Origin of the sequence: Paenibacillus thiaminolyticus (genome assembly GCF_003591545.1) — a bacterium.
Taxonomy (GTDB): Bacteria; Bacillota; Bacilli; order Paenibacillales; family Paenibacillaceae; genus Paenibacillus_B; species Paenibacillus_B thiaminolyticus_A.
Window position 1 is genome coordinate 1 of the sequence record NZ_QYZD01000013.1, and the last position, 57,671, is coordinate 57,671.

Consider the following 57,671-nt stretch of genomic DNA (forward strand, 5'->3'; position numbering starts at 1 on the left):
TAGTGACATTATCTCAGAACAGTTATAGGGTGACATTATCACAGAAGAACAACAGGCAGTATGGATAAGCTTGACTGCTTTGGCGGAAGCTGCTACAATTGAATTGACGGAAGAACCGTGGCAAGCGTGAGTCGCTTTTGCTGCGGTTTTTTTGCGTATAGAAGGGAGGAGGATGCTGAATATCGTTCCTTTTATGGAATTTTAAGATAAATACTGCCGCGAAAAAAACGAATGTATGTTCGAAAAAAAGCTTGGCAAACGGATCGAAAGACGGTATGATAGAGGTATCAAATGGAACAAAGGAAGTGAGTATGTGTCAGATCGCCGCGCTGCACTAGAAATGGCATTGCGCCAAATCGAGAAACAATTCGGTAAAGGTTCGATCATGAAACTTGGCGAGTCCAACCATATGCAGGTTGAGATTGTGCCGAGCGGATCGTTGGCACTTGATATAGCTCTTGGAATCGGCGGATTGCCAAGAGGACGGATTATTGAAGTATATGGACCGGAATCTTCCGGTAAGACGACGGTTGCGCTTCATGCGATTGCTGAAGCGCAGAAAGCTGGCGGACAAGCTGCATTCATCGACGCGGAGCACGCGCTCGATCCTGCATACGCGAGCAAGCTTGGCGTCAACATCGACGAACTGCTTCTGTCCCAGCCGGATACAGGGGAGCAGGCGCTTGAGATTGCCGAGGCGCTCGTGCGCAGCGGCGCGGTAGACATTATCGTCATCGACTCCGTCGCGGCTCTCGTGCCGAAGGCGGAGATTGAAGGCGAGATGGGAGATTCCCACGTCGGTCTGCAAGCCCGCCTCATGTCTCAGGCGCTTCGCAAATTGTCCGGGGCGATCAGTAAGTCCAAGACGATCGCGATCTTCATTAACCAGTTACGCGAGAAGGTCGGCGTCATGTTTGGCAACCCGGAGACGACGCCAGGCGGCCGCGCATTGAAGTTCTACTCGACGATCCGGCTGGATGTCCGGCGGGTCGAGACGATCAAGCAGGGCAACGACATGATCGGGAACCGGACACGCATCAAGGTCGTGAAGAACAAGGTCGCGCCTCCATTCAAGCAGGCAGACATCGATATTATGTACGGTGAAGGGATTTCCCGCGAAGGAAGCATCGTAGATATCGGCACGGAGATGGACATTATCCAGAAGAGCGGAGCCTGGTATTCGTACGAAGGCGAGCGTCTGGGGCAAGGCCGTGAGAATGCGAAGCAATTCCTGAAGGAGAATGGGGAGCTGGCTCTGACGATCGAGAACAAGGTTCGTGAAGCGAGCAATTTGTCGACGGTGGTCCGGAACCATTCCGAGCATGATGCTGAAGAGGCTGAGGACGCTCTTGAGCTGAAGCTGGAATCGTAAGTCTGTTTCTGGAACAAGCGCCTTCCTGTGGGGGCGCTTGTTTTGTCGTGTCTATGGACATAGGCTGCGGGGGAACGCAAAATCATGCGCGGATGCGGCGAAGGCAACGACGAATGGCTTCGTCAGACGATGGCGCGCAAACAGGAGGAGCAGACGGATGAGCAAGGAGGAACGCATCGTTACGATCATGCGGGTGGAGCAGGATCGAACCCAGCGGGGACGCTATGTGTTGCATTTCGACAGCGGCGAGTCGCTCAACGTGCATGAGGATGTCATGATCAAGTACCGCCTTCTGAAAGGAGCGGACATCGCTATCGATGCGATTGACGATATATTGCGGGCCGATGAGGGGAACAAGGCCTACGTGCAGGCGCTGCGCCATCTGCAGCGCAAGCCGAGAACGAGGATGGAGATGATCCGCCATCTGAGTCAGAAAGGCTATGAAGAAGGAATTGTGAGGGAGGCCGTCTCGCGTCTTGAAGACGAGCGCCTGGTGGACGATCGGGCGTACGCCGAGCAGTGGGCATATGAGCGGACGGCGATGCATGCGAAGGGACGCCGCTTCATTGAGCAGGAGCTGAAGCAGAAGGGCGTGCAGGATCATCATATTGCTGCCGCCCTAACTTCCATCGACCCGGAGGAGGAGCGGGACGGGGCGCAGCGCGCCGCAGCCAAGAAATGGCGTCAGACGCAGGGCGAGCCGCATATGCGGAAGCAAAAAGTGATTGCCTTCTTGCTCCGGCGCGGCTATCCGATGGACCTGGCCCGCCGCGCTGCCGAGGAGGCGGCGCAGGAAGCCGATGCGGAGGAAGACTTCTAGGCCGAGCCACCAGTCAAAGATATCGCACTTCGCCGTCATTTGCTTGACAATATCTTTTCATGAATAATAAAATGAACATGTATCTTTATTATCGCGAAATCAGTTTCCACTTCCAGAAATTGATTTCTACATGATTCATTTCGCCAATATCATGATTTCCGATTGGCCGCTTTCGGGCGGCGCACGCCATCGCGCGTGCACTTCGCCGGCGCTCATGCGTCGATCCATAATCTGAACTTGAATTTTGTAATGAAACACGTGAACAACTGAACAAATGAAACCTGTCCCAAGCAGTGCTTGGAGCAACCAACGGGGAGGTGAGGCAATGGAGATGAACATTTGGCTCGCGCTCGCTCTCGTTGTGGCCGCATTGATCTTGGGGTTTGGAATCGGGTACCTGATTCGCAAATCGCTTGCTGAAGCGAAGATAACGAGTGCCGAGCATGCCGCAGAGCAGATTATGGACAGCGCGCGCAAGGAAGCGGAGGCACTGAAGAAGGAAACGGTGCTCGAAGCAAAGGACGACATCCATAAACTGCGCACCGAAGCGGAGAAAGACATTCGCGAGCGCCGAAATGAAGTTCAACGTCTGGAAAGACGCGTTGTACAAAAAGAAGAGTCATTGGATAAAAAGCTGGAGTCGCTGGAGCGCAAAGAAGAACAAGTCGCTTCTAAAGAAAAGCGCATCGAAGAGACCCAGCAGCAGGTTGAACGGACGCTGCAGCAGCAAGTTGCGGAGTTGGAACGGATCTCGAATCTGACGATGGAAGATGCGCGGAGCATCATCCTCTCCAATGTGGAGCAGGAGGTGCGGCACGAGACTGCGCAGATGATCAAGGATATCGAGCAGCAGGCACGCGAGGAAGCGGACAAGCGCTCACGCGAGATTATTACGCTTGCTATCCAGCGCTGCGCCGCCGATCACGTAGCAGAGACGACGGTCTCTGTCGTGGCATTGCCGAACGAAGAGATGAAGGGCCGGATTATCGGCCGCGAAGGCCGGAATATCCGTGCGCTTGAGACACTGACAGGAATCGATCTAATTATCGACGATACACCGGAAGCGGTGATTCTATCCGGATTTGATCCGATACGGCGGGAGATCGCGCGGACGGCGTTGGAGAAGCTGGTCGCCGATGGGCGTATCCACCCGGCTCGAATCGAGGAAATGGTGGAGAAGTCCCGCAAGGAAGTCGACGAGCGGATCCGCGAATACGGAGAGCAAGCGACATTTGAGGTCGGAGTGCATGGCTTGCATCCGGATTTGATCAAGATTCTGGGACGTCTGAAGTTCCGTACGAGCTACGGTCAGAATGTGCTCAAGCATTCCATGGAAGTGGCATATCTCACCGGCTTGATGGCGGGAGAGCTGGGCGAAGATGTAACGTTGGCACGTCGTGCCGGGCTGTTGCATGATATCGGAAAAGCGCTGGATCACGAGGTGGAAGGATCCCACGTCGAGATTGGCGTAGAGTTGGCGAAAAAGTATAAAGAACACCCTGTAGTCATTAACAGCATCGCATCCCATCACGGGGATTGCGAAGCGACATCGGTTATCGCAATGCTGGTGGCAGCGGCGGATGCGCTGTCTGCAGCCAGACCGGGAGCGCGTCGTGAGACGCTCGAAACCTATATCAAGCGGCTGGAGAAGCTGGAAGACATTTCCGAGTCGTTCGAAGGGGTGGAGAAATCGTACGCCATCCAGGCTGGACGCGAAGTTCGCGTCATGGTCCAGCCGGACAAGATTGACGATGCGGAAGCGTACCGACTCGCTCGGGAGATTACTAAGAAAATCGAGAGCGAGCTGGACTATCCGGGTCATATCAAGGTAACGGTAATCCGCGAGACCCGTGCGGTAGAATATGCGAAATAAGCAAAAGATATAGCGTAAGTGCGAGAAGTGGCCTCCTGGGCCACTTCTCCTGATTTAAGGAGGACCCAATCATGAAAGTTTTGTTTATCGGCGATATTGTGGGCAATACGGGGCGCAAGGCCGTGAAGCAGCTGCTGCCGGAGTTGAAGCAGAAGCATAACCCGCATATCATTATCGCCAATGCGGAGAACGCCGCCGGCGGGCGGGGCGTTACGGCCGCGATCGTGAAGGAATTCCTCGACCTGGGCGTTCACGGCTTTACGATGGGGAACCATACGTGGGACAACAAAGATATTTTCGAGTGGATTGACGAGGAGACGCGGATGGTGCGTCCCGCTAACTTTCCGGAAGGAACGCCGGGCAGGGGGCATACCATCATCAAAGCCAACGGCAAGGAGCTTTTTATTGTCAATTTGCAGGGGCGGACGTTCCTCCCGGCCATTGATTGCCCCTTCCAAAAGGCAGACGACATTTTGCGTGGGCTCGGCAAAAAGCCGCGCGCCATACTTGTCGATTTCCATGCCGAAGCGACATCGGAGAAAATTGCGATGGGCTGGCATCTCGATGGCCGCGCTTCGCTGGTCGTAGGCACGCATACGCATGTCCAGACGAATGATGACACGATACTCCCTAACGGCACGGCCTATTTGACCGATGTCGGCATGGTCGGCTCCCGGGAAGGCGTGCTTGGCATGGAGCGGGAAGCGGTGCTGCGCAAGTTCAGAACGCAGCTTCCGGTAAGGTTCGTCGTCGATGAAGGCAAATGGCAGTTCCACGCGTTGGTCGTTGAGATAGACGAAGCGACCGGCAAAGCGACCAAGCTGGATAAAATCCGCATTCGCGAAGGCGAGTGGATGATGAGCTAGGGAGCGGGTGGAACGCGGCATCGGCCAGGCCATCGTACACACAGGCTAACCGTCACGAGATGGATTCCCCGCCGCACAGCTACTGCATGAATAGGCACGGATTATTCCGGCGGCTGAACGGCTTTTGGCATGGATAGGAATGGGCTAGTCCGGCCGTCCCACGGCTTTGGCGTAAACAGGAACGGTTCAGCCCGGTTGTTGCACAGCTACTGCATGAATAGGGACGGATTAGCCGGCCCGCCGCACCTCCTCTGCACAGGATGGAAGATGACAGGAATTTTTGGCTCGCTTGTGAATAGATTGTAATAGTGGAGTCAACCATCATTCCCGAGGAGGTACTTTCCATGGAAGTATTAAAGGTGTCAGCTAAATCCAACCCGAATTCTGTCGCGGGCGCATTGGCCGGGGTGCTACGTGAACGTGGAGCGGCTGAACTGCAAGCGATCGGAGCGGGCGCATTGAATCAGGCGATTAAAGCAGTTGCGATTGCACGAGGATTTGTCGCACCAAGCGGGGTTGATCTGATTTGCATTCCTGCATTCACCGATATTGTCATTGACGGCGAAGACCGTACGGCAATTAAATTGATTGTCGAGCCTAGATAAAAAACGCATACATGGAAATGACCGGGGAACCTTACTCTGCCTGTTTACGACGTAAGCAGGTTTTTTGCTTTCCATGATGGGACACGCTACGCGGAAAGGATGAAGCCAAATGAACGCTCGTATTATCGATTTTCATTGCGATGTGCTGTACAAGATGCTGTACCATGGCACAGGCCGCTTCGAGAAAGAAGCGGACTTTGACGTCACGCTCCCGCGCCTGAAGCAAGGGGGAGTCGGCATGCAAGTGTTCGCGGTGTTCCTGGAGGACTCCGCACTGGCCGGACCGCCAAAGTTTGCGCAGGTGCTGCGAAGCATCGATCTGCTGCGGGAGCGCATCAACACGCTTCCCGGCATGCGTCTTATTCGCTGGCGGGACGATCTGGAGCGCTGGCAGCAGCAGCCGGATCAGATCGGATCGCTGCTGTCGCTGGAAGGCGTAGACGCGCTGGAAGGAGATTTGGTGAATCTCCGCACGGCTTACGAGCTGGGAGTCCGCTTCATCGGACTGACCTGGAACCATGCGAATTGGGCGGTGGACGGAACGTTGGAGGAGCGGCAAGCCGGCTTTACTGCGCTGGGCCGCTGCCTAATCCAGGAATGTGATCGGCTGGGGCTCATCATCGACGTGTCGCATTTGAACCGGACGGCATTTTGGGAGCTGCTCGAGCTGACGGAGCGGCCGATTTTCGCCTCTCACTCCAATGCGGCGGCCGTGCTCGATCATCCGCGCAATCTGACGGACCAGCAGATCCTGGCCATTATCGCGCGCGACGGAAGAATCGGCGTTACGTTCGTGCCGCATTTCATCCATGAAGGGGACAAGGCTTCCATTGATCATTTGCTTCGCCATATTGAGCATATCGCCGCATTGGGCGGCGAGCGGCATCTGATGTTCGGATCGGACTTCGACGGCATCGACAAGAAGGTGGAGCGGCTGGAGCATGCGGGACAGTATACGAACTTATTAAATGAACTGCATAAAAGATACAGTCCGGATTTCGTAGAGCGGATTTCTTCTGCCAATGCATTATCATTTCTTGCGACCCATCTTCCCGAGCGCGAACTATAACATGGATATTCATCTCGGCCGGGTATCATATCCATCGAATCTCGCTATCATGGGGGAGGCAGAAAACGCTTGCTTTTTGAAGTACCCGGACATAGAATGAGAGTGACTCAACCATTTTCTAATATTTTACTTGTTACATTTTTTTGAAACTATTTATATCGCGGCAGTGAATATGGATGCGAGTCACTTTGCAAAAGGAGTGGGCGAGCTTGATTAGTCAATTATCTTGGAAAATCGGGGGTCAACAAGGAGAGGGTGTAGAAAGTACGGATCGTATTTTCTCAACGGCATTGAATCGTCTCGGCTATTATCTATACGGTTATCGTCACTTTTCTTCCCGAATCAAGGGTGGACATACGAATAACAAAATACGCATCAGCACAGCGCCAATCCGTGCAATATCGGACGACCTGGACATACTTGTCGCCTTTGATCAAGAGACAATCGATCTGAACGCGCAAGAATTGCGGCCGGGAGGCGTTATCGTAGCCGATGCGAAATTCGCGCCAGTCGTGCCGGAAGGAATCGATGCACGGCTATTTGCTGTTCCATTCACCGCCATCGCGGACGAACTTGGCGCATCACTGATGAAAAATATGGTCGCTTCCGGCGCATCATGGGCTTTGCTCGGATTGCCGCTGGATGTGTTCAATAAGGCACTGGAAGAGGAATTCGGGCGGAAAGGGCCGGCAGTCGTAGAGAAGAACGTCGAGGCATCGCGCCGCGGGGCGGAATTCATCCTGGAGCAGGCTGGCGGCCCGCTGACCGAGTTCCAGCTTGAACCGGCGGACGGGAAGCAGAAGATCTTCATGATCGGCAACGATGCGATTGGATTGGGCGCGATCGCGGCAGGATGCCGCTTGATGGCAGCCTACCCGATTACGCCGGCATCGGAGATTATGGAATACTTAATCAAGCGGCTGCCGAAGTTCGGCGGAACGGTCATTCAGACCGAGGATGAGATTGCCGCGGTCACGATGGCCATCGGGGCCAACTACGGCGGAGTCCGGGCAATGACCGCGTCCGCGGGTCCGGGGTTGTCGCTGAAGGCGGAAGCGATCGGGCTGGCGGGAATGACGGAGACGCCGGTCGTCATCGTCAATACACAACGCGGGGGTCCGAGCACCGGCCTGCCGACGAAGCAGGAGCAGAGTGACCTGAATGCGATGATATACGGCACCCATGGCGAGATTCCGAAAATCGTCCTGGCACCGAGCTCCATCGAAGAGTGCTTTTACGATACAATCGAGGCATTTAACCTCGCTGAAAAATACCAATGTCCGGTCATCGTCATGACCGATCTGCAGCTATCGCTGGGCAAGCAGTCGTGCGAGCTGCTAGATTACGACCGCATCGTCATCGATCGCGGCAAGTTGACATCTGATCTGCCGCCGCTAGAGCCTCATGGCCAATTCAAGCGTTATGAATGGACGGAGGACGGCATCTCCCCGCGCGTCATCCCTGGGGAGAAGGGCGGCCTGCATCATGTGACCGGCGTAGAGCACAATGAGGTCGGGCGCCCATCCGAGAGTGCAGTCAACCGGAAGATGATGATGGATAAGCGGCTGCGGAAGATCGAGGGCCTGCAGATTACGAACGCGATTCATGCCGATACACCGCATGAAGAGCCGGAGCTGCTGTTCGTAGGCATGGGTTCCATCGGCGGAACGATAGACGAAGCACGCCGCAGACTGGAAGCAGAAGGAATTAAGACGAACCATGTCACCGTACGGCAGATCCACCCGTTCCCGGCGGAGCTGTTCAAGCCGCATGCAGAACGGGCCCGTCAAGTGGTTGTCATCGAGAACAATGCTACCGGACAATTAGCGGATCAGATTCAGTTGCATGTCGGCTGCCCAGAGAAGCTGCGTCGTGTCAACAAATACGACGGCACTCCGTTCCTGCCGTCCGAACTGTATAATCATAGCAAGGAGCTGGTCTAAGAATGGCTACGTTTAAAGAATTCCGCAACAATGTGAAGCCGAATTGGTGCCCGGGCTGCGGTGATTTCTCCATACAGGCAGCCATTCAGCGCGCGGCAGCCAATGTCGGACTCGAGCCGGAGCAGCTGGCGGTCGTATCCGGAATTGGATGCTCGGGCAGAATCTCCGGTTACATTAACGCATACGGCTTCCACGGCATTCATGGACGCGCGCTGCCGATTGCGCAGGGGCTGAAGCTGGCGAACCGGGATCTGACCGTTATCGCCTCCGGGGGAGACGGCGACGGCTTCGCGATCGGGATGGGGCATACGGTCCACGCTATTCGCCGGAACGTCAATATTACGTACATCGTGATGGACAACCAGATTTACGGCTTGACGAAGGGACAGACCTCTCCGCGCAGCGCCGTCGGATTCAAGACGAAGAGCACGCCGGAGGGGGCAATCGAATCGACCTTGTCGCCGCTGGAGATTGCACTCGCGTCAGGAGCAACATTCGTTGCGCAGTCGTTCTCAAGCGATCTGAAGCAGCTTACCGCGCTAATCGAAGCCGGCATACAGCATGAAGGCTTCTCGCTCATCAACGTATTCAGCCCGTGCGTGACGTTCAACAAGATTAACACGTACGACTGGTTCAAGGAGCATATCATCAATCTCGACACCATCGAGAACTATGACCCGTCGAACCGCGTGATGGCGATGACGAAGCTAATGGAGACCGGCGGCATGATAACCGGACTGATCTATCAGGATACTTCCCGCCGCTCCTACGAGAATCTCGTCACGGGCTTCCGGGAAGAGCCGCTCGCCCACCAAGATTTGCAGATAACGCCGGAACAATTTGACCAATTGGTATCGGAATTCAAATAAACCATCGCCACTAAGGCATGCGTCGTGAGGCGCGTGCCTTATTTTTATTCCCCCTCTTTGCCCCATGCAAATACAAATAGACCTCCGTCATCCCTCTTATGCTCGATATCCCCATGACACATGGAGTTGCTATTTAAAGTGTCGGGCACTAAACGTTCAGTATCGTGGTGATGAAGGAAAACTGCAATTCCTCTGTCTGCTCACATATGCTCGTTATCCCTAAGACGCAGGGAATCACCATAAAAGTGTCAACGCACCTAATGCCCCGGATCACGGATGTGAAGGTGTTGCAAAATCCTCCGTCTGTACTCTTTTGCCCATTATCCCCATGAAGCAGGAACTCCCTGATAAGATGGGATAATGAGCAAAAGGCGGGGTGTACAACTGAAGGGATGGGATAATGAGCAAAATGCAGGGTAGTAAACCTGACGAGATGGGATATTGAGCAAAAGGCACGGTATAACACTTGATGCGTTGGGAGATTGGTCAAAAGGCAAATGTATGGATTTTTGGCGCAATAGGGGAGTGTCTATGCATCGGGCAGGCATAGGGAATTAGGTATGTTCGCCGGAAGCTTCTCGGTAGGTGTGACTTGGGCTGCTGGTGTTTCAAGAAGGGGGAAAGACGGTCAGGCGGAAATGTCGACTTTTTGTGCGGGCGGGAGTATAATATGGAGTGGTACAAGGCAGAGAGATCACAACAACGTGAGGTGGATGAGAAATGAAAACTGTACCGGTCGGCGTGTCAGGACGCCATATTCATTTAACACAGCAAGATATTGAGACTTTGTTCGGAGAGGGCTATCAACTGACTGAGTTCAAGCCGCTGTCCCAGCCGGGGCAATTCGCGGCCAATGAGACCGTGGAGGTTATCGGTCCGAAAGGTTCATTCAAGAAAGTCCGCATTTTGGGCCCTGCGCGCCCGGCTTCTCAATTGGAAGTGTCGCGCACGGACGCATTTACGCTTGGAGTCAACCCGCCAGTTCGGGAATCGGGCAATATCGAAGGCACACCAGGCATTCAAATTAAAGGGCCTGCAGGCGAAGTGGAATTGCAGCAAGGGGTTATTGTGGCGGCTCGCCACATCCATTTCCATACTTCAGATGCCGAGAAGTGGGGCATTCAAGACAAAGCAAAGCTTCGGGTTCGCGTAGGCGGAGATCGTGGTGTTATCTTTGAAAATGTGATTGCGCGCGTCCATGACAATTTCGCATTGGACATGCATATTGATACGGATGAAGCGAATGCAGCCGGCGTGAAGAACGGAGACACGGCTGAAATCGTTGATTAATAGAAGCGGGAACGTCGAATGCAGCTGCTCGGTAGGGCGGCTGCATTTTTGCTGTGTCTCTTTTTCGGATGCCGATGGCCCTTGTGCGTAAGGTCATTCGTTTATGCGTGGACGCCGGCAGAAGTTTTTCTTAGCTTGGCTCCGCACGCGGAATAATGCTATAATTTGTTGTAATGCTTTTTTTGGAAGAGGCATCAATCATTCACCTTAAACTTATGACATTACGATATGAAGGAGTGACCGACATCATGAGCAAAAAGTCGAAGGATTACTCCAAATATTTTGATTTCTCGAACGCAAAAGTGATTTCGGAGGATGAACACAGTAAGCGCATTCGTATCAATGGTCGCGAAATCAACATTATTTCGGAGCCTAATCATCGAGCAGAAAAGCAGCGGGGGAAGCAGGACATCATCGTCCATTATGAAGAGGCGGTTCCTGCAGAGCTGCAGCAGTTGGGTACAGGCAAGCATTATCTGATCTATACGTTCGGATGCCAGATGAACGAGCATGACTCCGAGACGATGAGCGGGCTGCTCGAACAGATGGGGTACCGGAAGACGGATGATCGCCAGATGGCGGACATCATTTTGTTAAATACATGTGCGATCAGGGAAAATGCTGAGGATAAGGTCTTCGGTGAGCTAGGCCATCTGAAGACGCTGAAGCTCGAGCGGCCGGGTCTGCTGCTTGGGGTGTGCGGCTGCATGTCTCAAGAAGAAACTGTCGTCAATCGGATTATGCAGAAGCATCCGTTCGTCGATCTTGTCTTCGGCACGCATAATATCCACCGTCTTCCTTATCTGGTTCGCGATGCCTTATTTAACAAAGAGATGGTCATCGAAGTATGGTCGAAGGAAGGCGACATCATTGAGAACCTGCCGAAGAAGCGGGAGGGGATGCGAGCCTGGGTGAACATCATGTATGGCTGTGACAAGTTCTGCACCTACTGTATCGTGCCTTATACGCGGGGCAAGGAGCGGAGCCGCCTTCCGGAGGATGTCATCGCGGAAGTGCGCGAGCTGGCGCGGCAAGGCTTCAAAGAGATTACTCTGCTCGGGCAAAATGTCAACGCCTACGGCAAAGACTTCACGGACCAAAAATATACGTTCGGAGATCTGATGGATGATATCCATAAAATCGATATCCCTCGCATTCGCTTCACGACCTCTCATCCGCGCGATTTCGATGATCGGCTCGTAGAAGTGCTGGCAAAGCGCGGCAATCTGGTGGAGCATATCCATCTGCCGGTGCAATCGGGCAGCAGCGAGGTATTGAAAAAGATGAGCCGGAAGTATGATCGCGCCCGCTTCCTCGAGCTGACCGGCAAGATAAAGCAAGCGATCCCAGATGTCGTGCTGACAACTGACATTATCGTCGGGTTCCCGGGCGAGACTGACGAGCAGTTCGAGGAGACGATGACCTTGGTTAAGGAGGTCGGGTTCGATTCCGCCTTCACCTTCATTTACTCGCCGCGCGAGGGCACTCCTGCGGCTCAGATGGAAGATAATGTTCCATTCGAGGTGAAGAAAGCGCGGCTCCACCGTTTGAATGAGCTGATGACGGATTTGAGCCGCAAGAGTAACGAGAAGCTAATCGGCATGACCGTCGAGGTGTTGGTGGAAGGCGTGAGCAAAAACAACACCAACATTCTGTCCGGCCGCACGCGCACGAACAAGCTGGTCCATTTTCCAGGTTCGGAAGAGCTGATCGGGCGCTTCGTTCACGTGCGCATCGACGATGCCTTGTCCTACTACATTAAGGGTGAAATGGTGACGGAGCCGGTGCAAATCAGTTCCTAGCCGGCGTGAGCTTTCGGCATGATCCGGCCCGCAGGCCTGACGCGGCATGACGCGGAAGCCCTGCAGCTTCTTTGGCAACAATACGATAATCCAGATGGGAGAGGTTCGCATTGACGCAACATTCACATGATTCTTCGTCCAAAGCTTCGCCGTGCAGCAGCATGCCTTCCTTCAATACTCGCGATTTGCTTGTGCGGGACGATATTATGGGGAAGGCGAAGCAACTCGCCGAGATGATTTGCACGACAGAGGAAGTCAGTCACTTCCAGAAGGCGGAGAAGCTCGTCCAGAAGCATGAGCGGGTACAGGAGCTTATCTCGGCCATGAAGAAGAAGCAAAAGGAAATTGTTGCCTTCGAGTCGTTCCAGAATCAGGCGATGGTGGAGAAGATCGAGAAGGAACTCGACGAGCTGCAGCAGGAGCTCGACAATATCCCGCTCGTTGTGGAATTCCAGCAAAGCCAGACCGATGTGAACTACTTGCTGCAACTCGTCATGTCCGTTATTCGGGATACGGTGGCCGAGAAGATTGATGTCGAGGCGGCGACCCCGGAAGATCCCGACTCGTGCAGCGAGTAACCAGAGAACGAAGCGATACGATAGATACAGCTGAAGCAGGCTTCCATCCCTGATTTTCTCATGGGAAAGGAAGCCTGTTCGTTTATGATCGAGGGAGGGCTTTAGGAGAGCAGCTTGCGGAATTCCGCGGTAAGCAGCGGGACGATCTCGAACAGATCGCCGACGATGCCGTAATCCGCCACCTCGAAAATCGGGGCCTCGGGATCGGTATTGATCGCGACGATGACCCGCGATTGATTCATGCCGGCCAGATGCTGAATTGATCCGCTGATGCCGCAAGCAAAATAGACCTCCGGCGTGACCACTTTGCCGGTCTGTCCGATCTGCAGCGCATAATCGCAATACCCAGCGTCGCAGGCGCCGCGGGTGGCACCGACCGCACCGTTCAGGACGAGGGCGAGCTGCTGCAGCGGTTTGAAGCCGTCTGCGCTCTTGACGCCGCGGCCGCCGGAGACGATGATTTTCGCCTCCGTAAGATCGATGGAGCCGCTCATTTTCGTCACGACACCCCTTACGATGGACCGCAGCGTAGGCGTAGGCTCAGGAAGGAAGCGGCGTTCCGGCACGGTTATGGCCCCCGGAAGAAGCGCTCCCGATTGCCCGCCGAGCGGGAAGTTGTTCGGCCGAATGGTGAGAACCCAGCACTTCGCGGCTTGGGTGAACCCTTTCGTCTCGAACGCCTTGCCGGCATAAATCGGCCTCTGGAAGCCAAAACCGCCCTCATACTCTTCGATAGAAGTAACGTCGGAGATTTGACTGGACTGCAAATGGGAGGCCAGCATCGGTGCCATTTCCCGACCCATCGCCGTATGTCCGAGCAGGACGATATCCGGCTTCTCCTGATCGACGAAGGTGCGGGCGGCGGCAAAATACGTTTCCGCCTCATAATATTGATATCGATCATTGTCCGCCACAACGATCATGTGGATGCCAGGGAGAGACAGCGCGTCAACGGCCTCCCCGATGGCATGCCCTATTACCAGCACGATGACGCGATCCTCAACTTTCGCCATTTGCGCGACAGCACCAAGCGCTTCCCATGTGACCTGTCTCACGTGATTGCCACGCATTTCCGCGATAACGGCATATATGCGTCCCATGCGGACTCACTCCTTTCATTTCTTCCATTCCATGGAGACTTCATTGGATTCCTTTTTTCCTACAGTGTAGAAGGTTGCTATCCATCATATGGCTCGGACGTGAAAGTTATTTGCAGTTTTTCGGCAGGCGAAGGAAGTCAGTTATTTCATTTAGCAGTGGTCAACATAGGGGCGGCATTGCATTTTTTGAGCCCGAAAGTCATATCCATCAAGCAGGAGGTACACGAAGCGATATTCGGGATTCAGCGCTCATTTTCAGGGGCAATCGGCACGGGATAAGGAGACAATATGCTAATTAATGTTAAATGGTTGTTGGTCTTCCTACTGTTGTCCGCCCTGGAATGCGTTCTTCGTCCAAGTGAGCCGGGCTCGCGTCGCCTTTGTTGGCCTGGGGCAGGCCGGGAGGTGATAGCGGTACCGGCTTCCCGCCTGTGGAGCGCGTGCGGGAGTCGTTCGAGGTGCCCGCGTCTTCGTTGTAGAACGGCCTAATCCATTTGAGCAAGGGAGGAAAAGGGATTTTCATGGCAGAGAAAGGGAGGGATACACCGGCAGGAGCGAACGATACACCGTCATTTAGCCCGGGCGTCGCGCAAGATATGACTTCCGCAAGAAGAAGGAGAGGGTGTCATGCATGTCATAGAGAACGGCGAACGCCCCTGGCTTCGCTATTATCCTGAAGAAGTGGCACCGACTGCCGATTATCCGAAGCACAATGTGGCGCAATTCATGATTCAAGCGGCCGTTCAGTATCCGAACCGGACAGCCGTCCATTTTATGGGGGCGAACCTGACGTATCAGCAGCTGCTGGATGCAGCCTACCGCTTCGCGAACGGCCTGCACGCCCTCGGCATCAAATCCGGGGATCGCGTGGCGCTGATGCTGCCGAACTGCCCGCAAATGGTCATCGCCTACTACGGGTCCCTGCTGGCCGGCGCCGTGGTCGTCATGACCAATCCGCTCTATATGGAGGGAGAACTGGTCCATCAGCTTAATGATGCCGGGGCGAAGGTCATCGTCACCCTCGATATGCTGCTGCCGCGTGTCATGAAGGTCCAGCGGAGCACCCCGCTGGCGTACATGATATGCGGATCGCTGCGCGAATACTTGCCGTTCCCGCTGCGGCTCTTGTATCCGCTTAAGGCGAAGAAGGATGGTCATTCCCTTCATATCCCGAACCAGCCCGGCCTGTTCCGCTTCAAATCATGGCTGAAGAGCAATACGCCCCAGCCGGTACTTTGTCCCGTCGATGCGGAGAATGACATCGCAATGCTGCAATATACAGGCGGCACGACAGGTACGGCCAAAGGCGTCATGCTAACGCATTACAATCTCGTCGCCAACACGATTCAGACCGCGAATTGGTGCTACAAGGCGCGCAAGGGAGAGGAGAGCTTCCTGGCGGCGCTGCCTTGCTTCCATGTGTTCGGGTTGACCGTGCTGCTCAACCAGGCGATGTATCTGGCCGGGGAGCTTGTCCTGCTGCCCCGATTCGATACGCTGCAGGTGTTGACCACGATACAGAAGAAGAAGATAACGGTTTTTCCCGGCGCGCCCACGATGTATATTGCCATCAACCACCATAAAGAGGTGCGGCGCTTCGACCTGTCCACCGTCCGGGTGTGCGTAAGCGGATCGGCGGCTTTGCCGCTGGAGGTGCAGGAGCGGTTCGAGGCCTTGACAGGCGGACGCTTGATCGAAGGCTACGGATTGACGGAAGCTTCGCCGGTGACGCATGCGAACCCGTTCTGGGGGCTGCGCAAGACCGGGACGATCGGAATTCCGTTCCCGGATACGGACGCGAAGGTGGTCCACCCCGAGACGTTCGAGCCGCTTCCGCCCGGCGAGATTGGAGAGCTGGCGGTGAAGGGGCCTCAGGTGATGAAGGGCTACTGGAACCGGCCGGAGGATACGGCAGCCGTCTTGAAGGATGGATGGCTTTTGACCGGGGACATGGCGAAGATGGATGAAGACGGTTACTTCATGATCGTCGATCGGAAAAAGGATATGATTAACGCCAGCGGCTTCAAAGTATATCCGCGTGACGTCGAGGAAGTGCTGTTCGAGCATTCCGCGGTGAAGGAGGCTATCGTCATCGGGGTGCCCGATCCGTACCGCGGGGAGACGGTGAAGGCGTTCATCGTCCGGGCGGAAGGGGCCGGGACGACGGCAGAGGAGCTGGAAGCGTGGTGCCGGGAACGGCTTGCCGCTTACAAAGTTCCACGGCTGTATGAGTTCCGCGAGGACCTGCCGAAGACGATGGTCGGCAAAGTGCTGCGCCGCCGGCTGGCGGAAGACGAGAGGCAGCGGCTGGCCGGGCAGACGGAACCGCCCGGATCCGGCCAGGGAGAGTAGCGCGGCGTTCGGCACCCGGGCCGGTTCACGGGGGAGCCGGCCGCCGGCCCGTTCGGCGCACGCGTGAGGGCGGCGCTTGCTGCATAAGGGGGCCGCACACTGTATGTGACGGGGCCGTTGCCGATGCTGCAGGTACGGCTGGCGCAGGACGCCAGGACGATTCTTAAGTGAGAGTAGCAAGGCCGATGGGCGGAACGGGCGGGGACGCGATGCGGTGCTGGGAGAAGCTGGAGGAACGGGCCAAGGCGACATTCTGGGGCTATCTGGGCTGCCAGCTAGTCAGCGTCGGCGAACGGGAGACGATCGTGCGGCTGCAGGCGGGGGAGCGCCATTTGAACATGATAGGAATCGTCAATGGCGGGGTGCTGGCCTCTCTTTTGGATAATACGATGGGCATTGCCGCCGCGGCGAACCGGCCTGATGATCAGATCGTCACGAGCAATTTGAACGTTCGCTTCGTTCATCCGCTGCGGGCAGGCCTGCTGGAAGTCCGGGCTCACGTTGTTCATTCCACGAACCGGATGATGATGGTATATGGGAGCGTAACCGGCGAAGATGGCCGATTAGGAACGATTGGAACGGGTTCCTTCCGGGCCAAAGGGTAATTGACGAGTTGAACATTTAACATCAATTTGTCATAATGACGTTAAGCTTATCATTACCCTTACTGGGCTGGAGAGGAGACGATTCGCGATGAGAACGTTAGTCGTCATTGATTACACGCATGATTTTGTCATCGGCCGGCTTCCGTGCGGACAGCCGGCTATTGACATTGAACGCCGGATTGCGGAGCTGACCGAGCAATTCGCCGCCCGCGGCGAATTCGTGGCCATGGCCGTGGACGTTCACGACGAGCAGGACCCGTATCATCCGGAGACCGCGCTGTTCCCGCCGCATAATATCCGCGGGACGGAGGGCCGTGAGCTGTACGGCGCTCTGCGGGAGGTGCATGAACGCCATGCCTCCGCAATTTACTGGATGGACAAAACCCGGTACAGCTCCTTTTGCGGCACTGATCTCGACATGCGGCTGCGGGCGCGCGGGGTGAAGGAAGTCCACCTGGTTGGGGTTTGCACGGATATTTGCGTGCTGCATACGGCGATTGAGGCGTATAATCTCGGTTATCGCATCGTCGTGCATGAGGATGCGGTCGCTTCATTCAATGCCGACGCGCATCGCTGGGCGCTGGAGCATGTCCGCAATACGCTGGGCGCTCAAGTCCTCAGCGGGTATTGAGGGAGTAGCGGCATCGGCCGAGGTAAGGCAAAGGACGTCAGAAAGAAGGATGAATAAATGAATGCATCAATGGCATTGCATACCGACAAATATCAGATCAATATGATGTATGCGCATTGGAAGCATGGCACGCACAATCAGAAAACGGTGTTCGAAGCGTTTTTCCGCAAGCTGCCCTTCCATAACGGGTACGCCGTGTTTGCCGGCCTGGAGCGGATTATCGAGTATATGGAGCAGCTCCGCTTCACGGAGGAGGATATCGCGTATTTGCGCGAGCAGGAGGAAGAGTACGAGGAGGCGTTTCTGCAGGAGCTGAGCAACTTCCGCTTCACCGGCCACATCGATGCGGCGCGGGAAGGGACGCTCGTGTTTGCGAATGAACCGCTTATTCGTGTGGAAGGACGCATCTTCGAGACGCAGCTGATTGAGACGGCACTACTTAATTTCATGAATTTCCAGACATTAATCGCGACGAAGGCGTCCCGGATCAAGTATGTGGCAGGCAATGACATTTTGATGGAATTCGGAACGAGACGGGCGCAGGAAGCGGATGCCGCCCTCTGGGGAGCGCGGGCCGCATACTTGGCGGGCTTCCATGCGACCTCCAACATGCTGGCAGGACGCCGCTTCGGGATTCCGACGAAGGGAACGCATGCGCATGCCTGGGTGCAGAGCTTCGAGAACGAGCAGGAGGCGTTCCAGGCATTCGCCGAGGCGCTTCCGAATCAAGTGACGCTGTTGGTAGACACCTATGATACGCTGCACAGCGGCATTCCGAACGCGATCGAGATCGGCAAGGAACTGGCGAACCGGGGCAAGAAGCTGCAGGCGATCCGCCTTGACAGCGGCGATTTGGCGTATTTGTCCATCGAAGCCCGCCGGATGCTGGATGAGGCCGGCTTGAACGAGGTTCAGATCGTCGCTTCCAACGATTTGGACGAGTACACGATCTCGGATCTGAAGCTGCAGGGCGCACGCATAGATATGTGGGGCGTCGGCACGCAGCTGATTACCGCCGCGGATCAGCCGTCTCTCGGCGGAGTGTACAAGCTGGTATCCCGCGAGGTCGACGGGGTGATGCAGCCGACGATCAAAATCTCGGCCAATCCGGAAAAAGTGACGACCCCGGGCAAGAAGGACGTCTACCGCATCATCCATAAGAAAAAGAAAAAAGCAATCGCTGATTACATCTGCCTCACGGAAGAGGATGATATCGAGCGCCGCGCCAAAATTAAGCTGTTCGATCCGATTCATCCGTATCTGCATAAATATGTCGAGCATTATGATGCCGAGAAGCTGCTTCATCCGATTTATCGGGATGGGAAGCTCGTATATGAGCGCCCGCCGCTGGACGAAATTCGACAATATCATTGCGAGCAGTTGCAGCTGTTCTGGCCGGAATACTTGCGCAAGACGAATCCGGAACGCTATCATGTCGACATCAGCACGAAGGCATGGCAGCTGAAGCATGATATGATCGAATCCTACGTGCAGGAGCAGGAGCAGCGGACACGCATTTTGCGGGAGAACGGGGACGACGGCGCCAACGGGCATTAATGTCTTACAGGAGGACGAAGCGACACGGACAAGCCGATCGGAGCCTTAGCCGGACTCCTTGTATCATGAACGATTGTGGTACACCTTGCATTCCGCTTGCCGAATTCGGTTCGATTGGCCGATAAGGTGATGAAATTCACATGTAAGGCGGACGGCGAGTTACGGGATGTCATGAATGGCATGAGAACCGATGGCGTGACAATTCTATAATTTTCGAGAGCGTAACAAATGTAGCATACTAGATTAAGGTAACAACTCTGTGATAATCGATAGGGGAAAAGGTTTGGAGCATCGATAGCACAATATGAGGCAACGAACAGAGGAACAAATCAGCGGACGGGATGTTCGATAGATGAGACGAGATAGTGCAGACAGCCGAACTTCTCTGGTCCGGATCAGGGAGAGAGGACGATGATTGTGAAGGATCTGGGGCAAGGCCGCTGCAGCGAGCAGTTCACTCCGCCGCACGGATTTACGGGCGGCGTCGAGGGGCCGGCCTGCGATAAGGAAGGCAATCTATATGCCGTAAATTACGAGCGGGAGGGCACGATTGGGAAGGTCACCCCGAAAGGCGTCAGCAGCGTCTTTGTGGAGCTCCCGGAAGGAAGCATTGCGAACGGGATCCGGTTCAATCGGGCGGGCGACATGTTCATGGCCGATTATACGCGGCACCGCATTTACCGCTATTCCTGGCAAGAGCGGCGGCTGGACGTGCTGGCGGAGGAGCCGGCCATGAATCAGCCGAATGACATCGCGATCTCATCGCGCGATGTTCTGTTCGCGAGCGATCCGAACTGGGCAGACGAGACCGGGCAGCTGTGGCGGATCGATCCGGACGGGAAGACGACGCGGCTGGAAGCGGGAATGGGGACGACGAACGGAATCGAGGTCAGTCCCGATGATCGTCTGCTGTATGTGAACGAGTCCGTGCAGCGCCGGATCTGGGTCTATGATCTGTCGGAGGACGGGAATGTATCGAATAAGCGCTTATTCCATGAGTTCCCGGATTACGGTCTGGACGGCATGCGCTGCGATGTCGAGGGCTATCTGTACGTAACCCGGTTCGGCAAAGGAACCGTAGCCATCTTCTCACCGGCAGGGGAGCTGATCGAAGAGGTTCAATTGCAGGGCAAGGAGTGCACGAACCTGACATTTGGCGGCGAGAACGGGCGGACCGTCTATGTCACGATCAAGGACAGGGGCAATGTCGAACGCTTCGTTGCCGATCGTCCAGGCCGCTGCCGCAGGCTGTTCGGGCTTGTCTAGCCGCATCTGGCGTGGAGGCAATTCTACTCCATACCGTTGAACCGTCTCTGGAGAACAGGCGGAAGATACGAATGCTAATCATCATAAATGAGAAAGAGGCGCCACGGGTTGTGGCGCCTCTTCCAGACTGTCGACAAAGTCCTGTCGACAGTCTTTTTTCTTATGAAGGGAGGGGCCGGGGAAGGCAGGGCAGGTTAGGTTAGGACAAGCTGGTCCACATGAAATTGCTGCACAGGCGCAGCATTTTTAGCCTCAAGAGGCAAAATTCCGAGGAAATCCTGCAAAATTACATCATTTTGCCATTTTGAACGCTATCTATGCCTTGCCGTAGAGAAATTGCTGTATTTTTGCAGCAATCCTATTTTCGCATACTCATGTCAATGAAATTGCTGCATTCTTGCAGTATTAGTGGAGCAGATGACTAGGGGGTGGGAGATAATGCAGCTTTAGTGGAGCAGATGACTAGAGGGCGAGAGATAATGCAGCTTTAGTGGAGCAGATGAAAAAGCCATCGGCCAACTATATGGCGTTCAATCAATCCAGCGCGCTAGGGATTATCAATCAGTATTTGCAGCGCAGCCAATCGCTTGGTGCAGAGGATGATGATATTAGCGAGGTGGGAGAGACCGCCTGCGAAGTGGACCTGTCCATCCCCGGCGAACCGATCCGGCATACGTGGAAACAGTTGATTACGATCGGAAAAGCCAAGGAAGGCTTGCATGCCGATGTTCAGGATCAGCTGAGGCATGTGGAGAGGGTGTACCCCTTCCGCTAATTGCGATTTCATGGCATTTTCGACGATGAGATGATGGTATACGATGCGGACGAGGCGGACCAGCCCCGATTAATTTCCAGTTCGTGGACCAGTGTTCGACTTCGCGGATCAACTGTTCGACTTTTTGCTGTCCGGCGGCCTCAAGCTGTTCGAGGAGCTGGGCTTCATGCCTTCCTTCCTGGCTGCCGATCCGGGCAAGAAGGTGTTCTACAAGGCAAGCTGCGTCAATCCGCCGCAATCGATCGACCGATGGTGCCTGCTCGTGGACCGGTTCCTGCATCACGGCCTGAATTGTTACGGCCCGGAGGAAGTGGAGATCTGGAAGTTCGAGTTCTGGATGAGACGAGATGCAGACAGACGTAATGGCCGGGAACGTTGGAAGAATATATAGAGATGTAATTGCGAACCTATCAGACCTTGAAGGGCGTTTCGGAGCGACTGCACATCGGCGCGCACGGGCGGATCATCATCATCCGTTCGCCGCGGAGCAAAAAGCTGACGACCGGATCGTGCCGACGGCCTTCCAGGACCTCCTGCACATATTGCTCGGCCGTCATCTCATTCGCGACGGCGCCGTAGCCGGGCATGCGGGCTCCACCCAGAAGCCGATCCAGACGGAGGTGGACGACCGTGGCGTACATCGCCTGCATCATCCATTGCCCGATTCCATACTTCCGGTATTCGGGGCGGACGCATAGATCGACGACATACAAGGTTCGCCCCGCCGGATCGTGGTGGCGGATATATCCGTTGTCCGTCGCCGCTTCCCAGGGAAGATGCTCGGCTTCGGCAGCAGGCGGAAGCACGAGGGCGGTCATCGAACCGACGACCTGCCCGTCTATCTCGGCGCAGAGCGCCCCCGCCGGAAAGCGGGACACATGCTCCCCGATCTGCTCGGGGTTTCACCACAGTTCCTCGGGGAAGGGCGGCGGAAACGAGGCGCGTTGAATGTCTATGAGCGCGTCCATATCGGACATACGGTAATTGCGGATTGTCAGCCGCTTCGGCTTGCCTTCATGCTGCACATACATGGATTGGCGTAGCATCGTCGCTGCCCCCTTTACCAATCCGGATAGAGATCCGTGCGGCGATCGCGCCAGGTCGTCACAGAGCCGCGTTCTCTCACTTGCTGCAGCAAGGACAGATCCAGATCCGTAGTCACGATCATATCGTCATTAATCTCTCCTTCGACGAGAATGCCGCGCGGCGGGAACGGAATGTCGTTCGGGGCGATAACGGCCGCCTGGCCGAAATTGGCCAGCATGAAATCAACGGTCGGCAAGGAGCGGACGGTCCCGGTCGCGACGACGTACAACTGGTTCTCGATCGCCCGGGCATGGCAGCAGTAGCGGACCCGGTAAAAGCCTTGCTGGTCATCGGTGCACGACGGGCAGAAGATGACATCGGACCCTTGGGCGCGCACCATGCGGACGATCTCAGGAAATTCAATATCATAGCAGGTAAGAATGGCGAAGGTGCCCTTCTCCGTATGGAATACGCGTACTCCGTCCCCGGCGGCCATATTCCATTCCGTGACTTCGGTTGGCGTAATATGGAGCTTCGCCTGCTCTTCGACGGTGCCGTCGGGGCGGAACAGATGAGCCATATTGTACAGCTTGCCTTTCCGCTCGATGACGTGGGTACCCCCGATCAGATACATGCCGTATTGCTTGGCCAAACTCAAGATAGGCTTCGGTATAACCGGGAAGCTCGTCGATCGAGAGCGCCTCGCGCTCATCGGTTCCAATCGACATAAGCTGGGTCATGATGAACTCGGGAAAGAGAAGAAATTCCACCTCGTATTCCGCTGCTGTCCGGATATAGTGTTCTACCTGTCACACGAACGCATCGAAGGTTGAGATCGTATGCAGATGATACTGGACGGCAGATACGCGCATTTTCATAGGAACACCTCCAACTAGGGAAAATTAAAGATCTCTCTCTTTATGACCAGACCGGCCATGGAGAGCAACTATTTCTTGCGGCCGGGCGTCTTGAGCCTGTTATCGCGGGCGGAAGCGGGATAGAAGGATGACTGGAGGGCCATCTCGTTCCATGAAAAAAGGAGGAGGCGGCCGCCGCCGCGAAGCTATAGAGACGATCATTTCAATATGCGGAAGGGGACTTTTCATTCATGACATCACTATACGGACATCATGAAGGGCGGCAGGCGCTGCCTTATCCCGGCAGCATTACGGATGTGCCGGGCATTCGGCTCGGGCATGCGCAGGACGAGGCCGCACTGACAGGCTGCACGGCCATCATGGCGGAGGAGGGCGCCGTATGCGGCGTCGATGTGCGGGGATCCGCTCCCGGCACGCGCGAGACCGAGCTGCTTCAGCCTACCGCGATGGTTCCGCATGTCCATGCGATCTGCCTGAGCGGGGGCAGCGCGTTCGGACTGGAAGCCGCTCACGGTGTCATGCGGTATTTACGGGAGCGCGGTATCGGGCTGGATGTCGGGGTAGGGAGGGTCCCTATCGTGCCGGGGGCGATTCTGTTCGATCTCGCCATCGGCCGGCCCGATGTGACGCCGACGGCCGCCATGGGCTATGCCGCAGCGGCGTCTGCCTCCTCGTCTCCTCCGGCACAAGGCAACGCCGGCGCTGGCATGGGAGCGACCGTCGGCAAGTATGCGGGGCCGGAACGGTCCATGAAGGGCGGCTTCAGCACCGCTTCCGTGAAGCTGCCAAGCGGGCTCGTCATCGGAGCGGCGGTCGCGGTGAACGCGGTGGGCGAGATCCGGCATCCGGGCCATGGCGGGACGGCGGCGGGAGCACGAGGGGACGAGCCGGGCAGCTTCCTCGCGCCGCTTCGTTATCTGACCGGATTGGACAAGCCTTTCGCCGGAATGAAGCCGGGCACCAATACGACGATTGCGGTCGTCGCCTGCAACGCCAATCTGACGAAGACGGAGATGAACAAGGTGGCGGAGATGGCGCATACCGGGCTCGCGAGAACAATCTTCCCGGTGCATACAATGTTCGACGGCGATACGGTGTTCGCCATGGCGACCGGAGGCGTAGACGCCTCGGTCGATCTGGCCGGCATGTGGGCCGCGGAGACGCTGGCCTACGCGATTATCAATGCGGTCACGGCCGCCGAATCCGCGGGAGGGGTTCCGGCGGCGCTCGACTGGACGGCGCAGCCGTCGCAATAAAGCGCCAAAGCGCGCCGGACAGGATGCCGGCGCGCTCAGGCTCAGGACGGGAAGATGGATGCGATTGCTTCCTTCAACACGGAAGCGGAGTGATGGAGATTCTGCTTCTCCTCCTCGGAGAGATGAAGCTCGTATATCTCGCGGATGCCCTGGCGGTTGACAACCGCCGGAACGCCGAGATAGACATCCTCCAGCCCATATTCTCCGCTCAGCAGCGTCGAGACCGAGAGCACGGAATTCTCGTTCTTCAGGATGGCCTTCGTGAGTCGGGCCAAGCCCATGGCGATGCCGTAGTAGGTGGCGCCTTTGCGCTCGATGATGTGGTAGGCCGCGTCGCGGACATTGATGAAGATGCGGTTCAACTCCTCATCGGTCGGCTGGCCATGCGTCTTGCGGTAATCGGCCAGCGGCTGGCCGCCGATGCTGACGTTGCTCCATACCGGAAGCTCCGTGTCGCCATGCTCGCCCATAATATAAGCGTGGACGTTGCGCGGGTCGACCTCCAGGCGCTCGCCGAGCAGATAGCGCAGCCGGGCGGTGTCCAGAATCGTGCCGGACCCGATCACGCGGTTCGCCGGCAGGCCGGAATATTTCCAGGTCGCATACGTAAGCACATCAACCGGATTCGTCGCAACAAGGAACAAGCCATTGAAGCCGCTCTCCATGACCTGTTGCACGATCGATTGGAAGATTCTTGCGTTTTTACCGATCAGATCGAGTCTTGTCTCTCCGGGAGCCTGATTGGCTCCTGCGGTGATGACGACCAGGTCCGCGTCCTTACAGTCGCTGTAATCGCCCGCCCAAATGCGCATATTGGACGCAAACGGCAGCCCATGATTCAAATCCATGGCGTCTCCCTCGGCCTTCAGCTGGTTGGCGTCGATGATAACCAGCTCGGCCGCCAGCCCTTGGTTGAACAGGGCAAAGGCGTAGCTCGAACCAACGAAGCCGGATCCGATAAGCGCTACGCGTGTAACTTTCGTGAATTCACTCATATTGATGGCGCCTCCTTATTATATACGTGTGTACGTATGTAAATTCAAGCATATACAGGGCCGCGTGCAACGTATCGGCAGTCATGCTGATACTTTAAATTGTAAACAATTTGCCGGTAACAATTCAAATTCAAATGAAAATCTTGATCAAAATAGGTATTGAATAGGGTAGGGGGGTATGCTATGATGAGTCCAAGAGGTGGTGATAAGATGAGTTCCCGGGAAGACGCGCTTATCAGCAACGATGAATCAGTCAACGGCATAGAGGCAGGCGCTGGCGAGATGGCCTGCCATCGCCCCGAGTCAACGGGCGAACGGAAGAGCCATCATTCGGCCGAGATGAAGAAGAAGCTGATTCACCGTCTGAACCGTATTGAAGGGCAAGTGCGCGGCGTCAAGTCGATGATCGATAAGGATACGTATTGCGATGAGGTGCTGCATCAGATCGCGTCGATCCAATCGGCGTTATATTCCGTCGGACGGCTCCTGCTCGAAGGCCATATGAAGAGCTGCGTTATTGAACGGCTTCAAGAAGGCGATGATGAAGTCATTGATGAGCTGCTCGTTACGATACACAAATTATTGAAATAGTAGGGCGTGTTCAAAAAGGTCGGACCTTTTGCACAACCTCTAATCCATCCTGAGGAGGAATTGACAATGACTGAAGTAAATTGGAAGGTAGAAGGCATGACATGCGGACACTGCAAGCAGGCGGTCGAGAAGGCGGTTCAGGAGGCCGGCGGCAAGGCGCAGGTCGATCTGGGCTCCAAGCAGGTGAAGATTACGTACGATGCGGCGAAGGTTCAGCCGGAGAAGATTCGGGAAGCGATCGAGGATCAAGGCTACGACGTCGTTTCTTAAGCGGCGGAAGCGGGTTTAGCCGTTAGCATCCATCCATTATACAGGAACTCCTTGCGGGGAGTTTTCTTTTTCGCTTGGAATATAGGGTGTAGGGGTATACTGAATAAAAGGAGTGACACAGAATGGCATCCAAGCAGCAGACCGTCAAAATCGAAGGCATGACCTGCGCTGCTTGCGCGACCCGGATCGAAAAGGGATTGAGCCGGATGGACGGCGTCGTGAAGGCGAACGTGAATTTGGCGGCAGAGCAAGCGACGGTGGAATATGACGAAGGACAGCTCTCGCTTCAGCAGGTTACAGATAAGATTGAGAAGCTGGGCTACAAGGTTCCGGCGGAGACGCTTGATGTGGACATCGAAGGGATGACTTGTGCGGCGTGCGCGACCCGGATTGAGAAAGGGTTGAAGCGTCTGCCTGGGGTCGACTCCGCCAATGTCAATCTGGCCGCCGAATCGGCCCTAATTACCTTCACCGGCTTGCGTCCGGAAGATATATTGCGCAAGATCGAACAGCTCGGCTATAAAGGCAAGGTGAAGACGGGGGAAGCGGGAGCGGAGGGGGCGCCGAACCGGACCGCGTTGCGGCTGCGCAACTCGTTCATTATCTCCGCTATCTTGTCGGTGCCGCTGCTCTGGTCGATGGTAGGGCACTTCTCGTTCACCTCGTGGATCTGGGTGCCGGAATGGTTCATGAATCCATGGGTGCAGATGATATTGGCCGCACCCGTACAGTTCATTATCGGCGCCCGCTTCTACAGCGGGGCGTACAAGGCGCTGCGCAACGGCAGCGCAAATATGGACGTGCTCGTCGCGCTCGGAACGTCAGCAGCCTATTTCTATAGCGTCTATCTCGTATGGGAATGGGTACGGGGGGGAACCCATCATCCGGACATGTACTTCGAGACGAGTGCGGTGCTGATTACCCTTATCCTGCTCGGGAAATGGTTCGAAGCGGCGGCCAAGGGCCGTTCTTCGCAAGCGATACGCGCCTTGATCGGCCTGCGGGCGAAGACGGCCACTGTCATCCGCGACGGCATCGAGCAGGAGGTGCCGGTGGATGATGTGCAGGTCGGCGACCGCGTCATCGTCCGGCCGGGTTCGAAGATAGCGGTCGACGGCATCGTGCTTGACGGCACATCGACGATCGACGAATCGATGCTCACCGGCGAGAGCGTTCCGGTCGAGAAGCAGCCGGGCGACCGCGTGTATGGCGCGACGGTGAACGCCCAGGGCGCCTTCACGATGGAAGCGACGCAGGTCGGCGCCGAGACCGCGCTGGCGCAAATTATCCGCATCGTCGAGGAAGCGCAAGGCTCGAAGGCGCCGATACAGCGCATTGCCGACAAAATATCCGGCGTCTTCGTACCGATCGTCGTCGGTATCGCCGTTGTCGTCTTCGGTCTGTGGTACTTCGCGATTGTGCCCGGCAACTTCGGGGAAGCGCTGGAGAAGCTGATTGCCGTGCTCGTGATCGCCTGTCCTTGCGCGCTCGGTCTGGCTACGCCGACCTCGATTATGGCGGGGACGGGGCGTGCCGCGGAATACGGCATTCTGTTCCGCGGGGGCGAGCAGCTAGAAGGAGCGTACCGGGTGCAGACCGTCGTGCTTGACAAGACGGGCACCGTAACCGAGGGCGAGCCTTCCCTGACTGACTTCATCGCGAATGAGCCAGAACGCGAGCAAGAGCTGGCGCTCTTGGTGGCTGCCGCCGAGCGGCGATCGGAGCATCCGCTCGCCCAGGCGATCGTGAAGGGTCTTGATGCCTGGGGCCTGCCGGCGCTTACGCCGGAATCGTTCCAGGCGGAGCCCGGCTTCGGCATTATGGCTCGGGTTGATGGGCATGATATCGTCATCGGCACGCGGAACCTGCTGCGGAGGCAGGGCATTGATGCAGAGGAAGCCGAAGCGGAGCTGCAGCGGCTGGAGATCGAAGGTAAGACGGCGATGCTCGTCGCGGTTGACGGGCTCTGGGAAGGCATCGTGGCCGTAGCGGATCAGGTGAAGGCATCCTCGAAGGCAGCGATCAGCCGCCTGCACGGCATGGGCATCCGCGTCGTCATGATGACGGGGGACAATGAGCGAACGGCGCAGGCCATCTCCGCCCAGGTCGGGCTGGACGACGTGTTCGCCGAGGTCCTTCCCGAACAGAAGGCGCAGCATGTCCGCGAGCTGCAGCAGAACGGCACCGTCGTCGCGATGGTGGGCGACGGCATCAACGATGCGCCGGCGCTCGCGGCGGCCGATATCGGGTTCGCGATCGGCACCGGAACGGATGTGGCGATGGAGACGGCCGGCGTCACGCTGATGCGCGGAGACCTGAACGGCATCGCCGACGCGATGGAGATGAGCCGGCGGACGATGCGGAACATCAAGCAGAATCTGTTCTGGGCGCTCGTCTACAACAGTCTGGGCATCCCGGTGGCGGCAGCCGGCCTGCTGGCTCCTTGGCTTGCGGGCGCGGCGATGGCCTTCAGCTCCGTATCGGTGGTGCTCAATGCGCTCCGACTGCAGCGTGTCAAATTGTAACCGGAAAGTCAAGGTTTTCAAGGCCGTGCCCGCATGGTATGATCGGATTACGGTCATAAGGTTAAGGGGGAACGAGCATGCACTTACGGGTGACAGCGGAAGCGATGCAACGCTTTCAATCTGATTGGGGCTATACAGCAGGGGATACCGTGCGCATCTTCGTACGATATAGCGGATTCAGTGCATCCGGGCCCTATTCCTTCGGCATAATGAAGGATGAGCCGCAGCATCCGGCAGTGTCGGAGACGGTAGACGGAATTACCTTCTTCATGGAGGAGAACGATCTGTGGTTCCTGGACAACCGCGAGCTGGTGCTGGATGCGAACGGCGAGGACATCGTCATCGTCCATGACGGGATGGCGATCTGACGGACGCGTTACAGGAGAGATTGTCCTCCGTCGCGATGATGGATAAGAATAGAAGCATTGCAGTTGGAAGCAAGACTGCCGGGATCACATTCCTGGCAGTCTTTTTTCGTTGTTCGCACGAACTTGTCGTATGCTCCAATCGGCGAAGAGCAATCGGAAAATGCGTTGCAAACGAACATCATCGGGACGAAAAACGTGCTTGATCGGCAATCGAAAATGGCGTGCGGAAAGTGATGTATGTTTCGACCGATAACGCATCCGCCTCTGTTATCACCTGTGGCCTTACGAAAGCAATCTCGTCCTGATTTTTCTTGTACCGGTTGACAAGAGTACGCCTTGACCTATGAAATGCATAAGGCAAAAAGAACTTGTCATTCCGCGCGCTTGCGTATATAATCATTCTCAATCGGACGGCCGCCTGTGCTGAGGCGGAGTCCGGATTAACAACATACGGGAACAGGTGCTTTGCGTAACGGCAAAGCTTAATAGGGAAGCCGGTTCGAAGCCGGCGCGGTCCCGCCACTGTGACAGACGAGGCGCGGCTTATGAAGCCACTGGTCGATTGACCGGGAAGGCTGCCGCCACCGATGACGCTGAAGCCAGGAGACCTGCCTGTTCTGACAGCACTGTTTGTACCTACGGGAGATAGGGAAGTGTTCGTAGACTGGATAGCTCGGTTCGCATGCACGCATGTGCATGGTCGGGTATTATTCAATGCTCCGTTACGGACGTTTACGGGACATCTCTTTGCTTCTGGCTGGGATGTCCTTTTTTGCGCATGGTGATAGCGGCTATGTGCGTCCAAAGCGGGAAGCAGCCGGTCCCGAAGGAGCATGAAGACCCGCGGCAGGGTGCATTGCGATTTTAATTCCTTGTTAACGGATAAGAATTATTGAATTTGTTTTCCCTGTACTCCCGCTAGGAAGTTCCGCTAAGGAGAGGAGACGCGACATGGCAAAAGGGCAAGTGATGACGAGTGTATCCGGGTATCCGCGCATCGGATACGACCGGGAATGGAAGAAGGCGTTGGAGCAGTATTGGGCAGGCAAGCTGACGTTAAGCGAGTTGGAGGCGGAGATGGAGCGGATTGAGCTGCTTCGTCTGGCGAAGCTGAAGGAGGAAGGCATCGATTTCATTCCTGTCAATGATTTCTCATGGTATGATCATGTTCTCGATATGACGGCGATGTTCGGGCTGAGCCCGGAACGGTTCGGCTACGAGGGCGGTCCGATTACGGCGGATCTGATCTTCGCGCTCGCGCGCGGCACGGAGACGGCGGTCGCCTGCGAGATGACCAAATGGTTCAATACAAACTATCACTATATCGTTCCGGAATGGGAAGGGAAGCCACCGGTGCTGACCGAGAATCGGCCGCTCGCCTCTTACCGGAGAGCGAAGGAGAAGCTGGGCATCGAAGGGAAGCCGGTCCTGGTCGGCCCGTACACCTATGTCCGCTTCATCAAGGGCATCCCGCAAGGCGAGCGCCGTCAGGTGCTTGATCAGTTCGCTGAGGTGTACGGCCGGATATTGCATGAACTGGAGGCGGAAGGGGTCTCCTGCGTGCAGCTCGATGAACCGGCCTTCGTGAAGCCGATGACGGCGGACGATTGGCAGGCGGCTCAAGCCGTGTACGAGCGGCTCCGCCAAGCGGCACCGGGCTTGACCATCTGGGTGCAGACGTATTTCGATTCGGTCTCGGGACTCGATTCGTTCCTGCAGCTCCCGGTGGATGTCTACGGCCTCGACTTCGTCCACGGGAAAGAGCGCAACGAAGCGGCGCTTCGCCAGACCGGCATTCCGTCCGGGAAGCGCGTCGCCTTCGGCATCATTGACGGGCGCAATATTTGGCGGACCGACTTGCTTGCGGCGGCAACCTGGCTGGAGTCGATTGAACCGATCGTGCCGCGGTCGCACTGGATCGTACAGCCGTCCTGCAGTCTGCTGCATGTGCCGTTGACGGCGGAGCGGGAGGAGGCGCTGCCGGGGTATATCCGCGGGGCGCTTGCGTTCGCGGACGAGAAGGTGGCCGAGACGGTGCGGCTGGCCGCCCATCTGTCCGAGCCGACGGCGGAGAGCGCGGCGCTGCTGGAAGCGAGCGCGGCCACCGTTCTCGCCTGGCGCGAGGAGCCGTTGCGGAAGCGTCCGCATGTCGTCGAGGCGGTGGAGGGCCTGATCCGGGATGCGGAGGCCGATGGCCGCCGCGCGCTGTATGAGCAGCGGCGCGAAGCGCAGCGCCGCCGTTGGCCGGAGCTGCCCCTGCTGCCGACGACGACGATTGGCAGTCTTCCGCAGACGGCGGAGATTCGCAAGGCGCGGCTCCGCTTCCGCAAGGGCGAATGGAGCACCGAGGCGTATGAGTCGTTCCTGCGCCAGGAAATCGAGCGTTGGGTGCGGATTCAGGAAGAGATCGGCCTCGATGTGCTCGTGCACGGTGAATTCGAGCGTACGGATATGGTCGAATATTTCGGGGAGAAGCTGGACGGCTTCGTCTTCACGAAGTTCGGGTGGGTGCAGTCATATGGCTCCCGCTGTGTCAAGCCGCCAATTCTGTACGGCGATGTCGACTTCCGCGAAGCGATGACCGTAGCGGAGACGGCGTATGCCCAATCATTGACGAAGCGGCCTGTGAAGGGAATGCTGACCGGGCCGGTCACGATTCTCAACTGGTCCTTCGTGCGCGACGATGTTCCGCGTGAGCAGTGCGCTTATCAGCTTGCTTACGCGCTCCGCCAGGAGATTAAGGAGCTGGAGCAGGCGGGAATCGGCATGATCCAGGTCGATGAGCCGGCCATGAAGGAAGGGATGCCCCTGAAGGCCGAGGATGCGGCGCGTTACCGGGAATGGGCGGTGCTCGCGTTCCTGCTGGCGACGAATGGGGCCGTGCCGGAGACGCAGATTCATACGCATATGTGCTACTGCGATTTCTCCGATATGGTGGAGACGATTCGCCGCATGGATGCGGATGTCATCTCGCTGGAGACGGCGCGCAGCGGCGGAGACATGGTTGATACGCTGCGGAAGGAGCGGTATGAGCTCGGCATCGGCCTGGGCGTCTATGATATTCACAGTCCGCGCGTCCCATCCGTCGGGGAGATCGAGCGCTTCATTGAGACCGCGCTGACGGTGCTGCCGGCCGAGTCGTTCTGGATTAACCCGGATTGCGGACTCAAGACGCGCAATGAGCCAGAGACTGTTGCCGCGCTCAAGCATATGGTGGAAGCGACGGTGTCGGTGCGCCAAGCCCGTTCCGCGGCAGCGAAGCGGTAAGCGGGCCGGTCACGGGCGAGGCTGGCTGCGGCTTACGGGGCCATGAAGCCGCGGTGGGGATAGCCTAGCCTTGCCTGGACAGCCGTGCCTCTCATCATCGCGCGTCCCGTAACCGCGCATTCGACTTCACGGGTGCGCGGCGGCCGGGCGGCCCGATGTGTACAGGAGCGATTCCGCTCCGTTAATGACGATCTGGGCGCCGGTAATATGGCTGGAGGCATCCGATACGAGGAATGCCACCAGATCGGCGACCTGCTCGGGCTTGCCGGGCCCATGTTCAAGCGGCTGGCTGCCCTGGGGATACTCGACCGGGATCGTGATGCGGTCTACGGACGTTCTGCGATCCGTATTCTCTGTGATATGGGTCTCAATGGCCCAGGGCAGATGACATTCACGCGAATCCGATAGCGGGCCAGTTCAAGCGCCGCCATCTTGGCGAAGGCGACCTGGCCCGCTTCCGCCAAGTGGAGGGCGGCGGCGCGTCCGATGCCAGACTCGGCTCCGGTTACGATGGCGACACCATCCAATGGAGCGGCGCGTGTTGGTGCTGCTTGTCCATGTGCGCAACTCCTCTCTATATTCCAGCGTTTGTCCCGTCCTTACCAGCAGGCTGTTCCTGCCGTGAGCGGGCAAGCGCTCGTTTTTGCTATCTATTACCTCTGTAAATAGGTCCGAAAACAGAGGAAAGCAAAGGCATTCCATGTTATAATGGAACTGTAAGCGAATACAATATACTTGTTTCCTGAATACTAGACAGGAACGGGAGAAAGGTGGGTTCGATGATGCGGTGGTTCAAGCGACGCAAGCCTTCTGCCCCCCGGCAAGAAGTGGTTCATGTTACGTTGGACGAGGTGAAGCGGGCGGTGCTCCAGTATGAGCAGGATATGCAGGAGCAAATACCCCGAACCACGCTGCTCCGTCCCGACCAAAGCATTGATTTGTCCCGATTGAAGCGTTACCTCGGCGGAATTTCGGATCAGCGCTTTTATATGTCCCGTATGACCTATGAGATTTTTGAGGAACAAGACAAGCATATTCCGCTGTCCCTTGACGTCGTGCAGGCGGCAGTTGACGATTATTTGGACAATCACGATGATTTGCCGGTCATTCCGGGAACCCGGAACCGCCAAGTTCATTACGACAAGCTGATCGAACGGCATTATTTAAAAGAGAAGCCGTCGATTCCGCTCTATTTGACGACAGAGCAGTTCATGCTGACCCATGAGCCGGACTGGACGGGGCGGCTGCACTAACCTTTGCGCACGGCAGCAGCGCGAAGATAACAGGCACCGCGCCGCCTGCTGCCATGGAATATAGCAACATGGGGATGCACAAGACCGGAGTTCCCGCAACGGGAGCTTCGGTTTTTTAATGGAGAAATGGCGGCTTGTTATAGGATTCGGTCAGGCCGGGTGGATTCGAACGGAGGGAGTGATAATGGATGTGGACCGCGGAAATGCTGGCAACGGAGAGAGGAGTATTCGAAATCTTTACGCAAAGCCAAGGCGACCCGTTGTGCATTCCGCAATTACATTGCGAATTCGATGAGCGGGGCGATTATTTCGCAGACCGGTTCGTGGATGAGTTTCGCGTTGTTATCATCAACTTAAAAGAGGCGGGCACTTCGTGTAAAATAAGTGAAGCCTCTGTTCATGGAGCTGGTTAAGTATTTCAGAAATCTATAGGGGGAACGCAGATGAGCATACTGAGCTGGATTGCCGAGCGCAAAATCGAAGCGGCGATAGAAGAAGGCGTCTTCGACGACTTGCAGGGCAAGGGCAAGCCGTTGAAGCTGCAGGATCTGTCGCATGTGCCGGAGCATCTGCGTGCGGGTTATTTGCTGTTGGATCATGCGGGTCTGCTGCCGGAGCGGCAGAAGCTGCGCCAGGAGATTGTCCGGCTGGAGCAATTGCTCTCGGCCTGCACGGATACGGAAGCCCGCGACGGCATCCGCCGGCGTCTGACGGAGCGCCAGGTACGGCTGGCCAAGATGTCGGAAGATCGCGGCTGGACAGCGAATGAAGCATATTACCGGTATGAGAGCCGGATCCGGGACAAGCTGTCAGGCTCGGTCACGGATAAGCGTTAGGGGTAAGTGCGGCATTCCCCGGATCGAATGGCGCCAGGGGCGCGCAGGGAGTGTATGGAATGCCGCCTGCCAAGACACGCTATGGACATGATTGCGTGAAGCAAGGGAAGGATGACGCGGTGTGATAGCAGCACATTGGAACGACTTGGAGCGGGGGCTGCCGCAGTGGCTGGAGGAGAGCCGCCGGATGGCGGCCGCCGGCGAAGTGGCTACCTATATTCCGGGTCTCGCTGAGGCAAGACCGGATGCGCTTGGCATCTCGCTGTGCGGGATGCGGGGAGAACGAGTGAAGGCGGGGGAGACGGAGGAGCCGTTCACGATGCAGAGCGTGTCGAAGGTGTTTTCGCTCCTGCTCGCGCTCTTGGACAGCGGCGAGGCTGGGGTCTTCGCGAAGGTGGGCAAGGAGCCGACCGGCGATGATTTTAATTCGATTTTGAAGCTGGAGCTGGTCGATCCCGGGAAGCCGTTCAACCCGTTCATCAATGCGGGAGCGATCGCGATCGCCTCATTGATCGAAGGCCGGACACCGGAGGAGAAATCGGAACGGCTGCTGGAATTTGTCCGGATGCTCGCGGACGATCCCAGCATCACCTGGAACAAGCGAATCTACGAGAGCGAACGGGAGACCGCTTACCGGAACCGTTCGCTGGCTTATTATTTGAAGGACAACGGCATTTTGGAAGGGGACGTGGAAGCGACGCTCGACGTCTATTTCCGGCAATGCGCCATCGAGGTCCGGACATGCCAGCTGGCGCGGATGGCGCTCGTGCTGGCGAACCGGGGTTGCGACCCGGCGACGGGACATTGTTATATTCCGAGAAAATATGTTCAGATCGCGAGTTCGTTCATGACGACATGCGGGATGTACAACGCGTCGGGCGAATTCGCGCTTGAAGCCGGGATTCCGGCGAAGAGCGGCGTGTCCGGGGGCATCATGGCGCTCATTCCAGGCCAGCTGGGCATCGGCGTTTATGGTCCGGCGCTCAATGAGAAGGGAAATAGCGTGGCTGGCGTGCACATGCTGGCCATGCTCTCTGAACGATTTGAATGGAGCATCTTCTGACTTGTTCATGACCTTAGGCGGCGGCGATGGCGGCGTTCCGCCAAATTGTTCCGCACCGGCCAGCCTCCTCGCGCATAGGCTGATGTATTAGTCAATGTAAGGAGTGTCCGCCATGGCGCCTTATGTGCCCGGACCCCGTTATCCCTCCGCATCCGGGAGCGTGGCAGCAAGCGGAACAACTTCAGTCTCCAGGCCCGATCCCTATCCAGCGGTGAAGCCGGATAAGTTCGTCGCCTCCGCATCGACATCGAAGCACCTGTCGCGGCAAGCGCTCAAGCTGTTGTCCGCCATTGAGGGGGATCGGAAGCTGGCCGCCTCGGTTATGGATGCCGCCCAGCGCGGCCATAACCAGGAGGTGCTGCGGCTGCTTCGCTCAACGGGGATCTCGGTCCCGATTGTGGTCAAAGTGACACCGGCCGTCATTCAGATCGCCCTGCGGCCCGATACGGATCCGAACGATTGCTGCGAGCTGCATGTGAAGATGCGGTGGAGTCAACCGGTGTGACGCATGATGCGCCCCGGTGTTCCGCATGCCGGCACGTTGTCATATGCGCAGAAGCGCCGGTTCCCTGTTGAGGGAATCGGCGCTTCGATATGCGCTAGAGTAATTACGATTGCTCCGGGAACCGTTCCCGAATGACGGTCTGTTCCAGCGGGAAGCGCCCGGTCGGATGGGCAGGTGCAGCCGATTGCCCGATCGTTACGAGCATGACCGGGACATACCGCTCCGGAATGCGGAATGTCTTGATCAGCTCGTCCCGGCGGAAGCCGCCGATCGGACATGTGGCGTACCCTGCAGCGGTTGCTGCGAGCATAAGCTGCATGGCGGCCAGGGCACCATTACGGATCGCTTCCTCTACGCCGACTTGAGGCGATGACGCATAAGCTCGATTAATATTGCCGACCAGCGTGTCATGCACCTGCTGCGTAATCGAACCCGCCGCCAGCTGGGCGCCGTAGATGTCGGCAGCGACCCGATTCGCTTGTGTGTCGCCCAGAATGGCGACGACCGCGGAGCAGTCGACGATCTGCTGTTGATTGTTCGCGATCGGGAGTAAGGCCCGCTTGTTCTCCTCTTCCTCGATCACCAAAAAGCGCCAATGCTGCAAATTCCATGAGGACGGGGCCGTTCCGGCCAAGCGCAGTATTTCATTCATGTCTGCTTCCGGTATGCGTACGCCCGGAACATATTTCCGCACCGAATGCCGGGCGTGCATCGTCTCGGCAGCCGTTGCCGCAGCGTGCTGTTGGTTCATATTGATAATCATCCTTCCTATTGTCTACTTGAGTAGCATGGGCTGAGTCAGCCTTGATTTATCCATAGCTTTAACACTAACTATAATATAGTAACATATGTTATGTAATTCTGCTATGCGTAAGGAATCTGTGGTCGCACGCGATTGCCATTTTGTCTGAATCTGTCACAGAACCATTTTTAGACGATTTAAAGATTTGTTTTCCTTCGCGGGCCGCCCGTATGATTGAAGTAGCAACACAGATTATGAAGCTACTCATCGGAAGGAGGAATACCCGTGTTGATTCAAGCGGAGCAACCGCTGATTCATTCGGAAGAACAATTGGAACAAGTGCTCTCTATTCCATCCCAGCGGCTGATCGAGGACGTACGCCGTCTGGATGGTGATATTATGGTGCTTGGCGCGGGAGGCAAGATGGGCCCTACACTGGCGAAGCTGGCGGTCGAGGCGATACGTGCAGCCGGCGTGGAGAAAAAGGTGTACGCCGTATCCCGCTTCTCTAAAGCGGGTCTGATGGATAAGCTGGCTGCGAGCGGGGTAGAGGCGATCTCCTGCGATCTGCTGGATGACGATGCGCTGCAGGCGCTGCCTGATGTGCCGAATGTCATCTTCATGGCCGGCACCAAGTTCGGAACGACCGGGAAGGAGCATCTGACCTGGGCGATGAACACGTACTTGCCGGGACGGGTCGCCCAGAAGTTCAGGTCATCCCGCATCGTCGTCTTCTCTACTGGCAATGTGTATCCGCTTACGCCGGTGAAGCAGGGCGGAGCTCCCGAGAGCCAGTCCCCGGCGCCGGTCGGCGAATACGGACAATCCTGCCTCGGCCGTGAACGGATGTTCGAGCACTTTTCGAGGCAGTACGGGACACCGATTTGCATTTACCGGTTGAACTATGCCATCGATTTACGTTATGGCGTCATGCTTGAAATTACGAAGTCGGTAGCGTCCGGACAACCGGTCGATCTGACGATGGGCCATTTCAACTGCATCTGGCAGGGAGATGCCAATGAGGTTGCGATCCGGGCCTTGCTCGCTTGCGATACGCCGCCGGCCATCTATAACGTGACTGGTTCGGAGACGGTGTCGGTCCGTTATGCGGCCGAAGAGCTGGGAAGACGGCTTGGCAAGCAGCCGATCTATACGTCTGAGGAGGCCTCCGAGGCTCTGCTCAGCAACGCGTCATCGACCATGCAGCGGTTCGGATATCTTTCCGTGGCCCTGCAGACGCTGTTCGACTGGACGGCGGCATGGGTGAAGCAGGACGGCAAGACGATTAACAAGCCGACGCATTTCCAGGAACGGGAGGGTAAATTCTGACATGGCTGTGAACTGGACAGAAGAGCTGACGCGGGCGCTGCGCGACGGCCTGTGCATTCCTGCCCACCCGTTGGCTTTGAACGAACACAGGCAGCTGGATGAGCGCTATCAGCGGGCGCTGACCCGCTATTATGCGGCTTCGGGCGCCGGCGGCATCGCCATCGGCGTGCATTCGACGCAGTTCGAAATCCGCGACCCGAAGCATCGTCTCTATGAGAAGGTGCTTGCCTTGGCGGTGGAGGAAGTCGAGCAGGCCCGGATCGCAAGACCGTTCCTGATGGTCGCCGGATTATGCGGGCCAACAGAGCAGGCGGTGGAAGAAGCTGAGACGGCTCGCGGTCTTGGTTATCATGCTGGTCTGCTGAGCATGGGCGGGCTGGCCGGCTATTCCGAAGAGGAGCTGCTGGAGCGGACAAGACGGGTTGCCGCGGTCATGCCGGTGTTCGGCTTTTATTTGCAGCCGTCGGTGGGCGGCCGGCTGTTCAGCTATTCGTTCTGGAGAGCGTTCGCTGACATTCCCGGTGTCGTCGCCATCAAGATGGCGCTCTTCAACCGCTACCAGACGATCGACGTCGTGCGCGCGGTATGCGAGTCGCCGCGGCGCGATGAGATTGCGCTCTATACCGGCAATGACGACAACATTATCAATGATCTGCTGACCGTGTTCCGGTTCCAGGTGAACGGACAGACGGTGGAGAAGCGCATCGTCGGCGGGCTGCTCGGCCATTGGGCCGTCTGGACGCACAAGGCGGCCGAGATGCTGGCGTCGATTAAGGCAGCGCGAACTTCCGGCGGGATCGACCCCGAATGGCTGACCCGCAATATTGAAGTGACCGATTGCAACGCGGTGCTATTCGATGCGGCTTACCAGTTCGCCGGCTGCATTCCCGGAATTCACGAGGTGCTTCGCCGGCAGGGGCTGCTGCCGGGCATATGGTGCCTCAATCCGGAGGAGACGCTCTCTCCGGGCCAGGCGGAGGAGATCGACCGCATCCAGCGGGATTATCCGCATTGGAACGATGATGCGTTCGTCAAGGCGCATCTGGAGCAATGGCTGTCCTGAATGTGCTTATGATATGATACGGGTATCTGCATGATGCGGACAACAACTTCAGTGAATGAGTGGAGTCGATAGCTATGCCGGACATGACCGAACAACTCGTATCGGAACGCATTCAGATTGGACTGGCCGGCTGGGGGGATCATGATATTTACCCGCCGGGAACGAAGGGGACGGAGAAGCTGGCGGAGTACGCCAAGCGGTTCCCTGTCGTCGAGATGGACAGCTCCTTCTACGCGATCCCGTCGCCGGAGCGGATGGAGAGCTGGGCGGCCCAGACTCCGGACGGATTCCGCTTCGTCGTCAAGGCGTACCAGGGGATGACGGGCCATACGCGGGGCCGCATCCCGTATGATAATGCGCAAGCGATGTTCCAGGCCTGCCGCGAGGCGGTCGAGGTGCTGCATGCCTCCGGGAAGCTGCACTCCGTGCTGTTCCAGTACCCGCCCTGGTTCCACTGCGTGCGTAGGCATGTCGACATCCTGCGCCGCACTCGCCAGTGGATGGGCTCGCTGCCGGTGACGCTCGAGTTCCGGCACCAGAGCTGGTTCACGCCGGAGATGCGCGCGCGGACGTTGGCGTTCATGCGCGAGGAAGGCTGGATTCACAGCGTCTGCGACGAGCCGCAAGCCGGAGAAGGCTCGATTCCGATCGTGCCGGTGCCGACTGACAAAGGGCAGACACTGATTCGCCTGCACGGCCGGAACGCATCCGGCTGGCAATCGCAGGGGCAAGCGAACTGGCGGGATGTCCGCTATTTGTACCGCTATAACGAGCAGGAGCTGCTGGAATGGAAGGAGCGGCTGGTGGCGATGCTGGCCGAGACGGCGCAGTGCTGCGTTATTTTCAATAATAATTCCGGCGGCGACGCCGCTCCGAATGCACTTCAGTTGATGCGTCTGCTCGATATGCAAGCTCCGTCTATCGGACCGGAGTGGGAGCAGATGAGCTTGTTCGGGGATACCCCGTAACCGAACGGCGTCAGTGAGACGCAATAGAGGGAGGGGATGGTCTGGGGGCCATCCCTTTGCTGCGTGGCCAGGCTTGCGGATGGAGGAGGAGGTTTCATTTTCGGATACATGATATAAAAAACGAGATAGGCGCGATGACGAAGCCGCACCATGGAATGAGACAGCCATGAACAGGAGGCCTAGCCATATCACTAACCGATGATGAAAATGCATCCGGGAATGCCCCAAATGCATGAAGAAATGCAATCCGTGCTATGATGCATGCCTGCAGGAGGAAGAGGTGAATCCGATGACGGCCTGCATCCGGCTGACGCGGGATTGTACGGATTCCTGCGTCCTGGCGGCCCCCAAAAAAAGAGGGGCTTGCCGCCCCCCTGTCTAGGTGTGTTATTTCGATTCCGAGCCGACGGTGAAACGTTGCTTCAGATGACGAGACTGCTCGAGCTCGTCCACGACGGCGATCGCATAGTCGGCATAGCTGACATAGCTTTGTCCCGCCGCGTTGATGAGAAGCTGGTCTTTACCTGTCACGTACTTGCCTGTGCGCGGTCCTTCCGGATCGAAGAAGGCGGAAGGGCTGATGAACGTCCAGTTGATGGAGCTGGCCCGCAGATCCTCCAGATTTTCTCCTTGATTCTGGGCGGTCGGGAGGTAGTCCGCTGGGAAGTCCGGCGTATCCATGACGCGGACCGTTCCTTGTTCATCGGCGAACAGGCTGCCTGCTCCGCCCACGACGATCAATCTGGTGTTCGGAACATCCTTCAGCGCCTCAATCAGCACACGTCCGGCTTCGACATGAAGATGTTCGCTGCCCGGTGCCGCCCCGAATGCATTGACGATGACGTCGAAGGGACGCAGGTCGTCTGCGGTAAGCTGGAACACGTCTTTCTCCAATACGCGCGGCGTGGACAAATCCGCAAGCTTCGACGCGTCTCTTACAATCGCGGTTACTTGATGTCCGCGCTCCAATGCTTCAGCCATAATCCGGCTGCCGGCTTTGCCGGTTGCTCCGATAATTCCGATATTCATGGAAATCGCTCCTTTTCTTGTCATCGATTCATCATGCTACCTATGTTGTAACCTATTCAGGTACAACATATTCACAAATTCACTTTGCATCAGGCCTATGAAAGTCAACCGTTGTAACCATTATAGTTACAACAATTCGCTACTGTCAAGCTTCGTTTTCAATCCTTGTCTCGGATGCGGGGGAAAAGGGCGATGCAGGGCAGCCTCGGTTCAGTCTCCCGGGCAAGCGCATCATGCGGGCGTGATTGATTTTCAGAAATTTTCTCTTCCCATTCCAGCGAACTTGTTGTATACTTCTCGACATATTCGATCGACACAATGCGACTTCCTGTACCGATGCCGGCAGGGGAAGACGCCTATTATTAGCAGCGACTCTTTATTCTCGTATATGTGCAGGAATCGGCCTGCATGTTTCTACCCGATCACCGGAAATGATTGGACTACGGGAACCCGATTCGACAGCTTGCCGTGAAGGGCGCGCCGCGCCGTTTACCGGCCTGCTGCCGTGATCGATCATGCCGCAAGCAGGCATGATTCGGAGCGGTTCTCCAAGCCTGTGGCTCTCATTTCCTTGTGAAATGTGTGGCGCGGGCTTTTTGCCATTGGCATGGTGCATCGAATACCGGAAAAAGACGGACAGGCTGCCATTATCGAAAGGGGAACGTAATCAGTGAAACGGCTTCAGGACAAAGTGCAGCAAGAGGGATTGGTGCTAAGCGACCGCGTGCTTAAGGTAGATTCGTTCTTGAACCATCAGATGGATCCGGTGCTTATGAAGGAGATTGGGGAAGAATTCGTGAAGCGCTACGACGGCGAGCGGATTACGAAGGTGCTGACGATCGAATCGTCAGGCATCGCGCCCGGCTTAATGACGGCGCTGGAGCTCAATGTGCCGCTCATCTTCGCGAGAAAGCAGAAGTCGCTGACATTGCGGGACGATATATTTGTCGAGAAGGTATACTCCTTCACGAAGCAAGAGACGAATGAAGTGACCGTATCCAAAAAATTCCTATCGCCGGATGATCGCGTCATCATCATCGATGATTTCCTCGCGAACGGCGAAGCGGCCTCCGGCCTGGCCCGCATCGTGGAACAGGCAGGGGCGGCTGTCGTCGGCTTCGGCATCGTCATTGAGAAGTCGTTCCAGCCGGGCCGCGATCATTTGCTGGCTGCCGGCTACCGCGTCGAATCGCTGGTCCGCGTCGCGTCGCTGACGGACGGAACCGTGACCTTCGTCGATGAGACGCAGGAGGTGGCCGCCGAATGAGCATGGTGGACAACAAGGTGTTCCAACAGCACCGCCACCCGCTGAAGACCTTCTCGCTCGGTCTCCAGCATGTGCTGGCGATGTACGCCGGCGCGGTCATCGTGCCGCTGATCGTCAGCAGTCAGCTCGGATTCACCCAGGAACAGACAACCTATCTCGTCGCGATCGATCTGCTCATGTGCGGCATCGCGACGCTGCTGCAAGTCTTTACGAACCGCTTCTTCGGAATCGGCCTCCCGGTCGTCCTCGGCTGCGCCTTCCAGGCAGTCATGCCGATGATCGCCATCGGTTCGCAGTACGGCATACCGTATATTTACGGGTCGATATTGGCGATGGGCCTGTTCGTCATTCTGTTCGGCGGATGGTTCGGGAAGATGATTCGCTTTTTCCCGCCGGTCGTGACCGGTCCGGTCGTCACCATTATCGGCATTACGCTCATTCCGGTTGCCTTCGGCAATCTTGGCGGTGGACAGGGAAGTCCCGACTTCGGGAGCCCGGACAATCTGATGCTCGGGTTCGGCGTTCTGATATTTATCGTACTGCTTAATAAATTTTCGAAAGGTTTCATGCGTGCGATCTCGGTCTTGATCGGCCTGCTGATCGGAACGTTGGCCGCAGCCCTGATGGGCAAGGTCGATATTGCCCCAGTGTTGGATGCCAGCTGGTTCCATGCCGTGCAGCCATTCTATTTCGGAACGCCGAAGTTCAATCCGACAGCGATATTAACGATGATTATCGTCGCGATGGTCGGCATCGCCGAGTCGACTGGCGTATTCATGGCTTTGAGCAAGATCGTGGACCGCGATCTCGATTCGAAGGACCTGGCCCGCGGCTATCGGGCCGAAGGGCTGGCCATCTTCATCGGCGGATTGTTCAATGCGTTCCCGTACACGACCTTCTCGCAAAATGTCGGCCTTATCCAGATGAGCCGCGTCAAGACGCGGGACGTCATCGTCGTCGCGGGGGGCCTGCTCATGCTGCTCGGCTTCGTGCCGAAAATCGCCGCGCTTACGCTGCTTATTCCCGATTCGGTGCTGGGCGGGGCGATGGTCGCGATGTTCGGCATGGTCATCTCCAGCGGTCTGCGCATGATTGGTTCCCAAGTCGACCTGAACCGTCACGAGAATCTGTTCGTCATCGCGTGCTCGGTCGGGATAGGGCTTGGCGTCACGGTTGCGCCGGGCATCTTCGACAGCTTGCCTGACACGGTGCGGATTCTGACCGATAATGGGATCGTCGCAGGGACGTTCACCGCGCTCGTCATGAATCTGCTGTTCAATGGCGTGAAGCAGCAGCCGGCGGAGGCGAAGACGCAGGAGTCCGATGAGGAGACGATTGTCGCCTGAGCCTATCAAATAAAAGCAATGCCCCGCTTCCTTCGGAGCGGGGCTTCTGTTATTGCCGGATTAATCGGCTTCCGTATAGTTGCGGCTGCGGAAGAACAGGGCGAGCGTCCCCGGCCCGGAATGGGCACCGATCGCGCAGCCGATCGATCCGGTCATAATGTTATGCATACCGAACCGCTCGTTGATGATTTGCTTGAGCATCTCCAGCGCTTCCGTGTCGTCGCCGTGAGCGATGCCGATCAGTTGATCCTTGTCCTCCAGATTGGCGCGCTGCTCCATCAGGTCTGCCAGCCGCTGGATCGATTTCTTCCTTCCTCTGACCTTGTCTACAGGGATAAGCTTGCCATCCTCCACGTGCAGCACCGGCTTAATGTTCAGCAAGCCCCCGATAACGGCGGAAGATTTGCTTACCCGCCCGCCGCGATACAAGTATTCCAGATCATCCACGGTGAATACATGCTCCAGCCCTGCTGCCAAGGCACGCACCTTGGACACGAGACGCTCGCGGGACATGCCATCGGCCGCCCAGCGCGCCGCTTGTTCGACGACGAGGCCGAAGCCCATGGAGGCGCATTTGGAATCGATGATATCTATCGCTGCGTCAGGATAATCATCCTTCACCATGTCGAGCATCATCCGTGAGGACGCGTATGTACCCGATAACTCGGAAGAGAAGGCGATGTAGATCGCTTCTTCGCCGGTTTCCGCGATGGCCGTGAAGGTCTGCTGGAACCGCTCCATGGGAACCTGGGAAGTCTTGTACACCAGCCCTTGGCGCATGCCGTCGAACATTTTCTTCGGTTGTATAGTAACGCCGTCCTCGTATTGATTCTGATCGAGAGTTACGATTATCGGCAGCACCGTGATGTTCAGCTCCTCGAGGACGGACGGGGGAAGGTCGATCGCGCTGTCTGTAAGGATACGAACTTGATTCATGAGCATACCTCTCCTTAACAAGCTAACAAGCTTTTTCTTTTATCATACCATGTCTTGGCCGGATACGATGCGAAAAATGCGCGCCGCCGAAATCCTGCGGCATATTTGGCGCTCCTGTGTCATACCCGTAAACGAACCGGTTGCGGGGGTGTCCTCGCGCGGAGCATGAGGGAGGGAAGGTGAGAGGAAGCATGGCGAAAAATAAACGGGGAAAATCGCTGTGGAGGCTGCCGGCGCGCGGGAGAGGAACCTGCCCCGTCTGTGCTAGCACGCGTATCAAGCTGCTCTACATCCGGACGAAGTCCGACGGGCAGACATTGGCGGTATGCAAAAAATGCCATCAGGCTGTCCAGGAACGGATTGACGCCTGCACTGGCTGAAGGCGCGCAACGGCAATGTGGCAATGCCAGCAATGCCTACTGAAGGCATTGCATGGAAGTGCCCAGAGGGGGTTGCCATCCGGGGAAGGAATGCTTCCTGGCGGCGCTTAACATCATTCTCCCCTTGGCTCAGCCTCAAGCGGCACGAGGGGAAGAGCAGGAGCGGCGGAATTCGTTGGAATTCCGCTGCCTCTGTCCTATATGTTATATGTACAAGAGCCTGGTCAGAAGCATGCTGATGCCGTCAGCTCTTCAATGTGAGATGAAAGGCGCTTGTCTGATCGAAGCAGGGTCCTCTAGCTCACGATGAGAAAAGCTGCAATATCCGAGTTCGTTATCGACGACCCAGGCATATCGTACAGATTGACTTTGATATTGCCTTTGCAGGGTCCTTCCTTGACGAACGGCAAGCGAACAAGCGACCAATCGAGATGCTGGTTCTGCAGGAGGATGTCCAGCGCGTCTCCCTCTCTGATTTCGATTAGCTTATCCGATGAAGCCATGTTGGCAGCCTGTCTAGTCAGCATCCGTACATGATACCCTTTTTCCGCTGCGGTGCGCGCAATATGGCGCCCGACCTTCGCAGATCAATGCGATGCTTCGAATCTGTTCCATAATTCCTCCTCCTAGTACGCGATAGGAAGCGTGAAGTCCTGCCAATTATGATACGTCAATGCTAGATTCCATAATGCTAGATTATTAAGCAATGGATAGCTTACGTCTACAGCAGTTAGGTACGATCCTGCAGGGAGAAAGGTTCATATAAGTTCTGCCGGGCGCTATGCCGGGATCCGGCTCCTTCGTTCAACCATTACAGTCCCAAATCTGTGGGTGGTCGCGCAGCACGTGGTATCTTTGTGAAAGGCTGGGCTGACCAAATGGGATAGTGAACATATATCTGACTGAATGGGAGAGTCAACATATATCTGACCGAACGGGATAGAGAACGTATGTCTGACCGAACGGAATAGTGAACATATAGCTGACTGAATGGGAGAGTCAACATACAGCTGACCAGATGGGATAGTGAACGTATGTCTGACCGAACGGGATAGTGAACATATGTCTGACTGAACGGGATAGTGAACGTATGGAGGCGGGACCACGGAGGAGAGGCGCTGAATCCAAAGCCGATCGAACCGATTTGCCTGTGCGGCCACCCTGTGTGCTTCGTATGAGCGGTAAGGAGCAGGAGCTGCTGCTGAAGCGGACACTCGTTTTTTTTATTGACTATGGAAAGGATTTCAGATAAAATGAGGCAAGAGAAAGCGCTTACGAGGCAAAAAGTAGTAAAAAGACGCTTGGAAACAGAATTGAATAGCAGAATCACTCGTTTTTTTTATCATTTTTATGGAATCGATACCATACGATTTTCGACCGAGAAGACTTATGGAGGTGAGCCGCGCTTATCCAACGACATCCTAGATGATAAGGGAAAGGACTGATGGAATGCACACGAATGCTCACGCGTCCGGAATCCATTCGGGAAGATGGCGGAAGCTGTGGAAAAAAATTTTGCTGCACAAATATTTATATTTTATGCTGCTGCCCTGCATTGTGTACTTTATCATTTTCAACTACATTCCGATGGGCGGACTCATCCTGGCCTTCAAAGAGTACAAGTTCAATATGGGCATCCTGGGCAGTCCCTGGATTGGCTTTCATTACTTTGAAACCTTTTTCAATGACTATCAATTTTGGACCCTAATTAAAAATACGCTCATCATCAGTTCGCTGAAGCTGTTTGTCGGCATGCCTTTTCCGATTGTGTTGGCGCTCATGTTCAACGAAGTGAGACATAAGCGGTTCAAAGGCATTGCGCAAAGCATTTCTTATTTACCTCATTTTATCTCCTGGGTGGTCGTGGTCGGGATGCTGCAACGCATCTTGGCGCCGGACACCGGGCTGCTCAATCAGGCCATCGGCGCTATGGGCGGAGAAGGCTCCACTTTTTACCTAATGGAAGGCGATTATTTTTACTCTATCATGTTTTGGAGTTACATATGGAAAGGGATCGGCTGGGAATCGATTATTTATTTGGCGGCCATATCCGGCATCAATCCTGAACTGTATGAAGCCGGTAAAATTGACGGAACGAACAAATGGAACGAAATTTGGAGCATTACACTTCCCTCGATATTGCCGACGATCGTCATCTTATTCATTTTGTCGCTTGGCAACATCTTATCGGCGGGCTTCGATCAGATTTATCTGTTACGAACACCCGGGAATATGCATTTGGCGGAAATATTGGATACGTATATTATTCGCGTCGGCTTGCAGAACGGCCAGTTCGGCTATGCGACCGCAGTCGGGATGGTTCAGGGGGTTATTGGCCTGATTCTTGTCATTGTTGCCAATAAAATATCCCGCAAAGTTTCCGACACTTCTTTATGGTAACGTTACCAGAATCCACGGCTTGCTATGCATCATATGAACGGCGCCGAAAGGCGTTTTTCATAAATCGATTCTAAAAAAGGGGTGTAGGCATGAAAAGTAAGTGGGGAAAGTGGACGGCATTATTGCTTACGATCATCATGTTGTTAAGCGCTTGCAGCGGAGGAGGGGCTGGAAGCAAGTCAGCGGGAGGAGACAGCTCCGCGGATGCGGACAAGGAAGAGAAGCCGGCCACCTGGATCGCGGACCGCACGATTAAAGGGCGGATTTTCATGAACGGCGTCATGAATGACATTTCCCAGAATCAGATTGATAACGAGGTAGCCAAAAAGATAAAAGAGCTGACCGGCATTACGCTGGAGTGGGAAAACACGCCGGCGAACAGCTCGCTGGAAGGCTTGACGGCCGGGCTGGCCACCGGGGATTTGCCGGATGTTATCGTCAGCTATTTGAATCATAGCGGCCGGCCGGAAATGCCGGTTCTGCTCAAGGCGGCGCGTGAAGGGATGTTTACGGACTTATCGCCTTATTTGAAGGATACGAAGATTTACAGCAAATATTTCGAAGACGGCTATTTGCCGGTCGATACGAAAAACGGCGTTATGTTCCGCCCGGAATTCAACGGCTCAGCGTATTTCGTGCATATGCGGATGAACCGCGAGGGCGGACAGGAAACCCGGAAATGGGTAGGGGGCCCGCATATCCGCAAAGATATTGCGGAAGCGCTGAATGTGGATCCGAAGTCGATTACGACCTCCGAGCAATTGTATGAATTGGCGAAAAAAATTAAAGCCGGTAACTTCAAAGACGAGAACGGCAAAGATATATATCCGATCGGGCCTCGTTATTGGGGCGGCAATGACAACAGTTACCTTTACTCCGATCTGTGGTGGGGAGATGAAGGATTTTTCCGGGACAGCGACGGCGTAATCAAGCACGAGAGCCAGACGGAGTACCCGATGAAGCGGATCGAATTCGTCCAGAAGCTGCTCAATGAAGGCTTGATTCATCCTGAGTACTATACGATGGACGAGACGCGAGCGACAGAAGGGGCGCTGAACGGATCGTTCGCCATTATTTCCGATATGCATAACTACCTGGAGTTCAATAAAGATATGCATTACTTGCCGATCGGTCCGTTGGACAGCGTGGAAGGCCCGTATCAGATGGAATTGACTTATAAATCCGGCTACAACGTCTGGGCGATCCCGGCTACGACGGAACGGCCGGAGGAGATCGTGAAGTTCGCTGATTTCCTGGCCAGCCGTGAAGGCAAGCTGTTGTGGCAGTACGGGATCGAAGGCCGCGATTACACGCTGGACGAGAACGGCAATCCGATCGTGAAGCAGGAAGTCATCGATCTGAAGAAGCAGGATCCGAAGGCCGCGCAGCAGCTTGCCTTCCAGGGCGCTGGCGACACATGGGGCGAGTACCTTGGCAATACGGATCTCGATCCGGTAGCCGACTTCGGCGAAGCGGAATATGGAAACGCCGCATTCCCGGCAGAAAATGAAGGCCCGAACAACATCGCCGATTATTTCGGCTGGGACGAGAAATATAAAAACGCCAAAATCCAAGACGGCTACGGTCCGCTCTCCTTCCTGGGCGAATATGAAAAGGGAACAGAGCTGAAAACGGCATTGGACAACTATAATGAGAGCTTAGTCCGGGCGTATTATTCGAAGTCGAAGGCCGAAGCGGCCAAAATTATGGAGTCCGTGAATAAGCAGCTGGAAGCGGCCGATCTGCAAGGCTATATTCAACTGCTGGAGCAAAAGAGCAAGGATCCGGCCACGCCGATCGTGCTGAGTCCTTCGCAGTAAGCGGCACGCAGACAAGATCCGCAGAGGCTCTTGTCCCCGGGGGACAGGAGCTTCCGCGGGGATGTATTCCCGCCTAATTCATAAGGAAAGGGGAACGACTGTGAACGATTTCTATAAAGTTTCTACAGGCGAAAAAATATACCGCATCGTCATCTATGTCGTCATTATCTTACTATGCCTGTCGATTATTCTTCCGTTTCTCAATATATTTGCGCTGTCGTTCAATGCGGGGAAAGATGCGGAACGAGGAGGCATTTTCTTCTGGCCTCGGGTATGGACGTTGGAGAATTATCAAGAAGTGTTCAGCTCGTCCAATATTTTGGGCGCGTACGCGATCACGCTTTTCAGAACGGTTGTGGGCACCTTCTTCAGCGTATTCCTGACGGCGATGGCCGCCTACACCTTGAAGAGCAAGACACTCCCGGGGGTCAAATTTTTTACGCTTATGATTTTCTTCACGATGCTGTTCAGCGGCGGCGTCATTCCGTACTATATGCTGTTGAAGCAGCTTCATCTCGTCAATACGATCTGGGTCTATGTCATTCCCGGATTGTACAGCGCGTGGAATATTATCATTATGAGGACGTTCTTCTCGCAGATTAGCGTCAGTCTGGAAGAGTCCGCGAAGCTGGACGGCTGCAATGATTTTACGACCTTCATCCGCATTATTATGCCGCTCAGCAAGCCGGTCATTGCGGTCATCAGTCTGTTCAACGCGGTTGGTCATTGGAATGATTGGTTCACCGGAGCGTTCTATGTCCAAAAGACGAATCTGAGGCCGGTATCGACGCTTCTGCAAGAGATGCTGACGAGGCAAGACGCGATTCGCGCCGCATTGATGCAAAACGCGGGCACGACCTCGTATGAGATTTTGGAGAAGATGCAAGTGACGGGCAATTCTTTGAAGATGGCTACCATTATCGTTGTCGTCACGCCGATCATTTGCGTGTATCCGTTTGTGCAGAAGTTTTTTGCCGAAGGCGTCATGATCGGATCGGTCAAAGAATAAGGGAGAAAGCGAGGCTGTTCATCGTGATAACGATCAAAAATCCATATGACAAGCAGGGAGTATGGCTGAAAGGCAGCTTTCACAATCATACGAACAACAGCCAATGCGGCACGCAGCCGCTTGAAATTGTCTATCAGATGTACGGGCAGTATGATTATTTGGGCATCTCGGATCATGATGTCATCACGGCTCATGAAGGAGAGCGGCGTATTCCGACGGTATTTGAAGCGATGGAGGTGAGCAGTCCTGAAGCGCATATGCTGCTTGTCCAGCCGCCGAGTTCGATTATGGAAGGCTATTATAATACGTTTACGATCGACAACTATCAGCGTTTGTCCGATGCCTGCCTTGCCAATGGCGGAATCAGCATTTTGGCGCATCCGAACCGGTATTTCTCGCAATTTTGGCGATTGGAGGATATGCTGAGCATGACCGGCTATACGGGCATTGAGATTGTGAACGGCGACGGCAACCCCGAGTATGACGTGGCCTTCGACAAGTGGGATCAGCTGCTAAGTGCGGGCCGGACCGTATGGGGCTTCGGTAATGATGACTTCCATGTGTATGGTCAGGAGAAGCGCTCTTGGAATATGGTGCTCGCGGAGCGGAATACGAACGAAAGCATTTTGGAAGCCGTCAAGGCGGGCAGTTTCTATGTATCTACCGGGTTTTATTTCGCCGGGATCCATGCCGAGGACGGGCTGATTACCGTTGATCTGCCTGCGAATGAGAGATTGAATCGAATATATAAATATGTTACGCTGATTGGAAAAGAAGGCCAAGTAATACATGAAGAAACAGGCCGCCTGAACCGCGTCCAGTACCAATGCACCGGGGATGAAGGCTATGTTCGAATCGCGGCATATCTCGAAGGAGGCTATGGAGCGTTCTCCCAGCCTTTATTCGTGGAACAACATGCCTAGCAGGAACAATATATATCGTATGGGGTAAAGGAATCGGTGGACTATGGCAGTGCGAATTAAAGATGTGGCCCGGAAAGCGGGCGTATCGGTTACGACCGTATCGCGAGTGTTGAATAATGAGAAGTATGTAACGGAGGAATTGAAGCGAAAAGTGCTGGCGGCCATTGAGGAGCTGGATTACAGTCCGAATCATATCGCCAGAAGTCTGGTGCGCCAGAAAACGAACTTAATCGGGGTTATCGTGCCCGATCTCGCATCCAGCTTCTACTCGACCATTTTGAGCAGCGTGGAGGAAGAGGCGAGCGAGAACGGCTACAATCTGCTTGTCTGTAATATTATCGAAGATATCGACAAGGAAATGAAATATTTGAACGTGTTCCAGGAGATGCGCGTCGAAGGCATCATTATTATGCATGAGAAGATCAATAACGAAATCAAGCAATTTTTAGATAAATCGAATATTCCTGTCATCTTCTCAAGCGTGAAGCCGGTGAACCGGAAGTTCCATTCCGTAATTATCGACGATTACGAGGCAGCTTATGAAGCGACGGAGTATTTAATCTCGCTCGGCCACATCCGGATTGGGTTCATCGGGGGTGACATGAGGGATATTACGTCCGGTCAAAATCGATATGCCGCGTACCGCAATGCGTTAGCCACCTATGAGATTCCGATTGTATATGAATATATCAAATTCGGCGATTACAAGCTTCAGAGCGGATATGCGTTGATGGAGGAGCTGCTGCAATGCGATCCGATGCCGACGGCGGTATTCGCCGTCAGTGACGACATGGCGCTGGGAGCGATGAACTGCATCAGCGACCACCAATTGAAGGTGCCGGAGCATATCTCGATTATCGGCTTCGACGGAAGCCCGTTCACCGAGATCATTCGCCCGCGGCTCACTTCGATGCAGCAGCCGATTCAGCGGATGGGCACGGAATCGGTCAAGGCTTTGCTCCGTCTGATCACGGAACCGGCCAGTCTGAATCAGGATATCATTTTACCGCATGAGCTTGTTATCCGGGATAGCACCAGAAAGATAAAGTAATTTTTTTTATCCAGTTCTGGTAACGATACCATAGCTATCATGACAACATTTCGAAGAGAGGCAGAGATGAGGGGAAGGCTATTGAAAAAATATGACGCAGTCGTCATTGGAGACGCGAATATCGATCTGGTCGTGGTCGGCTGTCACGAGCTGCCGGCTCCAGGAGAAGAAGTCTTCGCTGACCAGATGCAGGTCCATGTCGGCGGAGGAGCGGCGCTGTTCACCCTGTCCCTGGCGAAGCTGGGATTGAAGCTGGCTTTCAATGGCGTATTGGGAAAAGACGGCGACGGGCGGTACATTTTGAACGAGTTCCATAAGCATGGCGTGGATACGCAATATATTCAACTGAGCGAACGGAATCACACCGGCATATCGATTGCGTTGAATTCGGACAAAGACCGCTCGTTCATCACGTATATGGGGACGAACCAAGAACTTGATCTGCGGCAGCTTAATCTGAGGAGCGTCGAGCTGGCAAGACATGTGCATTTGACCGGCTACCGCGGACGCAGCAATCATGACGATTATATGCAGATGGCAGCCAAGCTGAAAGCGATGGGCGTTACCTTGTCCTGCGATGTCGGCTGGGACGATACGGGCGAGTGGTATGAAGGTATTTATGAATTGATGAAGACGGTTGACATCTTTTTCATGAACGAAGCGGAAGCGTCGCACTATACCCGCTGTTCTTGCGAAGAGGACAGCATCGCGAAGCTAAGTCAGCACTCCTCGCATTTTGTCATTAAGATGAGCTCCAAAGGAGCGATCGCCTGCATTGACGGTCAGGTAGCGCGCCGCGCGGGCTTTCAGGTGAATTCCGTGGACACGACTGGTGCCGGCGACGCTTTCAATGCCGGATATATGTTCGGTTACTTGGCGGGCAAGCCGGTGGAGGAATGCTTGTTGTACGGAAATGCGTGCGGTGCTTGCTCCGTTATGGATTATGGAGGAAGCACGGGCATTACGGATATTGATACGCTAGAGCAATTCATCGCGGCCGCATCGGCCGGGTAATCCATAAGGCGGGAGGAGCTATCTATGAAACTAGCATTAATTGGCGGCGGCGGCGTGCGGGCCGTCTTGTTCACGAAAAGTCTGACCTTAAAAGCGGAGCAGACCGGGATTACGCAACTGGTGCTCCATGACACGGACGAGGAGCAGCTGGCGATCATCGGCAAGCTGTGCCGGATCGTCATTGAGCAGAGCGGCATCGATCTTCAGCTCGACACGACGATGGACGCCTGCGCGGCGCTGCAAGGAGCGGATTATATCGTCACGACAATCCGCGTGGGGAAGGAGCAATCGCGGTATATCGATGAGAAGATTGCACTCGATCACGGCTTGCTCGGGCAGGAGACGACCGGACCGGCCGGCTTCTCCATGGCGCTCCGAACGATTCCGGTATTGCGGGATTATTGCGAATTAGCGAAGGAGGTCGCGCCGGACGCGTGGATCTTCAACTTCTCGAATCCTTCCGGTCTGGTGACGCAAGCGCTGAGAAGCTATGGCTACGACCGCGTCATCGGGATTTGCGATACGCCGAGCCATACGAAGCTTCGCATTGCGGAGGCGCTAGGTATAGATGAACGGAAGCTGCGCACCGAAGTGTTCGGCCTGAACCATCTGTCCTGGATCAGCAAGCTGATGGTTGAAGGCAAGGATCTGCTGCCCGAATTGAAAAGTGATCCGGCTTTTGTGAACACGGTCGAGGAATTGAAAATGTTCGATCCCGATTTGCTGCGGGAGCTGCCTTATTTGCCGAATGAGTACTTATATTATTACTACCATCGCGAAAAATCGCTCGCGAACATTCAACAGGCGGCAATGACGCGGGGACAAATGATTGCGCTGAACAATCAGGCGATGCTGGACGAGCTGAAGCGGATGGATATCGACGCCAACCCTCAATTGGCGCTTCAAACGTATCTGTACTACACGCAAAAGCGGGAAGCGTCCTATATGGCGGCGGAAACGAATTCCGAGGCGAAGGAGATGCTGCCGATGGAGGAGTTGACGCTTCCCGAGACGCTCGGCTATGCGGGCGTCATGCTTGATTTCGTGGAATCGCTGCAGACCGGACGCGAGAACAATATCGTGCTGTCGGTGCCGAACGAGGGGAGCATCGCCGGGTTCGAGGATGACGATGTCGTCGAGATTTCGTGCACGATTGATAAGGACGGGGCTCATCCGGTCCCAATAGGCGCCGTTCCTGAAGATATGCATCTGTTGATGAAATCGGTGAAGCTGTTCGAACGGCTGACGGTGGAGGCGGTCGCGAAGAAATCGCGAAGTCTAGCTGTGAAATCGCTCTCGGTTCACCCGCTGGTGAATTCGTATTCTCTGGCGAAGGAGCTTGTAGACGATTACTTGGAAGCTTATCGCGATACGTTAGGAGAATGGAACCAATGAATACGAACGAACTTCATGGCAAGCTGACGGCGTTGAAGGAGAGAACTCCCTCGGGTTACTGGGGAGAACGAATCGTATCGCAACTGGAGTACATGAACCGTGTCTCCCTCGTTCAGGAGCGCCAGTGGGATGAGGCCCTGATCCCTGTCGTCGAATGGCTCCATGCCCGCCTCGATGACGAAGGTGTCATCGCGGAGCGGAGCGCGCGCCAGGCGGAGAGCATGCTGGCCGCATGCGGGCCGGCCGCCAAGAGCTATACGCTTCTTTGCGCGGCCCATGCGCATCTCGACATGAACTTCCTGTGGGGCTGGGCGGAGACGGTATCCGCGACGTTGAACACGTTCCGCACGATGCTCGATCTGCTGGAAGAGTATCCGGACTATATTTTCTCTCATTCGCAGGCGGCCGCATATCAGATCGTGGAGCAATACGATCCCGAGATGCTGGAGGAGATTAAGGCCCGGGTCAAGGAGGGGCGATGGGAGGTCACGGCTTCCACCTGGGTCGAAGCGGACAAGAACATGCCGAGCGGCGAGAGTATGGCCAGACAACTGCTGTATGCCAAGACTTATCTGTCCGGCCTGTTCGATCTCGATCCAGACAGCCTGCAAATCGATTTCGAGCCGGACACGTTCGGGCATAGCATCAATGTTCCGGAAGCGCTGCATCATGCCGGCGTGAAGTATTACTATTATTGCCGGGGCCACAACGATAACGGCAACCCGCTGTTCAGGTGGGAATCCCCGTCAGGCCGCTCCGTCATCGCCTACAAGGAGCCGCACTGGTATGATTCCCGCATCGAGCCGGCGATGGCGCTTACGGTGCCGGAGTTCTGCGCGCGGACGAAGATGACGACGATGCTGAAGGTGTACGGCGTCGGCGATCATGGCGGCGGGCCGACGCGCCGCGACATCGAACGGATTTTGGATATGCAGACCTGGCCGATTTTCCCATGTATTCGATTCGGAACGTACCGCGACTTTTTTGCTTTGACGGAGCAAGCGGCGGACAGCTTGCCGGTCATTCGCGATGAGCTGAATTTTATATTTACCGGGTGCTACAGCTCGGAGTCGAGAATCAAGCTGGCGAACCGGGTGTCGGAACGGTTGCTCGGCGAAGCCGAGCTGTTCAGCAGCATCGCTTCTTTATATACACGGGCCCGCTATTTCGGCGAGGAACTGGGCGCGGCCTGGAAGCAGGCCTGCTTCAATCAATTTCATGATATTTTGCCCGGCTCATGCGTGGTGGAGACGAGAGAACATGCGATGGCTTCGTTCCAGGAGATTATGGCGACGGCCGGGAGCAAGAAAAGCTACGCCATCCGCAAGCTGGCCGAACTCATCGATACGTCGGCTTATATTGTCGCCGATGAGGATGTGCGCGAGAGCATGTCCGAAGGTGCCGGACCCGGCGTAGGCGTTCATTTGTTCCGGATGGGGGCGAGCGAACGCGGCCGCGGGAAGACGCGCATCTTCCATCTGTTCAATTCCTCCGTCCGCGATCGCGAAGAGCTGGCGGACATTGTGATCTGGGATTGGAACGGCCATGTGGACAGCATTCAATTCCATGACAGCGAAGGGCAGAGCGTTCCGTTTCAATATATCGACAGAGGCTTCATTGAGTATTGGGGCCATTACTTTTTGCGGGTGCTTCTGAAGGTGAACGTGCCCGCCATCGGCTACAGCACCTATGTCATGACCGAGAAGGAAGGTGATATGAAGCGGTTGTCCGCCAATGATTTTTATTTGGCCGGGCAGAATTTGCCGCCGAATGAGAAGTACGAATTCGCGCTGGAGAACGAGCATATTGCCGTCCGGTTCGATCCGCAGCAATTCACGATGGCTTCGCTGATCGACAAGCGTACGAACCGCGACTATGCCGATCCGGCGCAACCGGCGGGCGTGTTCCGATTTGTGGAGGAGGATACGTTCAACGGGGGCGGAAATGCCTGGCTCGTCGGCAGATACCGCCATGTGGAGCCGCTGGCGAAGTGGACGCTGGACAGCTGCGAGCTTGGCGATCATTTGCTTCGCCAATCCCTTACATTCCGGACGAGCTTCCGGGATTCGACGCTGAAGGCAACCGTGTCGCTGGATCGCGATAGCAGCGCCTTGGTGTATAACGTCGAATGCGACTGGCATGAGAGCGGAAGCAAGGACAGCTTTACGCCGCAGTTGAATTTCTATCTGCCGGTGTCATATGACTGCAGGTCTTATCAATATGACGTTCCCTTCGGCACGATGGAGAGAGAGGGCATCGACCTGGACGTGCCGGCCAACAGCTTCGCCGCAGCGATTCCGGCGGATAGCGGCATCGATCGCGCGGTGATGCTGGTCGCCGATGCGAAGCATGGCTTCCGGAGCGGCAGCCGCTCGCTGGCGGTCACTCTGCTGCGCGGCTCCCATAGCCCGGATCCGTATCCGGAGATCGGCAAGCATCAGTTCCGGTTCGCCGTAGGGCTGACCGATTATCATGATACGCAGCAGATGCTGGAGCAGTCCTATCATTTTCAGAATCCGATCGAAGCCATATCCGTGCGCGCCCGCAAGGGGACGCTGCCACAGACGGGCAGCTTCGTCACGCTGGAGCGGGGACAGGTGGCGCTGTCTGCGATTAAAATGGCGGAAGGCTCCGCGGCGAACCGTTGGATCGTGCGCCTGTATGAGACGGAAGGCGAACGGACGAGCGTCACGCTGGCGTTCGGGCAAGCGGTGAGAAGAGCTTATTTTGTATCGATCGTCGAGCAGCCGATCGATGGATCGGACATTGACGTCCATGGCAGCAAAATTACAT

At 55.9% G+C, this 57,671-nt stretch carries 52 protein-coding genes, 2 pseudogenes and 2 riboswitches (1 of these 56 running past the window's edge); of the genes and pseudogenes, 44 read left to right on the forward strand and 10 right to left on the reverse strand.

The features are described from left to right. Positions 1–313 precede the first annotated feature (313 nt). The 11 genes from recA (at position 314) to DQX05_RS15155 (ending at position 13,087) form a co-directional block, all read left to right on the forward strand. A complete protein-coding gene (gene recA / locus DQX05_RS15105) occupies positions 314–1,372 on the forward strand; it encodes a recombinase RecA (RefSeq protein WP_119794402.1) in 1,059 nt (352 codons plus the stop codon). A gap of 157 nt (positions 1,373–1,529) precedes the next feature. Next, positions 1,530–2,192 (forward strand): regulatory protein RecX, encoded by a 663-nt coding sequence (locus DQX05_RS15110; protein ID WP_119794403.1) that lies wholly within the window; start codon positions 1,530–1,532, stop codon positions 2,190–2,192. A 325-nt stretch (positions 2,193–2,517) separates the two neighbouring features. Then, positions 2,518–4,065: a ribonuclease Y gene (gene rny / locus DQX05_RS15115; protein WP_119794404.1), complete on the forward strand. Its 1,548-nt coding sequence runs from the start codon at positions 2,518–2,520 to the stop codon at positions 4,063–4,065. A 71-nt stretch (positions 4,066–4,136) separates the two neighbouring features. After that, positions 4,137–4,931, forward strand: coding sequence for a TIGR00282 family metallophosphoesterase (locus DQX05_RS15120; RefSeq protein WP_119794405.1), 795 nt, complete (start codon positions 4,137–4,139; stop codon positions 4,929–4,931). Positions 4,932–5,275: 344 nt separating this feature from the next. Continuing rightward, entirely contained in the window at positions 5,276–5,536 is a 261-nt protein-coding gene (locus DQX05_RS15125; RefSeq protein ID WP_006286829.1) for a stage V sporulation protein S, read from the forward strand. Between the two features lie 109 nt (positions 5,537–5,645). Beyond that, entirely contained in the window at positions 5,646–6,605 is a 960-nt protein-coding gene (locus DQX05_RS15130; RefSeq protein ID WP_119794406.1) for a dipeptidase, read from the forward strand. A 209-nt stretch (positions 6,606–6,814) separates the two neighbouring features. Then, positions 6,815–8,548: a 2-oxoacid:acceptor oxidoreductase subunit alpha gene (locus DQX05_RS15135; protein WP_119794407.1), complete on the forward strand. Its 1,734-nt coding sequence runs from the start codon at positions 6,815–6,817 to the stop codon at positions 8,546–8,548. A 2-nt stretch (positions 8,549–8,550) separates the two neighbouring features. Continuing rightward, complete coding sequence (locus DQX05_RS15140; RefSeq protein ID WP_119794408.1) at positions 8,551–9,417, forward strand: 2-oxoacid:ferredoxin oxidoreductase subunit beta; 867 nt, start codon at positions 8,551–8,553, stop codon at positions 9,415–9,417. A gap of 720 nt (positions 9,418–10,137) precedes the next feature. Beyond that, positions 10,138–10,707, forward strand: coding sequence for a phosphate propanoyltransferase (locus DQX05_RS15145; protein ID WP_119794409.1), 570 nt, complete (start codon positions 10,138–10,140; stop codon positions 10,705–10,707). 248 nt (positions 10,708–10,955) lie between these two features. Next, on the forward strand, positions 10,956–12,509 hold the full coding sequence (gene miaB, locus DQX05_RS15150) for a tRNA (N6-isopentenyl adenosine(37)-C2)-methylthiotransferase MiaB (RefSeq protein ID WP_119794410.1): 1,554 nt from the start codon (positions 10,956–10,958) through the stop codon (positions 12,507–12,509). A 161-nt stretch (positions 12,510–12,670) separates the two neighbouring features. Then, positions 12,671–13,087: a YlbF/YmcA family competence regulator gene (locus DQX05_RS15155; RefSeq protein ID WP_119794522.1), complete on the forward strand. Its 417-nt coding sequence runs from the start codon at positions 12,671–12,673 to the stop codon at positions 13,085–13,087. A gap of 101 nt (positions 13,088–13,188) precedes the next feature. Here DQX05_RS15155 and DQX05_RS15160 read toward each other — a convergent pair whose 3' ends face one another. Beyond that, on the reverse strand, positions 13,189–14,187 hold the full coding sequence (locus tag DQX05_RS15160; protein ID WP_119794411.1) for an electron transfer flavoprotein subunit alpha/FixB family protein: 999 nt from the start codon (positions 14,185–14,187) through the stop codon (positions 13,189–13,191). A 627-nt stretch (positions 14,188–14,814) separates the two neighbouring features. Here DQX05_RS15160 and DQX05_RS15165 point away from each other — a divergent pair. The 7 genes from DQX05_RS15165 (at position 14,815) to DQX05_RS32145 (ending at position 21,764) form a co-directional block, all read left to right on the forward strand. Beyond that, positions 14,815–16,539 carry a long-chain-fatty-acid--CoA ligase gene (locus DQX05_RS15165; protein ID WP_119794412.1) on the forward strand — a complete coding sequence of 575 codons (1,725 nt, stop codon included), beginning with the start codon at positions 14,815–14,817 and terminating at the stop codon, positions 16,537–16,539. 167 nt (positions 16,540–16,706) lie between these two features. Continuing rightward, the gene (locus tag DQX05_RS15170; RefSeq protein ID WP_310735671.1) at positions 16,707–17,144 is read left to right on the forward strand and encodes a PaaI family thioesterase; all 438 of its coding nucleotides are present in this window, start codon (positions 16,707–16,709) and stop codon (positions 17,142–17,144) included. 88 nt (positions 17,145–17,232) lie between these two features. Beyond that, the gene (locus DQX05_RS15175; protein ID WP_119794414.1) at positions 17,233–17,775 is read left to right on the forward strand and encodes a cysteine hydrolase family protein; all 543 of its coding nucleotides are present in this window, start codon (positions 17,233–17,235) and stop codon (positions 17,773–17,775) included. Positions 17,776–17,832: 57 nt separating this feature from the next. Then, positions 17,833–19,332 carry a nicotinate phosphoribosyltransferase gene (locus DQX05_RS15180; protein ID WP_119794415.1) on the forward strand — a complete coding sequence of 500 codons (1,500 nt, stop codon included), beginning with the start codon at positions 17,833–17,835 and terminating at the stop codon, positions 19,330–19,332. A gap of 411 nt (positions 19,333–19,743) precedes the next feature. After that, positions 19,744–20,598 carry an SMP-30/gluconolactonase/LRE family protein gene (locus DQX05_RS15185; protein ID WP_119794416.1) on the forward strand — a complete coding sequence of 285 codons (855 nt, stop codon included), beginning with the start codon at positions 19,744–19,746 and terminating at the stop codon, positions 20,596–20,598. A 499-nt stretch (positions 20,599–21,097) separates the two neighbouring features. After that, positions 21,098–21,373 carry a hypothetical protein gene (locus DQX05_RS32140; RefSeq protein WP_259392013.1) on the forward strand — a complete coding sequence of 92 codons (276 nt, stop codon included), beginning with the start codon at positions 21,098–21,100 and terminating at the stop codon, positions 21,371–21,373. 91 nt (positions 21,374–21,464) lie between these two features. After that, positions 21,465–21,764: a GH39 family glycosyl hydrolase gene (locus tag DQX05_RS32145; protein ID WP_259392014.1), complete on the forward strand. Its 300-nt coding sequence runs from the start codon at positions 21,465–21,467 to the stop codon at positions 21,762–21,764. A gap of 19 nt (positions 21,765–21,783) precedes the next feature. Here DQX05_RS32145 and DQX05_RS15195 read toward each other — a convergent pair whose 3' ends face one another. The 3 genes and pseudogenes from DQX05_RS15195 to DQX05_RS15200 all read right to left on the reverse strand — a co-directional run bounded on the left by DQX05_RS15195 (position 21,784) and on the right by DQX05_RS15200 (position 23,277). Further along, positions 21,784–22,251 (reverse strand): GNAT family N-acetyltransferase, encoded by a 468-nt coding sequence (locus tag DQX05_RS15195; protein WP_259392015.1) that lies wholly within the window; start codon positions 22,249–22,251, stop codon positions 21,784–21,786. 24 nt (positions 22,252–22,275) lie between these two features. Next, on the reverse strand, positions 22,276–22,419 hold the full coding sequence (locus DQX05_RS32150) for a hypothetical protein (protein WP_259392016.1): 144 nt from the start codon (positions 22,417–22,419) through the stop codon (positions 22,276–22,278). Positions 22,420–22,433: 14 nt separating this feature from the next. Further along, positions 22,434–23,277, reverse strand: a pseudogene (locus DQX05_RS15200) (carbon-nitrogen hydrolase family protein). 230 nt (positions 23,278–23,507) lie between these two features. Between DQX05_RS15200 and DQX05_RS15205 the strand changes: the two are divergent. Beyond that, the gene (locus DQX05_RS15205; RefSeq protein WP_119794417.1) at positions 23,508–24,533 is read left to right on the forward strand and encodes a P1 family peptidase; all 1,026 of its coding nucleotides are present in this window, start codon (positions 23,508–23,510) and stop codon (positions 24,531–24,533) included. A 41-nt stretch (positions 24,534–24,574) separates the two neighbouring features. Here the strand turns inward: DQX05_RS15205 and DQX05_RS15210 are convergent, their stop codons facing one another. Next, positions 24,575–25,528 (reverse strand): L-lactate dehydrogenase, encoded by a 954-nt coding sequence (locus DQX05_RS15210; RefSeq protein ID WP_119794418.1) that lies wholly within the window; start codon positions 25,526–25,528, stop codon positions 24,575–24,577. Between the two features lie 210 nt (positions 25,529–25,738). Here DQX05_RS15210 and DQX05_RS15215 point away from each other — a divergent pair, with 210 nt between their 5' ends. The 5 genes from DQX05_RS15215 (at position 25,739) to metE (ending at position 32,549) form a co-directional block, all read left to right on the forward strand. Then, entirely contained in the window at positions 25,739–26,119 is a 381-nt protein-coding gene (locus DQX05_RS15215; protein ID WP_119794419.1) for a metal-sensitive transcriptional regulator, read from the forward strand. 66 nt (positions 26,120–26,185) lie between these two features. Beyond that, a complete protein-coding gene (locus DQX05_RS15220) occupies positions 26,186–26,389 on the forward strand; it encodes a copper ion binding protein (RefSeq protein ID WP_119794420.1) in 204 nt (67 codons plus the stop codon). A gap of 122 nt (positions 26,390–26,511) precedes the next feature. After that, positions 26,512–28,914, forward strand: coding sequence for a heavy metal translocating P-type ATPase (locus DQX05_RS15225; RefSeq protein ID WP_119794421.1), 2,403 nt, complete (start codon positions 26,512–26,514; stop codon positions 28,912–28,914). 77 nt (positions 28,915–28,991) lie between these two features. Continuing rightward, positions 28,992–29,282: a HesB/YadR/YfhF family protein gene (locus DQX05_RS15230; protein WP_119794422.1), complete on the forward strand. Its 291-nt coding sequence runs from the start codon at positions 28,992–28,994 to the stop codon at positions 29,280–29,282. A gap of 441 nt (positions 29,283–29,723) precedes the next feature. Further along, a riboswitch (cobalamin riboswitch) is annotated at positions 29,724–29,912 on the forward strand. Positions 29,913–30,233: 321 nt separating this feature from the next. Then, a complete protein-coding gene (gene metE / locus DQX05_RS15235; protein ID WP_119794423.1) occupies positions 30,234–32,549 on the forward strand; it encodes a 5-methyltetrahydropteroyltriglutamate--homocysteine S-methyltransferase in 2,316 nt (771 codons plus the stop codon). Positions 32,550–32,675: 126 nt separating this feature from the next. Here metE and DQX05_RS15240 read toward each other — a convergent pair. Continuing rightward, a pseudogene (locus DQX05_RS15240) lies at positions 32,676–33,007 on the reverse strand (SDR family oxidoreductase); the annotation flags it as partial. A gap of 324 nt (positions 33,008–33,331) precedes the next feature. On the opposite strand from DQX05_RS15240, the gene DQX05_RS15245 reads away from it, so the two are divergent. The 5 genes from DQX05_RS15245 to DQX05_RS15265 all read left to right on the forward strand — a co-directional run bounded on the left by DQX05_RS15245 (position 33,332) and on the right by DQX05_RS15265 (position 36,206). Further along, positions 33,332–33,802 carry a DUF3939 domain-containing protein gene (locus tag DQX05_RS15245; protein ID WP_119794424.1) on the forward strand — a complete coding sequence of 157 codons (471 nt, stop codon included), beginning with the start codon at positions 33,332–33,334 and terminating at the stop codon, positions 33,800–33,802. A 188-nt stretch (positions 33,803–33,990) separates the two neighbouring features. Then, a complete protein-coding gene (locus DQX05_RS15250; RefSeq protein ID WP_119794425.1) occupies positions 33,991–34,215 on the forward strand; it encodes a hypothetical protein in 225 nt (74 codons plus the stop codon). Between the two features lie 30 nt (positions 34,216–34,245). After that, positions 34,246–34,638: a DnaJ family domain-containing protein gene (locus DQX05_RS15255; RefSeq protein ID WP_119794426.1), complete on the forward strand. Its 393-nt coding sequence runs from the start codon at positions 34,246–34,248 to the stop codon at positions 34,636–34,638. Between the two features lie 121 nt (positions 34,639–34,759). Further along, positions 34,760–35,701 (forward strand): glutaminase A, encoded by a 942-nt coding sequence (gene glsA / locus DQX05_RS15260; protein WP_119794427.1) that lies wholly within the window; start codon positions 34,760–34,762, stop codon positions 35,699–35,701. A gap of 112 nt (positions 35,702–35,813) precedes the next feature. Next, positions 35,814–36,206, forward strand: coding sequence for a YuzC family spore coat inner layer protein (locus DQX05_RS15265; protein ID WP_119794428.1), 393 nt, complete (start codon positions 35,814–35,816; stop codon positions 36,204–36,206). 103 nt (positions 36,207–36,309) lie between these two features. On the opposite strand, the gene DQX05_RS15270 is transcribed toward DQX05_RS15265, so the two are convergent. Next, positions 36,310–36,957, reverse strand: coding sequence for a nitroreductase family protein (locus tag DQX05_RS15270; protein ID WP_119794523.1), 648 nt, complete (start codon positions 36,955–36,957; stop codon positions 36,310–36,312). Between the two features lie 303 nt (positions 36,958–37,260). On the opposite strand from DQX05_RS15270, the gene DQX05_RS15275 reads away from it, so the two are divergent. The 4 genes from DQX05_RS15275 (at position 37,261) to DQX05_RS33430 (ending at position 40,690) form a co-directional block, all read left to right on the forward strand. Continuing rightward, the gene (locus DQX05_RS15275) at positions 37,261–38,277 is read left to right on the forward strand and encodes an NAD-dependent epimerase/dehydratase family protein (protein WP_119794524.1); all 1,017 of its coding nucleotides are present in this window, start codon (positions 37,261–37,263) and stop codon (positions 38,275–38,277) included. Position 38,278: 1 nt separating this feature from the next. Continuing rightward, positions 38,279–39,340, forward strand: a complete 1,062-nt coding sequence (locus DQX05_RS15280; protein WP_119794429.1) for a dihydrodipicolinate synthase family protein — start codon at positions 38,279–38,281, stop codon at positions 39,338–39,340. Between the two features lie 74 nt (positions 39,341–39,414). Further along, positions 39,415–40,308, forward strand: a complete 894-nt coding sequence (locus DQX05_RS15285; protein ID WP_119794430.1) for a DUF72 domain-containing protein — start codon at positions 39,415–39,417, stop codon at positions 40,306–40,308. A gap of 211 nt (positions 40,309–40,519) precedes the next feature. Then, positions 40,520–40,690 carry a four-helix bundle copper-binding protein gene (locus DQX05_RS33430; RefSeq protein ID WP_472924370.1) on the forward strand — a complete coding sequence of 57 codons (171 nt, stop codon included), beginning with the start codon at positions 40,520–40,522 and terminating at the stop codon, positions 40,688–40,690. 5 nt (positions 40,691–40,695) lie between these two features. On the opposite strand, the gene DQX05_RS15295 is transcribed toward DQX05_RS33430, so the two are convergent. Next, positions 40,696–41,337 (reverse strand): NAD(P)-dependent oxidoreductase, encoded by a 642-nt coding sequence (locus tag DQX05_RS15295; protein ID WP_119794431.1) that lies wholly within the window; start codon positions 41,335–41,337, stop codon positions 40,696–40,698. Positions 41,338–41,699: 362 nt separating this feature from the next. After that, a riboswitch (purine riboswitch) is annotated at positions 41,700–41,800 on the forward strand. A 207-nt stretch (positions 41,801–42,007) separates the two neighbouring features. Between DQX05_RS15295 and DQX05_RS15300 the strand changes: the two genes are divergently transcribed. Both DQX05_RS15300 and DQX05_RS15305 read left to right on the forward strand, forming a co-directional pair. Further along, positions 42,008–42,604, forward strand: coding sequence for a xanthine phosphoribosyltransferase (locus DQX05_RS15300; RefSeq protein ID WP_087441334.1), 597 nt, complete (start codon positions 42,008–42,010; stop codon positions 42,602–42,604). Then, positions 42,601–43,950, forward strand: a complete 1,350-nt coding sequence (locus tag DQX05_RS15305; protein ID WP_119794432.1) for a nucleobase:cation symporter-2 family protein — start codon at positions 42,601–42,603, stop codon at positions 43,948–43,950. Before DQX05_RS15300 ends, DQX05_RS15305 begins: the two co-directional genes overlap by 4 nt. A gap of 60 nt (positions 43,951–44,010) precedes the next feature. On the opposite strand, the gene DQX05_RS15310 is transcribed toward DQX05_RS15305, so the two are convergent. Next, positions 44,011–44,886 carry a DegV family protein gene (locus DQX05_RS15310; protein ID WP_119794433.1) on the reverse strand — a complete coding sequence of 292 codons (876 nt, stop codon included), beginning with the start codon at positions 44,884–44,886 and terminating at the stop codon, positions 44,011–44,013. A gap of 191 nt (positions 44,887–45,077) precedes the next feature. Between DQX05_RS15310 and DQX05_RS15315 the strand changes: the two genes are divergently transcribed. Continuing rightward, complete coding sequence (locus DQX05_RS15315; protein ID WP_119794434.1) at positions 45,078–45,266, forward strand: hypothetical protein; 189 nt, start codon at positions 45,078–45,080, stop codon at positions 45,264–45,266. A 296-nt stretch (positions 45,267–45,562) separates the two neighbouring features. Here the strand turns inward: DQX05_RS15315 and DQX05_RS15320 are convergent, their stop codons facing one another. Continuing rightward, positions 45,563–45,793 carry a Rossmann-fold NAD(P)-binding domain-containing protein gene (locus DQX05_RS15320; RefSeq protein ID WP_259392017.1) on the reverse strand — a complete coding sequence of 77 codons (231 nt, stop codon included), beginning with the start codon at positions 45,791–45,793 and terminating at the stop codon, positions 45,563–45,565. A 922-nt stretch (positions 45,794–46,715) separates the two neighbouring features. Between DQX05_RS15320 and DQX05_RS15330 the strand changes: the two genes are divergently transcribed. The 8 genes from DQX05_RS15330 to DQX05_RS15365 form a co-directional block, all read left to right on the forward strand. Beyond that, positions 46,716–47,666 (forward strand): ABC transporter permease, encoded by a 951-nt coding sequence (locus DQX05_RS15330; protein ID WP_119794436.1) that lies wholly within the window; start codon positions 46,716–46,718, stop codon positions 47,664–47,666. Positions 47,667–47,755: 89 nt separating this feature from the next. Beyond that, on the forward strand, positions 47,756–49,486 hold the full coding sequence (locus tag DQX05_RS15335) for an extracellular solute-binding protein (RefSeq protein ID WP_119794437.1): 1,731 nt from the start codon (positions 47,756–47,758) through the stop codon (positions 49,484–49,486). 61 nt (positions 49,487–49,547) lie between these two features. Further along, positions 49,548–50,495 (forward strand): carbohydrate ABC transporter permease, encoded by a 948-nt coding sequence (locus DQX05_RS15340; protein ID WP_397335515.1) that lies wholly within the window; start codon positions 49,548–49,550, stop codon positions 50,493–50,495. A 23-nt stretch (positions 50,496–50,518) separates the two neighbouring features. Next, positions 50,519–51,418, forward strand: a complete 900-nt coding sequence (locus DQX05_RS15345; protein WP_119794438.1) for a CehA/McbA family metallohydrolase domain-containing protein — start codon at positions 50,519–50,521, stop codon at positions 51,416–51,418. A 43-nt stretch (positions 51,419–51,461) separates the two neighbouring features. Beyond that, complete coding sequence (locus DQX05_RS15350; protein ID WP_119794439.1) at positions 51,462–52,469, forward strand: LacI family DNA-binding transcriptional regulator; 1,008 nt, start codon at positions 51,462–51,464, stop codon at positions 52,467–52,469. An 81-nt stretch (positions 52,470–52,550) separates the two neighbouring features. Next, the gene (locus tag DQX05_RS15355) at positions 52,551–53,483 is read left to right on the forward strand and encodes a carbohydrate kinase family protein (RefSeq protein WP_119794440.1); all 933 of its coding nucleotides are present in this window, start codon (positions 52,551–52,553) and stop codon (positions 53,481–53,483) included. Positions 53,484–53,507: 24 nt separating this feature from the next. Beyond that, entirely contained in the window at positions 53,508–54,878 is a 1,371-nt protein-coding gene (locus tag DQX05_RS15360) for a family 4 glycosyl hydrolase (protein ID WP_119794441.1), read from the forward strand. After that, on the forward strand, positions 54,875–57,671 hold the 5' portion of the coding sequence (locus DQX05_RS15365) for an alpha-mannosidase (protein ID WP_119794442.1). Its footprint extends 56 nt past the window's final position; only the first 2,797 of its 2,853 coding nucleotides appear in the window; the start codon lies at positions 54,875–54,877; its stop codon lies off the right edge, out of view. The genes DQX05_RS15360 and DQX05_RS15365 overlap by 4 nt, the downstream gene beginning before the upstream one ends.

What these genes read in the sequence shown, in the direction of transcription:
- rny (WP_119794404.1), top strand. Translation starts at nt 2,518, where the DNA reads ATGGAGATGAACATTTGGCTCGCGCTCGCTCTCGTTGTGGCCGCATTG.
- DQX05_RS15270 (WP_119794523.1), bottom strand. Translation starts at nt 36,957, where the DNA reads ATGAACCAACAGCACGCTGCGGCAACGGCTGCCGAGACGATGCACGCC.
- DQX05_RS15160 (WP_119794411.1), bottom strand. Translation starts at nt 14,187, where the DNA reads ATGGGACGCATATATGCCGTTATCGCGGAAATGCGTGGCAATCACGTG.
- miaB (WP_119794410.1), top strand. Translation starts at nt 10,956, where the DNA reads ATGAGCAAAAAGTCGAAGGATTACTCCAAATATTTTGATTTCTCGAAC.
- DQX05_RS15350 (WP_119794439.1), top strand. Translation starts at nt 51,462, where the DNA reads ATGGCAGTGCGAATTAAAGATGTGGCCCGGAAAGCGGGCGTATCGGTT.
- metE (WP_119794423.1), top strand. Translation starts at nt 30,234, where the DNA reads ATGGCAAAAGGGCAAGTGATGACGAGTGTATCCGGGTATCCGCGCATC.
- DQX05_RS32150 (WP_259392016.1), bottom strand. Translation starts at nt 22,419, where the DNA reads ATGCTACGCCAATCCATGTATGTGCAGCATGAAGGCAAGCCGAAGCGG.
- DQX05_RS15155 (WP_119794522.1), top strand. Translation starts at nt 12,671, where the DNA reads ATGCCTTCCTTCAATACTCGCGATTTGCTTGTGCGGGACGATATTATG.
- DQX05_RS15330 (WP_119794436.1), top strand. Translation starts at nt 46,716, where the DNA reads ATGCACACGAATGCTCACGCGTCCGGAATCCATTCGGGAAGATGGCGG.
- DQX05_RS15295 (WP_119794431.1), bottom strand. Translation starts at nt 41,337, where the DNA reads ATGAATATCGGAATTATCGGAGCAACCGGCAAAGCCGGCAGCCGGATT.
- DQX05_RS15110 (WP_119794403.1), top strand. Translation starts at nt 1,530, where the DNA reads ATGAGCAAGGAGGAACGCATCGTTACGATCATGCGGGTGGAGCAGGAT.
- DQX05_RS15320 (WP_259392017.1), bottom strand. Translation starts at nt 45,793, where the DNA reads ATGCTGACTAGACAGGCTGCCAACATGGCTTCATCGGATAAGCTAATC.
- DQX05_RS15230 (WP_119794422.1), top strand. Translation starts at nt 28,992, where the DNA reads ATGCACTTACGGGTGACAGCGGAAGCGATGCAACGCTTTCAATCTGAT.
- DQX05_RS15310 (WP_119794433.1), bottom strand. Translation starts at nt 44,886, where the DNA reads ATGAATCAAGTTCGTATCCTTACAGACAGCGCGATCGACCTTCCCCCG.
- DQX05_RS15120 (WP_119794405.1), top strand. Translation starts at nt 4,137, where the DNA reads ATGAAAGTTTTGTTTATCGGCGATATTGTGGGCAATACGGGGCGCAAG.
- DQX05_RS15250 (WP_119794425.1), top strand. Translation starts at nt 33,991, where the DNA reads ATGTGGACCGCGGAAATGCTGGCAACGGAGAGAGGAGTATTCGAAATC.
- DQX05_RS15215 (WP_119794419.1), top strand. Translation starts at nt 25,739, where the DNA reads ATGAGTTCCCGGGAAGACGCGCTTATCAGCAACGATGAATCAGTCAAC.
- DQX05_RS15130 (WP_119794406.1), top strand. Translation starts at nt 5,646, where the DNA reads ATGAACGCTCGTATTATCGATTTTCATTGCGATGTGCTGTACAAGATG.
- DQX05_RS15340 (WP_397335515.1), top strand. Translation starts at nt 49,548, where the DNA reads ATGTATTCCCGCCTAATTCATAAGGAAAGGGGAACGACTGTGAACGAT.
- DQX05_RS15285 (WP_119794430.1), top strand. Translation starts at nt 39,415, where the DNA reads ATGCCGGACATGACCGAACAACTCGTATCGGAACGCATTCAGATTGGA.
- DQX05_RS15165 (WP_119794412.1), top strand. Translation starts at nt 14,815, where the DNA reads ATGCATGTCATAGAGAACGGCGAACGCCCCTGGCTTCGCTATTATCCT.
- DQX05_RS15125 (WP_006286829.1), top strand. Translation starts at nt 5,276, where the DNA reads ATGGAAGTATTAAAGGTGTCAGCTAAATCCAACCCGAATTCTGTCGCG.
- DQX05_RS15175 (WP_119794414.1), top strand. Translation starts at nt 17,233, where the DNA reads ATGAGAACGTTAGTCGTCATTGATTACACGCATGATTTTGTCATCGGC.
- DQX05_RS15140 (WP_119794408.1), top strand. Translation starts at nt 8,551, where the DNA reads ATGGCTACGTTTAAAGAATTCCGCAACAATGTGAAGCCGAATTGGTGC.
- DQX05_RS15360 (WP_119794441.1), top strand. Translation starts at nt 53,508, where the DNA reads ATGAAACTAGCATTAATTGGCGGCGGCGGCGTGCGGGCCGTCTTGTTC.
- DQX05_RS15335 (WP_119794437.1), top strand. Translation starts at nt 47,756, where the DNA reads ATGAAAAGTAAGTGGGGAAAGTGGACGGCATTATTGCTTACGATCATC.
- DQX05_RS15225 (WP_119794421.1), top strand. Translation starts at nt 26,512, where the DNA reads ATGGCATCCAAGCAGCAGACCGTCAAAATCGAAGGCATGACCTGCGCT.
- DQX05_RS15145 (WP_119794409.1), top strand. Translation starts at nt 10,138, where the DNA reads ATGAAAACTGTACCGGTCGGCGTGTCAGGACGCCATATTCATTTAACA.
- DQX05_RS15315 (WP_119794434.1), top strand. Translation starts at nt 45,078, where the DNA reads ATGGCGAAAAATAAACGGGGAAAATCGCTGTGGAGGCTGCCGGCGCGC.
- DQX05_RS15255 (WP_119794426.1), top strand. Translation starts at nt 34,246, where the DNA reads ATGAGCATACTGAGCTGGATTGCCGAGCGCAAAATCGAAGCGGCGATA.
- DQX05_RS15265 (WP_119794428.1), top strand. Translation starts at nt 35,814, where the DNA reads ATGGCGCCTTATGTGCCCGGACCCCGTTATCCCTCCGCATCCGGGAGC.
- DQX05_RS15185 (WP_119794416.1), top strand. Translation starts at nt 19,744, where the DNA reads ATGATTGTGAAGGATCTGGGGCAAGGCCGCTGCAGCGAGCAGTTCACT.
- DQX05_RS15220 (WP_119794420.1), top strand. Translation starts at nt 26,186, where the DNA reads ATGACTGAAGTAAATTGGAAGGTAGAAGGCATGACATGCGGACACTGC.
- DQX05_RS15180 (WP_119794415.1), top strand. Translation starts at nt 17,833, where the DNA reads ATGAATGCATCAATGGCATTGCATACCGACAAATATCAGATCAATATG.
- DQX05_RS15205 (WP_119794417.1), top strand. Translation starts at nt 23,508, where the DNA reads ATGACATCACTATACGGACATCATGAAGGGCGGCAGGCGCTGCCTTAT.
- DQX05_RS15210 (WP_119794418.1), bottom strand. Translation starts at nt 25,528, where the DNA reads ATGAGTGAATTCACGAAAGTTACACGCGTAGCGCTTATCGGATCCGGC.
- DQX05_RS15305 (WP_119794432.1), top strand. Translation starts at nt 42,601, where the DNA reads ATGAGCATGGTGGACAACAAGGTGTTCCAACAGCACCGCCACCCGCTG.
- DQX05_RS15245 (WP_119794424.1), top strand. Translation starts at nt 33,332, where the DNA reads ATGCGGTGGTTCAAGCGACGCAAGCCTTCTGCCCCCCGGCAAGAAGTG.
- DQX05_RS32140 (WP_259392013.1), top strand. Translation starts at nt 21,098, where the DNA reads ATGAAAAAGCCATCGGCCAACTATATGGCGTTCAATCAATCCAGCGCG.
- DQX05_RS15280 (WP_119794429.1), top strand. Translation starts at nt 38,279, where the DNA reads ATGGCTGTGAACTGGACAGAAGAGCTGACGCGGGCGCTGCGCGACGGC.